We start from the raw sequence: 50,308 nt of genomic DNA on the forward strand, positions 1-50,308 counted from the left end.
TCACTTTATCGGAAGGATGGCGGCTACCACAGCGTGTGACACGAATACCCTTGATTTGATCAAGTGGCAAATCAGGCACATTAATATTTAAAATTCGCCCGGTTCGCAGCGGCTCGCGCATCAGCGCGCGCAGAATCGTACAGGTTACCGCCGCGGCAGTTTCATAATGTTCATGGCCATTAAGAGAAACAGCCAGCGCAGGAAGACCTAAATGGCGCCCTTCCATCGCCGCAGCAACGGTGCCGGAGTAGATAACGTCATCACCCAGATTTGGGCCAGCATTAATCCCGGAAACCACCACATCAGGACCTGGACGCATTAACGCATTAACGCCAAGATAGACACAGTCAGTCGGCGTGCCCATCTGCACGGAAATATCGCCGTTTACAAGAGTGAAAGTACGCAATGAAGATTCGAGCGTCAGTGAGTTTGATGCCCCACTGCGATTACGGTCGGGGGCGACCACCTGCACGTCAGCAAATTCCCTTAGTCGGGTCGCCAACACTTGAATGCCCGGCGCATTAACCCCGTCATCGTTACTCAAAAGTATTCTCATATTAAATTTACAAAGCTTCTTTTATACGAAAAAGATAAAACCACATGTTGGCCCCTGATATCACAACGCTCTGCGCTTTTTTAGACTAAAAACGGCCCAACGTGTTGTTTTATCCCATTCTGCTGATTTTAGTGCACCTGTCATGAATTTGTTGCAGTTTTTGTAACATTCACCACAAAGCCTAACCCAAGAGGTTACTATACAATCCAATGTTGACTAAATCACCTGCTGTGGTCTGAGGATTGCGCCGAAAACAAGAGGTTGTGGGACTTGGAGAAGTAATGTGAATGCGGAGTTTAAAACAAAAAAAAACGGGTAATGTCATTACCCGCTATGAATGTGCCCTACCGTTACTCGGCAATATCCGCGTAACCGCCCGGCGCGTTCATTAATTCACGCACGACGCTTGTGGCGAAACTTCCGGCAGGCAGCCAGAAATTCAACTCAACGGTGATGTCATCCCACCAGTTCCAACTCAGTTCTTTAGGCATAACCAGCATCGCGCGGCGGGCCGCTTCAACACGTTCACGCACCAGTAACCCCTGCAAATCTGTTTCACCAGCAACACAATTTTGCTCAAACTCCAGCGCGGCATTTTGTGTGCCCCAGGCACCATCACCCGGCAGTGGTGCGGTAATCAGTAGTTCGCCATTATCAACACGGGTTTGCAGCTCAGGCATTTCTTCAGGTGTTGCGACAAACCAGCTACCGCGCCCAGCAAGTTGCAGTGCATCGCCGTCGATTACCTGGTTATAGTCGGGTTTCTTCAGCCTTTCGCTGACAATCTGGTTAAACATGGCGCTTCGGGCTGCGGAGAGATAAAAACTGCGCTTATTACGATCGCGAATAGGCGCATTAGTTTGCGCCCAGCGCACAGCCTGATGCAGGTTGTTTCCAGCAATACCAAAACGCTGGCTGCCGAAATAATTCGGTACGCCAGCATGTAGAATTGTATTCAGACGCTGTTCAAGCTCAGCACGATCGCTCACTTCACGCAGTACCAGCGTGAAGCTATTACCTTTCAGTGCCCCTAAACGCAATTTACGGCGGTGACGGGCATATTCCAGCACCTGGCAGCCTTCAAGCTCAAACCCGCTCATATCAGGCATTTCTTTACCCGGAAGGCGTACGCAGAACCACTGTTCTGTTACTGCATGCTTGTCTTTCTGCCCGGCAAAGCTCACTTCTCGGGCTGGAACCTTCAGATACTTCGCCAGTGCATCAGCAACAAAACGGGTGTTACAGCCATTTTTCAGGATGCGTAATAGTAGTTGTTCACCGTCACCATCCGGCCCAAAACCCAGGTCTTCGATAACCACGAAGTCCTCTGGACTGGCTTTGATTATACCGGTGCCTTGCGGCTTGCCGTGCAGCCAGGTCAGGTTCTGCATATCCATTATTTGCGCGCCTTATGCAGCAGAGCGACAGCTTCGCAAGCGATGCCTTCACCACGACCTGTAAAACCGAGTTTCTCAGTAGTGGTCGCTTTTACGTTCACATCGTCCATATGGCAGCCGAGATCTTCGGCAATAAACACGCGCATCTGTGGGATGTGCGGAGCCATTTTCGGAGCCTGCGCAATAATCGTCACATCGACGTTACCCAATGTGTAACCTTTCGCCTGAATACGACGCCACGCTTCACGTAGCAGTTCACGGCTGTCAGCACCTTTAAATGCCGGATCGGTATCCGGGAATAATTTGCCGATATCACCCAGCGCGGCAGCACCTAACAAAGCATCCGTTAATGCGTGCAAAGCGACATCGCCATCCGAGTGTGCAAGCAGCCCCTGTTCGAACGGCACACGTACGCCACCAATGATAATTGGCCCTGGGCCACCAAAAGCGTGTACATCAAAACCATGTCCAATACGCATTATTCATTCTCCGTTTGGGTTAACCGCGTGAGGTAAAACTCCGCCAGCGCCAGGTCTTCAGGACGAGTCACTTTAATATTATCGGCGCGGGCGCTAATTAATTCGGGATGGAAGCCACAATACTCAAGAGCCGAGGCTTCATCTGTAATCGAGGCGTGTTCATCAAGTGCGCGCTGCAAGCAGGTTCGCAGTAATTCCAGAGGGAACAGCTGTGGCGTTAAAGCATGCCAAAGGTCTTCGCGATCAACGGTGTGAGCAATCAGGCTTTTGCCTGGCTCTCCGCGCTTCATGGTGTCGCGTACCGGTGCTGCCAGAATGCCGCCGATTTTGCTGGTCTCGGTGATGGCCAACAAACGCGCTAAATCATCCTGATGCAAGCATGGGCGCGCAGCATCATGCACCAGAACCCATTGCGCACCCTGCACGACATTCAGCCCGGCAAGTACCGAGTCAGCACGCTGTGCACCGCCATTTATCACGGTGACATCAGGGTTTGAGGCAAGGGGTAATGAGGCAAACCAGCGGTCGGTCGGGCTAATGGCAACAACGACACGAGCCACGCGAGGGTGAGCCATCAGGCTCGCCACTGCGTGTTCAAGAATAGTTTTATCGCCGATTTTTAGATATTGCTTAGGACATTCCGTTTGCATGCGGCTGCCGATACCTGCTGCCGGCACCACGGCAATTACGTCCGGGGAGGAGTCTGCCATGTAGATTCACTTACGCTTGATTATCGGTTGTTCTGCCCTGTAGTGTTGCCCAGGCGCTTAGAACTATCGGGTACCAGGCGGTAGAAGGTCTCACCTGGTTTAGTCATACTTAATTCGTTACGCGCGCGTTCTTCAATAGCTTCCTGCCCGCCATTAAGATCGTCAATTTCCGCGAACAACTGATCGTTACGCGCTTTGAGCTTAGCGTTCGTCGCTTGCTGTGCAGTAACGTCGTCACTCACTCGCGTGTAGTCATGTACGCCGTTTTTTCCAAACCACAGCGAATACTGCAGCCAGACCAACAAGGCCAGCAATAGCAGCGTTAGTTTACCCATCCTGCCCCCTGAAAAACGGCACAATCATCGCACAAAATTTTATCGAGCTTCGCTCTGGGCACAAGGTGGCCCTTCGTATTTGCGGCAGAATTTATCACAGAAAGCGCCAACATGCGCGTTTGCAGGTGAGTTAGCGGACATGCAGCCATAAATAGTCTGTTACGGTTTGGCGAATATTTTAAGATTAACCCATCAGCCATAAGAATAGGATGCCGAACATTAGCGTTACGGCAAGCACCGTAGCAATGCAGCTAAAGATCAAACGGCCTTGTAAAAGAGAGTGCAGCGCAATTCCCACGACGACCGCGACAGGCAGCAAAGCGAGGAAAAATGGCCAGGTATAGAGGAAGAAAAACAGCGTGTTAGGGCCATAAATCAGGAAAGGAATACCCAGCGCCAATAGCCATGACAAAAAACCGATAAACGCACCGGCCAATGACCAGGTTGTCTCTTCGGTACCAGGGCTTGCTTCAGCCGATGTAATTGCCATGTTAGTGCCATTGCGCATAACGAATCCGTAAACCCTGCAAGCCAGGCACGTTACGCGCCTGGCAATGTCTTAGGTTTTGATAATAACGTTACGACGCAACAGGTCTAATAATTGGGCTATCAAATTTGTTACTAATTGTTCGCCGTCTAAGTGTATTTCCGGATTCACTGGTGCTTCATAGACTGAGTCAATTCCGGTGAAGTTGCGCAACTCACCTGCCCGGGCTTTTTTATACAAACCTTTAGGATCGCGCGCTTCACAAATAGAAAGTGGTGTATCAACAAACACTTCAATAAACCGCCCTTCCCCGACACGATCGCGCACCATCTGGCGCTCAGCCCGATGTGGCGAAATAAAGGCGGTCAACACGACTAATCCCGCATCCACCATTAAGTTGGCAACTTCACCAACACGGCGGATATTTTCTTTACGATCGTCGTCGCTGAAACCCAAATCGCTACACAAACCGTGGCGTACATTGTCACCATCAAGCAAGTAAGTACTCACGCCAAGTTTATGCAGCGCTTCTTCCAGGGCACCAGCCACAGTGGATTTACCCGAACCGGAAAGCCCGGTAAACCACAGCACCGCACCACGGTGCTGATGAAGACTCTCACGTTGCTCAGCCGTTACCGGATGGGCATGCCAGACGACGTTTTCGTCGTGCTCAGCCATTACTTGCCTCCCAGCAAATCACGCGCACCCCAGTGTGGGAAGTGACGACGCACCAGTGCATTCAGTTCCAGCTCAAACGCACTAAACGCTGACGGCTCCTGATAAACCTCTTCTTGTGGCTCACGTACCATGCCAGCGCCCACGGTCACGTTGGTCAGACGGTCGATGAAAATCAACCCACCCGTGACCGGGTTTTCCTGATACTTATCCAGCACCAGTGGTTCATCGAAGGTTAAATCCACCAGGCCAATGCCGTTTAATGGCAGGCTTTCTACGACACGCTGCGTCAGGCTGTTAATTTCGACCTGATAATGAATGTTGTCGACACGAGCACGGGTTTTCTTCCCGGCCACTTTAATGTCATAGCTTTGGCCCGGCACCAGCGGTTGTTCTGCCATCCACACCACATCGACTTTTGCTGTCTGCACCGCAGGCTGCGTATCACTGGCATCAACCAGCAAGTCGCCACGGCTGATGTCGATTTCATCTTTGAGCACTAATGTGATGGCTTCACCCGCAGCAGCTTGTTGCAAATCTCCATCAAAAGTGACGATTCGTGCAATGGCAGACTCAACACCCGATGGCAGGACTTTGACGCGTTGCCCAACATTCACGGTGCCTGATGCCAGCGTTCCCGCATAACCACGGAAATCCAGATTTGGGCGGTTGACGTATTGCACAGGGAAACGCATCGGCTGTTGTTCAACGATACGCTTCACTTCTACCGTTTCCAGAAGTTCCAGAAGCGTAGGGCCGGTGTACCACGGCATGTTAGCGCTTTGCGTTGCAACGTTGTCGCCTTCAAGTGCCGAAAGTGGCACAAAGCGAATATCCAGATCGGACGGCAGTTGTTCTGCAAAGGTCAGGTAATCTTGTTTGATCTGCTCGAAACGCTCTTCACTGAAATCGACCAGATCCATTTTATTCACCGCCACCACCAGGTGTTTGATCCCAAGCAGCGTGGAGATAAAACTGTGGCGACGCGTTTGATCCAGTACGCTTTTACGCGCATCGATCAATAAGATCGCCAGATCGCACGTTGAAGCACCGGTCGCCATATTGCGGGTGTACTGCTCATGCCCCGGGGTATCGGCAATAATGAATTTACGTTTTTCGGTGGAGAAATAACGGTAAGCCACATCGATAGTAATGCCCTGCTCGCGCTCGGCTTGCAGGCCATCCACCAGCAAGGCCAGATCCAGTTTCTCGCCCTGCGTACCGTGACGTTTGCTGTCAGTATGCAGCGAAGAAAGTTGGTCTTCATAAATCTGGCGCGTGTCATGTAGCAAGCGGCCAATGAGTGTACTTTTGCCGTCATCCACGCTACCGCAGGTCAGAAAACGCAGCAGGCTTTTATTTTGTTGTGCGTGCAGATAGGCTTCAACGCCGCCTTCATCCGCAATTTGTTGTGCAATAGTGGTGTTCATCTGGCGGCTCCTTAGAAATAACCCTGGCGTTTTTTAAGCTCCATCGAGCCTGCCTGGTCGCGGTCAATTGCCCGCCCTTGACGTTCACTGGTGGTCGAAACCAGCATCTCTTCGATGATTTCCGGCAATGTATGCGCGTCGGATTCAACGGCACCGGTCAGCGGCCAGCAGCCCAGGGTACGGAAGCGCACCATTTTCTGCTCAATCACTTCACCAGGTTGTAAATCAATGCGGTCATCGTCAACCATCAGCAACATGCCATCGCGTTCCAGCACCGGACGCGGTGCTGCCAGATACAACGGAACGATTTCGATATTTTCCAGGAAGATATACTGCCAGATATCCAGTTCGGTCCAGTTTGAAAGTGGGAACACACGAATGCTCTCACCTTTATTAATCTGGCCGTTGTAGTTGTGCCACAGCTCAGGGCGCTGGTTTTTTGGGTCCCAGCGATGGAAACGGTCACGGAAGGAATAGATACGTTCTTTGGCGCGGGACTTTTCTTCATCACGACGAGCGCCACCAAAAGCGGCATCAAAGCCGTATTTACTCAGAGCCTGCTTCAGCCCCTCAGTTTTCATGATGTCAGTATGTTTTGCGCTGCCATGCACGAATGGGTTGATACCCATCGCCACCCCTTCCGGGTTTTTATGCACTAATAGCTCGAACCCGTAGTTCTTCGCGGTACGGTCACGGAAGTCGTACATCTCGCGGAATTTCCAGCCGGTATCAACATGCAGCAACGGGAAAGGAAGCGTACCAGGATAGAAGGCTTTACGAGCCAAATGCAACATCACCGAGGAGTCTTTACCGATGGAATACATCATCACCGGATTGGCAAATTCGGCGGCGACCTCACGGATGATATGGATGCTTTCCGCCTCCAACTGCCGTAAGTGTGTAAGTCGTTTCTGGTCCATAAACATCCCTTAGCCGAGGTTTAGTACGGAGGGTCATAGAACCTCCCAGTAGGCGTGATTATTGCAACCAGTCTGGACACGGACAGCGCGGAGCAACCGCAACGTACACATCGCCCAGGTTCAAAATGGCAAATAAAATCGCCCTAATGGGACAGGTTCTTAGCCCACCGTTTAAAAATTCATTAGAGGGACTATACGGCTGAGGATTATTTGTAATGAAATTACGAATTGGAATGAGTAGTTCCACAAAGGAATAACGCCATAGAAATGCAAATCACAAAATGTGCTGAACCAGCGATTTAACGTGGCTTTCAGAGCAATTGAAATTGTGTAACGCCCATCACAGTTTCATACTATGCGGGCAAAAAATTTTCCTGGTTGAAAGGACCTCCACTATGTTTTCCGCAATGCGCCACTCGCTAACCAGCCTGGCGTTAAGCATTTGCTGTACCTTGCCCGCTGTTGCCAACACAACGCCAATGGGCAAAATTGCCAGTCAACAAACACGCCACATTGCTACGGTATTCCCAGGACGCATGACCGGTAGCCCCTCGGAAATGCTGGCCGCAGACTACATCAAGCAGCAATTTAGCCAGCTTGGTTACCAAAGCGATATTCGCCGCTTTAACACTCGCTATTTGTACACCACCAAAGATGGCCATCAGAGCTGGCATAATGTCAGTGCAAGTTCTGTCATTGCTGCACGTGAAGGAATTGAACCGCAGCAAATCATTATCATGGCGCACCTCGATACCTATTCACCACTCAGTGATAACGATGTAAATAACAATCTTGGTGGTTTAACGCTGCAAGGTATTGATGACAACGCTTCAGGGCTAGGCGTTATGCTTGAGCTTGCAACGCGCCTGAAAGATATTCCAACGCGGTATGGCATCCGTTTTATCGCCACCAGTGGTGAAGAAATTGGCAAACTCGGTGCGGAAGATGTTCTTAAGCGTATGAGTGCCAGCGAGAAGAAAAATACATTGCTGGTGATTAATCTCGACAACCTGATTGTCGGCGACAAACTCTATTTCAATAGCGGTAAATCAACACCAACAGCGGTCAGTAAACTGACGCGCGATCGTGCGCTAAAACTGGCGCGCCAGTTGAATGTTAAAGCCACGACTAATCCGGGCCTTAATGCCAAATATCCGAAAGGAACCGGTTGTTGTAGCGATGCTGACGTGTTTGATGAAGCTGGCATTCCCGTGCTTACTGTTGAAGCAACTAACTGGTCACTAGGCAAGAAAGATGGTTATCAGCAACGAGCGAAAAGCAAAGCCTTCCCGGATGGGACAAGTTGGCATAATGGATTATTCGATAACCAACAGTATCTGGATAAGTGGCTACCAACGCGCATCGAGAAACGCAGCCATGATGTGGTGCGAGTGATGCTGCCACTGGTGAAAGAGCTGGCGAAAGCGAAGCAATAACCCAGCAAGTCTAAACTGGCCGGAGCGACAAAACCGGCCATTTAGTATGACTAATAAAAACACAATTTTGTGACCTGACCTACTCATTTTGCCTTTCATTCTGGACACAACCCGGTATCCGAAACTTAAATAGTCATACTAATAAGTTTCAGAGAGAAGGCTATGTCCACCTGGTCCCCGCTATTTATTGATAACGACGATGCCGCAGCGCTACGTATCCATTTGACGCGCAATACTCTGCTGGGCGAAACCCTGCGCCTCCAGCAGCAGCAAGTTGAACAATGGCTGAATGCACCGCTATGGGTTCCCGGGCATGGTGAAGGCGGCGGACCGGAACACACACAGCACAAACTGAATTACCAGATGATGAATCTTGCGGGGCGTTTGTGGCTCATTACTCAGGATGCGCGTTACAAAGAACGGGTGATTCAGATTCTCTGCATCTATGCCGATCGCTACCCGCAGTTGGGTGATGCCATCAGCCACGACACCAATCCACCGGGGCGTTTATTCCACCAGACGCTTAACGAACATATGTTTTTGCTCTATGCCGCTGAAGCCTGGCACTGTGTAAAAACTGAATCGACCGCTGAACAAATCCAACATATTGAAAGCAATTTGCTGCGTCTGATGGCGCACGACGCCACGCATACTCACGCTGCAACCTTCGATATTGTGCATAACCATGGGATGTGGTCGGTCGCGGCAGTCGCGATTTGCGGGTACGTCTTAGGTGATGACGAATGGGTGCTCGATTCGCTGTATGGCCTGGCGCGAGATAGCAAAACTGGCGGCTTCTTCGCGCAGCTTAACCAACTCTTTTCATGTGACGGTTACTATATAGAAGGGCTTTATTACCAGCGCTTTGCACTGCGCCCTCTCCTGCTGCTCGCCGAAGCCATCTCCCGCCGCCAGCCTGAACTGAATATCTGGGAATATAACCATCGTATTATTCAACGCGCTTGTTACACCTTGTTTGCGCTGGCCTTCCCCGACGGTACGCTTCCGGCTTTAAATGACGCGTCAAAAACGATGAACTTACGCGATGAAGGGGCCGTTATCGCCGTTAACCTGTGCTGGCAGCATTACGGAGCCGATGCCCATCTGGCTGAGTTGGCCCGCTGGCAATCATGCGTCTGGCCGGGTCGCGGGGCTTTATCGCTTTGCGAGCATCTGGAAAATTCGCCAGCTCAATCTTTATCCTGGCCAAGCCAGTTAGTTCGTGATGGCCAGAACGGTGAGCGTGGGGCTATCGGCGTATTACGTTTTCGCGACAAAGAACAAGACGACAATATGGCGCTGCTCTACTGGGGCGGCCATGGCAACATCGCGGGAATGCACTCAGCACTAAATCATGGGCATTTTGACGGCCTGCATCTGAGCCTTTTCAATCGAGGAAAGGAGTTCCTACGTGATTATGGTTTTGGTCGGTGGGTGAATATCGAACCTAAATTTGGCGGGCGTTACATTGCTGAAAACAGCAGCTACTGCAAACAAACTGTCGCCCACAATACTGTCGTGGTCGATGAAGGTTGCCAGCATAATTTCGATAAAGACTGCTCTGCATTACATCATGGCGAGACACACTTTTTTATCACTGATCACCCTTCCGGCCAGGGCATGAGCGCACGCTGCAATGATTATTGGCCAGGAGTAAACCAATTACGTACGGTGTTAATGCTCGATTTATCACAGTGCGAGAAACCGTTGCTAATAGATCTGTTCAGCATAAACAGTACAGACCTTCATCAATATGATTATTGCCTTCACGGGCGTGGCCAGTTGATCAAGGCCTGCTCAACGCTGGCCTACGCAACACAATGGTCTTCTTTGGGCAATCAAAACGGTTATCAGCATTTGTGGGACTGTGCCCGCAGTAAAATTGAGGCGGGCCAAAGTACGCAATTTACCTGGCTGGATGGCGATACGTTTTACAGCGCTACCGGAGTGTTACCGGGAGGTGGTGAATTTATCGTGGCGCAAACGGGAGCCAGCGATCCGCAGTTTAATTTGCGTGTTGAACCTGCCTGGTTATGGCGCACACAGGGCACTGACGTGCTGTTTGCCACTGCAATTGAAAGCCACGGTTATTTTGATGAGGCGAGCGAAACATCGCGCGACGCCAGGCCGCAGGTTAGCCGCGTTGAAGTGCTTGAGCACAACGCTGAACAAAGCAAAGTCGCGGTGTATTTCGTACAAGGGGAAACGATAATCGTCACGGTGGATAACCGCCCTGGATACGGGCAGTTTACCGTTCAGCCGTTATAAACGATGTTTGCTGGCGGTCATTAATGCCAGCGATGCTTCATAGGCGGCGTCACCGTCGCCAATCATAATCGCGCGATAAATGCGGTGATGGTCTTCAAGACACATGCCGCCCTCTTTTGACGAATGGCTGATAAACCACTTAAATACAGTAGTCAGCACATTGCCAAATGGGGCGTAAAAACAGTTGCCTGAAGCCAAGAAGATTGAACGGTGAAAGCGGGTATCAACATCCACCCAACGGTCGGGATCGAAATCCTTCGCCACTGCACACATCTCTTCATGCACACGAGATAGCTCAATACGCTGCTCACTTGTCGCATTTATCGCAGCAAGTCTTGTGGCATGGGGTTCAATAACGCGACGGAACTCGAGAAACTGATGGTACATTTCCAGCGTCCCTTCCATGCCGTTCATCCATTCAAGCAACTGAACATCAAGGATATTCCAGTTGTTGCGCGGGCGAACGCGGGTGCCTACTTTAGGGCGCGATTCCAACATCCCTTTCGATGACACCAGTTTAAGCGCTTCACGCAGAGCCGTGCGGCTCACACCAAACTGCTCACAAAGCTCTACTTCGCTCGGCAAAATATCACCAGGCTGAAGCTGCCCGGATAAAATTTTGCGGGCAATGTCGCTGGCAATAAGTCCATCCAGCCCACGTTGTGTCGTTGCAATGGTTGTGAATTGCATGCTTTTGTCATACCTGAAAAAGGGAAGGTGATTAGTGTACCATCAAACTGTAAAGGCACTAAGTGCCTCTACAGGCAGGGATCATGGTGCCATTTGCCCACCGTTTACATCAAGGATTTGCCCGGTTATGTAGCCGCTCATACGGTGAGAGGCAAAAAACAGGAAACTGGGTGCCACCTCTTCACTGCGGCCAAAACGCCCCATCGCAATAGAACTGGCGATTTTATCGCGTAATTCCTGCGGCTTATCCTCATGAAATGCAGTGTCGATGGTACCAGGAGAAACAATATTGAAGCGAATGTTATCCCTGGTGAACTCTTTCACCCAGTTGCGATGAATGTCATGCAGCCACGCCTTTGAAGCAGCATAAATCCCAGCTCCAATGCCGCCACCTTCACGTCCAGCGATAGATCCCGTACTGATGACCGATGTTGTTTCACCGCTGAGTTTCGCGGATTCGCGAAGATGTGGGATCGCATATTTGGTCATCATTAATGCCGAGCGAGCGTTGAGATCCATCACCCGATCGTAGAAGGCATCATCAATGTCCTCTAGCCCGGAGCGCCCCCCCAATCCACCGGCATTGTTTATGAGCACATCAAGGCCACCGTACTGTTCGACAAAAGCGGCAACCAACGCCTGACACGAACCAGACTGCGATAAATCCGCCTGGAAATAGCTCACTTCCCCACCCTGCGCACGCAGTTCAGCCAGAACCGATTCCATCTGCTGCGCAGAGCGACGACCATTAATTCCGACTCTTGCACCGCTTTGCACAAAAGCCTTAGCAGCAGCAAGACCCACGCCCGCCGAAGCACCAGTGATTAGCACACGCTTGTTTCGTAAATCAGAAAACATCGGATCACCTCTATTTGTCATTTAGTATTACAAATACTATCAATCAACGGTAAACATGAAAACTAAAAGCGCCTGATTAAAGGCGCTTTTGTGAACTCAGAGCGGATGTTTAGCTTGCTGAGGTGAACGCTGGTCAATCCGGCAACTCAGACGTAATAAATACCCCACCAGGAAGACCATAGCCGCACACGCAAGGAATAACAGCCGTCCCCATAGCGGATTGGGAATCAAGACCATAAGCAGCATTCCCGCGCTCATCAACATGGTGATAAAGCCAATTTTTTCGCGCTGTTGGAGATCAAACCCTTGCTGATGTTCATCTTCAACCACTTCGGTTTCGATGTTTTCAAAGAAAGTTTCAATTTGCTGCTGTTCTTTAAGCGAGTAGGACGTCTCACGGTAAAAGAGCTTCGTGCAGATAAAGAAGCCGCCCGTCAGCACCAGGTGCGCGATGATATTAATGATGACGTTGATTTCACTCATTTCACGCTTAGTGAAAGCAATACCCAACCACTGCCCTAGCGCCTTCGACGTCAGCACGTCGATGCACAACCAGGATACACACATCCCGAACAATACCGTTCCCCATGCGGCCCAGCGTGGCGTGCGCTTGATAAACATGCCGAAGAAGAGCGGCACCAGCAGCGGTGCTTGTGCAAGGGTGGAAACTGACATCATCAAATCAAACAGGCTCATGCCTTCGAGTTGGCTAAAGAGCAGCGACACAATAATTACCAGCAACCCATTAACAATGCAGAACATTTTACCGGCGAACAATTCGGCACGGTCGCTGATTTTCTTGTTGCGACAGATAACCGGCACCCAGAAGCTACGCACGAAAATCCCACTATTACGGTTCAGTGCCGGATCCATGGTCGACATCGTTGCAGCAAATAACCCGGCAACCAGCAAACCCACTGTACCCGCAGGCATTGCTCGCTCAACAAAACTCAAATAAATCGTGTCTGAAGCTTTATTCCCAAGGGCGGCATATTGCGCTGTGGCATCAGGATAAAGGCTGGCGGATACCCATGGCGGAATAAACCAAATCAGCGTGCCGATAGCCATTAATATCATGGCAAATAAAGCCGCTTTTTGCGCATTCTTTGAATCTTTAGCATTCAGGAAACGGTAAGAGTCCTGCATGTTATTAATATTTTGTAATTGCTTCACAATAAAGAAGATAACGGAACCCGCTATAACGACTCCGTAATTCATATTGGGGCCCATAACAAAACCTGAAGGGAAATGGGTGACCATATTTACCGGGCCCCCCACCTTCACTAAAGCCACAACCGCACAAGCGATAGAAATAACAGCAACAATTAATGTTTGTACAAAGTCGGATGCCACAACGCCCCAGGCACCGCTTAATAATGAGATCAGCAGTACCACAAGACCTGTGACCCAAATAGTTACCGAGAGATCCCAGTTAAATACTGTGCTCACAAAAATAGCCAGAGCATTCATCATTACCGCGCCACTTAAAATACTCAGCGGGATAATAACCCAGGTAAAGAAATGTTCACTTTGCGAACCAAAGCGATGACGAATCACCTCAGTTGCCGTATCAACCCTTGCCTGACGGAAACGTTTAGCAAACCATAGCCAGGAGATACCGTAAGCTATGGTGTTGCCGAGAAATATTGCCGCAACCATAAAACCATCGCTGAAGGCTTTTCCCGCGGCCCCGGTAAAAGTCCAGGCGCTGAACTGCGTCATAAATGCGGTGGCACCGACCATCCACCACAACATTCGCCCACCACCACGGAAATAGTCGCTGGAGGACTTACTGGCCATTTTTTTAAATATAAAGCTAATCAACACCATCAAAATAAAATAGCCACAAATTACTGCGGTATCATAGATCATAGTTGTACCCTTAGGTCAGAGGATTACCAGTTCCAGAGCGTTCCGTCTTCGAGGCGGCTAACAGGAAGATAAGATCTGACATAGGGATAATTTCCCATGGCAGTTTCATCTATATCTATTCCCAGACCCGGTTTATCGGAAACCAATAACATTCCATCCTTGAGGGGTAATTCGTATTTAAAGATGCTGTTTAATTCAGGCGTTCCAAATCCGACAAATTCCTGAATACCAAAATTGGGAGCCCAACTATTAATATGCAGATGAGCCATGGTCGAAATAGGTGATAAATCTGGTGCGCCATGGGGTGCCATACGCACATGATAAAGCGCGGAAAAATCACTTAATTTGCGCATCGGCGTGATGCCACCGCCATGAGAAACCGCAGTGCGGATATAATCTATGGATTGCTTTTCTATTAACTCTTTAGCATCCCAAATAGTATTAAAAGTTTCCCCAACCGCCAGTGGCGTGGTGGTGTGCTGGCGGATTTGCTCATAACCCGCTGAGTTTTCCGCGATCACCGTGTCCTCAAGGAACAACAAATCATAAGGCTCAAGCAGCTTACCCAGCCGCGCGGCTTCAATCGGTGTCAGGCGGCTATGCACGTCATGCAGTAAATCAATGTCATAACCGAAGCGCTCACGTGCCGCTTTGAACAGCTCGGGAATGAAATTCATATACTTGCGCGTCGACCACATCTGTTCCGGGGGTAATGGCCTGTTTCCCTGTAATTCGTAGTAATTTTTCTTTCCTTCCAGGGTGCCATAAGTCCCTTTGGTCGAAGGAATTGCACATTGCAAGCGAATAGCTTTATAACCTTGATCAATAAAGCCCGCTGCGTTATCCAGCACTTCACCGATGCTTTCACCGTTAGCATGAACATAAACCGTCACGCCATGGCGGCTTTTTCCGCCCAGTAATTGCCATACTGGAAGCCCCGCATGTTTGCCGAGAATATCCCACAGTGCCATGTCTATCGCACCAATGGCGGTCATAGTGACCGGGCCTTTACGCCAGTAAGCTCCCCGGTAAAGGTATTGCCAAATATCTTCGATGTTGCGCGGATCTTTCCCAATAAGACACGGCGCAACATGCTCTTCCAGATAAGCTGCCACAGCCATTTCCCGGCCATTTAGCGTGGCATCACCCACACCATAGATCCCTTCGTCAGTTTCAATTTTTACCGTGACAAAATTCCGTCCGGGCCGGCTAACCAGCACTTTTATACGTTCGATCTTCATAGCGACTCTCGTAGGGTAGAGAAAAGACAGGTCAGTTAAAACACACTATTTGTCTTACTATAGTATTTATAAAATGACTAATATGTGAACGATGTCGTAATTTTTAAGTTAACAGAATACGTAATTACGGTTATCCAAATGTAATAGGCACGAGATTGTGACAAAGGTGAGGCAGGAGAAGTCACTAATTAGCTGATAGGTATCGGTATTTAGAGAAGGAACTTTGAGGGCGACTACGGGGATAAAAAGAAAAAGTATTCCGTTTTTTGTATATTAGTATGACTAATTAAAGCCCTCCGACAGATTGCGAAGGGCTTTTAGATATTTATTCGTGCAAACCGCACTCGCGCTTCAAACCAAAGAAACGTGTCTCTTCTTCTGCCATACCCTCTTCCCACTTACGCGTGGTGTGAGTGTCGCCCACAGAAAGATAGCCCTGATCCCATAGCGGATGGTACTTCAGGCCATTAGCGGTAAGGTATTGGTAAACCTGGCGGTTGTCCCAGTCGATTATCGGCAGGATTTTAAACACTTCACGTTGAATCGCCAGCACCGGTAAATTGGCCCGGCTGCCAGATTGCTCACGACGCAGACCAGCAAACCACGTTTGGCCGTCCAGCTCGCGCAGCGCACGGTTCATTGGCTCAACCTTGTTGATGTCATTGTATTTCTCAATGCCTTCAACGCCCTGTTCCCAAAGTTTGCCGTAACGCGCTTCCTGCCACGCCGCACTTTCCTTCGCGCTGAATACTTTCAGATTCAGTTTCAGCTTGTCGGTCAGCTCATCAATAAACTGGTAGGTTTCCGGGAACAGATAGCCGGTGTCAGTAAGAATGACGGGGATGTCCGGGAACTGTTGAGTCACCAGATGCAAAGACACCGCAGCCTGAATGCCAAAACTTGAAGACAGCACAAACTCGCCCGGCAGGTTTTCCAGCGACCAAGTGACACGCTGCTGAGCCGTGAGCTTTTCGAGCTGGTTGTTGACCTCGCCCAGCGCCATTATGCGCTCGACTTTCGGCAGTTCATTCAGCGCTTTTAAATCGAGTGCGGCCATAAGTTCCTCGCTTGTTGCTTGAATCATGGTGGATGGCGCCTGCGGCTTATCCACCCTACAAGAGCCTTTCGGAGGTCGGATAAGCGTGAGCGTCATCCGACATTAAAATGGCTAGTCCCACAAATCCCGAGCCGGGTCCAACACCGGGCGAATAATCCCGCTGCGGATGGTGAAATCACCAAAGCCTTCGTCAGCTTCACGCTCTTTCGACCAGCGCCCGACCAGTTCATCAATCGATGCCAGAATTTCCGGTTCGGTGATGTTTTCACGATACATACGCGGAATGCGCGTGCCGATACGGTTACCGCCAATGTGCAGGTTGTAACGCCCAGGCGCTTTGCCTACCAGGCCAATTTCAGCCAGTAACGCGCGGCCACAGCCATTCGGACAGCCAGTAACACGTGTGACGATGTGTTCGTCCGGCACGTTGTGTTTTTCCAGTACTTCTTCAACTTTAGTCACAAACTGCGGCAGGAAACGTTCAGCTTCTGCCATCGCCAGTGGACAAGTAGGGAATGCGACGCAGGCCATCGAATTTTCACGCTGTGGTTTCACCGCGTTCATCAGCCCGCTTTCTTTTGCAATCTTCTCAATTGCCGCTTTTTCGCTGGCAGGAACACCCGCAACGATCAGGTTCTGGTTTGCCGTCAGGCGGAAATCGCCTTTATGAATCTTCGCGATCTCCATCAGGCCGGTTTTCAGCGGGCGATCCGGGTAGTCCAGGATACGGCCATTTTCGATAAACAGCGTCAGATGCCATTTGTCGTCGATGCCTTTTACCCAACCGATACGATCGCCACGCCCGGTAAATTCATACGGGCGTGTTGGCTCGAATGTAATCCCGGCACGACGTTCGACTTCGGCTTTAAACACATCAACACCGACGCGCTCAAGGGTGTATTTGGTTTTGGCATTTTTACGATCGGTACGGTTGCCCCAGTCACGCTGTGTGGTGACGACCGCTTCAGCGACAGCCAGCGTATGCTCCAGTGGGATGTAGCCAAACTCGCTCGCAGTGCGTGCGTAGGTCGCCTTATTACCATGCTCGATAGACAAGCCACCGCCTACCAGCAGGTTAAAGCCCACCAGTTTGCCGTCTTTCGCAATCGCGATGAAGTTCATGTCGTTGGCATGAAGATCGACATCGTTCTGCGGCGGCACCACGACCGTGGTTTTAAACTTACGCGGCAAATAGGTTTCACCTAAGATCGGCTCTTCATCAGTGGTCGCGACTTTCTCTTGATCCCACCAGATCTCCGCATAAGCGCGAGTACGTGGTAGCAAATGTTCAGAGAGTTTCTTCGCCCACTCGTAGGCTTCCTGGTGCAGTTCTGACTCAACCGGGTTAGACGTACAAAGCACGTTACGGTTGACGTCGTTGGCAGTAGCCAGCGCATCCAGTCCGACTTCGTGCAGCATTTCATGTGCCGGTTTCACGTTCTTTTTCAGAATGCCGTGGAACTGGAAAGTCTGGCGGTTGGTCAGGCGAATGCTGCCGTAAATAGTTTTATCTTCAGCAAATTTATCAATGGCTCGCCATTGCTCGGTGGTGATAATCCCACCAGGCAGACGGCAACGCAGCATCATGGCATGACGCGGCTCAAGCTTTTGCTCCGCACGTTCAGCACGAATATCGCGGTCATCTTGCTGATACATACCGTGGAAGCGGATCAGCAAGAAGTTGTCGCCTCTGAAGCCGCCGGTCAGTCCGTCCTGCAAATCTTCCTGAATGGTGCCACGTAAATAGTTGCTTTCGCGTTTCAGGCGCTCGGCATCAGACAGTTTGCCTTCGACCACTAATGGTCCTGGGTGTTTTTCGCTCATTAGTAGACATCTCGCTGATAACGGCGCTCAACGCGCAGCTCACTTAAAAATTCATCTGCCGTTTCGGTATCCATGCCACCGAACTCGGCTACCACTTCCAGTAATGCCTGCTCAACGTCTTTTGCCATGCGATTCGCATCGCCGCAGACGTAAATGTGGGCGCCTTCATTAATCCAGCTCCACAGTTCCGCGCCTTTTTCGCGCAGTTTATCTTGTACGTATATTTTATGTTCCTGGTCGCGCGACCAGGCGAGATCAATGTTGGTCAGCAGGCCGTCTTTGACGTAGCGCTGCCATTCAACCTGATACAAGAAATCATCAGTAAAGTGTGGGTTGCCGAAGAACAACCAGTTTTTACCACCTGCACCGTCGTTTTCACGCTGCTGCATGAACGAACGGAACGGGGCAATACCAGTGCCTGGGCCAATCATAATCACCGGCGTTTCCGGGTTAGCTGGCAGCCGGAAGTTATCGTTGTGTTCGATGAACACACGCACTTCACCCTCTTCTTCAAGGCGATCGGCCAGGAAACCAGAAGCGCCACCCGTGCGAGCACGGCCTTCGATCTCATAACGCACAACGCCAACAGTAATGTGAACTTCGTTTTCAGCTTCAGCCTGCGACGATGCGATGGAATACAAGCGCGGCGTCAGTGGGCGCAGCAGTTCAATCAGTTGTTCAGCCGTTAATTCTGCTGGCGCATAACGCACCATGTCGACAATCGGCGTGTTATGAGCAAAGTGTTGCAGCTTAGTTTTATCACCCGCTAAATCCAGCAGCGCTGCATTGCGGGTAATCTGCGCGTATTTCTCAACAATGTTGGCAGTGTTGATAGTTAGCTCGAAATGCCACTCCAGTGCTTCGCTCAATGGAAGGGTTTTACCATCAACAGTGACGCTCTCGTCACCTTTGAGCCACAGCAGTTCAACCAGTTCTTTCACCAGTGCAGGATCGTTTTGATACCAGACCCCCAGCGCATCACCAGGCTGATAACGCAGGCCTGAATCACCTAAATCAATTTCGAAATGGCGCACGTCTTTTTCAGAGTCACGACCGGTGATTTTCTGGTTAACCGCAAGCGTTGCGGTCAGCGGCGCTTCTTTAGTGTAGGGGCTTGAGAATACTTCGTTGACCACACCCGTCGCAGTCACTGCCGCTTGTGCAGGTGTTTCGGCCGGCACGCGAGATTTCAGGACATCGACAATTTTTGCCCGCCATTCGGCTGCTGCTGGCTGGAACTCAACATCACAATCCACGCGGTCTAACAGGCGCTCACCACCAAGTTCCGCGAGTTTATTATCAAAGTCTTTACCTGACTGGCAGAAGAATTCGTAGGACGTATCGCCAAGGCTGAATACGGCAAATGCAGTGGCTGGTAGTTTTGGCGCTTTTTTCGAGAACAGGAATTTGTGCAACGCCACCGCTTCTTCAGGCGGTTCGCCTTCACCTTGCGTTGAAGTGACGACAATCAGCAGTTTTTCCTGGGCGATTTGTTTGAATTTGTAGTCACCCGCGTTAACCAGGTTAACGTTCAGTTTTGCTGCCAGTAAATCATCGCGCAGTTGTTCGCTCACGCGCCGCGCGTTACCGGTTTGCGATGCAGAAATCAGCGTAATAACTGGAACTTCTGCCGCAGGTGACTGAGCCGTGGTAACAGCGCCCGGTTGTTGATTGATCATCCCCCAGAAATAGCCGGATAACCAGGCCAGTTGCGTCTGGGAGAAATCGGTTGTCGCCGCCTGAAGGCGTGCCAATTGCTCCGGTGTTAGCGGAAGCAAAGCGGTCGGTGGGGCCTGAGTTGTCATGCTTTTTGGGTTCCAGTAGCAAAAGGTCCGTTTTCATCAATCTACCCGTCATACTTCAAGTTGTGGGGGTGTTGGCTGCACTCACTTACCCCAGTCACTTACTTAAGTAAGTGACTGGGGATAAGCTCCCTTGCCGCCTACCCACAACTCGAATTATTTAGGGTATAAACGGGAATAAGGTAAGGGTAACCATCAGGATAATAACAATTAAAGAAGGGATAGAAATATCAAATAACCAAAATGACTAACCGCTTTTAGGGGTAATCCATAACGTAAAAAGTGGTTAATTAACCATTTGATTTATATAAATTTAAATTAATAAACATACCTAAAATGGAGCTTTAGCCAATGATGATAGTTTTAGTTAATGCTTAAAATAGTGGATTCCGGTACTATGCGGCGGTTTTTCGTCCTATTGAGATAGTAATAATGACCACCACTCTGTTTAAAGATTTTACCTTCGAAGCCGCTCACCACCTGCCGCATGTGCCAGAAGGCCACAAATGCGGTCGCCTGCATGGCCACTCCTTTATGGTGCGTCTGGAAATCACCGGCGAGGTTGATCCTTATACCGGCTGGATTATGGATTTTTCTGAGTTGAAGGCGGCATTTAAACCGACTTATGACAGACTGGATCATTACTATCTGAATGATATTCCTGGGCTGGAAAACCCAACCAGCGAAGTGCTGGCGAAATGGATCTGGGATGAAATGAAGCCGCTTGTGCCGCTACTAAGCTCAGTGATGGTAAAAGAAACCTGTACCGCCGGTTGCGTGTATAAAGGTTAAAAGAAAGGCACCTTACGGTGCCTTTTTTGTTTTAAGCGATATTCAAATATTTGTGAGTTTGCATCGAAAGTCGCCAGTTGCGGGCAATACAGGTTTCAATACACAGACGCGTCGCATCTTCTTTCTGGCTGATTGGCTGGAGTGCAATAATCCGTTTTTTATCATCAACCAATGTCGCCAGCAGTTCATCTAACGCTTCAACATCACGCATACGGCCAACCGGATGTTTAATCTCGTCGGCACGTTCTAACGCCTGAGATAACACATCATATCCCCCGCGCATATTCACTTTTGGTGAAACGGTAACCCATGTTCCCGCAGTACAACGCACTTCGTGCGTACCGCTGGTTTCAATCTGGCAGCTATAGCCGTGGTGTTCAAAGAGTGAGGTCAGTGGCGTGAGATCGTGAATACAAGGTTCGCCACCGGTAATCACAACATGGCGTGCGGTGTAGTCCTGGCGCTGGAAAATCGCCAGCAGATCTTCGGCACTGGCATTACCCCATTTATCGCTTTCTTTGGTTTTAGCCAGAATGCTGAACAGAGAGACTTCACGATCCGCGAGTTTATCCCAGGTGTGTTTAGTATCGCACCACGCGCAGCCCACAGGGCAGCCTTGTAGGCGAATAAAAATGGCGGGCACACCAGTAAAATAGCCCTCCCCTTGCAGGGTCTGGAACATCTCGTTAATCGGATACTGCATAGTCTTCTCAGATAATAGGTGTAAAGAGTAATTATCGCAGAAGTGACGGCTGAGATCATGCGTAACGCGGCTGCTGCAGAAGATGTTCCAGAATCAACCTTAAAAAATGCCAACAAATACTTATAAAACAAGCTTATTGTGCTTACCATCACAACAATCACCCTTGCTATGCCTCTATCCCACACGGCTTGATCATCGTCATGTTCCCATTCAACAGACGCTTTTAGCATCGCTCATGCATTCTCCAAATCAATAACATAAGGAAGTGATCTATGGAAAACTCGGTTCATTCAGAGAACCAGCGCGTTGGGCCTGGTGCTTATATCGCGTTGTTGTTCGCGATGGTGTTCTTTTCCGGTCTGTTGGGTGGCAAAGAGTGGTATGGCGTTTTCGACTTCACCACACTAAACGGTGCCTTTGGCAAAGTCGTCACGGATGTGAATCTTCAGGGTGACGCAGTCGAAGCAGCTAAAAGTGCATTTCGTGGTAAAGGTGGCAATGGCGCAATGGATGGGTTTCTGTTCGCCTTTGGCCTGATCCCGGCGGTAATGTTTGCGCTGGGGATGATCAATGTTCTGGAGCATTACGGTGCACTCAATGCCGCTCGTAAACTGTTAACACCGCTATTACGTCCACTTCTCGGCATTCCTGGTTCAACGGGTCTTGCGTTAATTGGTAGCCTGCAAAGTACTGATGTTGGGGCATCTTTAACGCGCGTGCTGGCCGATGAAGGGCAAATAACGGATAAAGAAAAAACCATATTCACTATGTTCCAGTTTTCCGCTGGCGCCATGATCACTAACTTTTTCTCGTCCGGCGCCGTACTGTTTACCTTAGTGGCCATTGATGGAACTCATGCGGTGCCAGCCTCTATAGGCCTGTGCGTAGCGGTGATGTTTATCATGAAAATTGTCGGTGCGAACGTAATGCGCCTGGTTCTGAATGTCACCGAGCGTAAGCAAAGCACGGAGGTGCAGCATGGCTGATACCACCAAACCGATGATCACTGATGTGTTTGTCGCGGGCGCACGAAAAGGCTGGAATATCGCAACCACCAGTACACTACCTAACGTGCTGATGGCATTCATCATTATTTATGCTCTACAGATTACTGGCGCACTCAATGGCCTGGCCTTGATATTTGGACCACTGATGAAAATCTTTGGCCTGCCTGGTGAAGCAGCGGCAGTGCTCATTGGTGGCTGGATGTCGATGGGAGGTGCCATCGGTGTTGCTATCAGCTTATTTGAAAAAGGCATTCTCACTGGCGCACATCTGGCTATTCTCGCCCCTGCCATTTATCTGATGGGCTCACAGGTTCAATACGCCGGGCGCATTCTTGGCGTCGTCGGCATCCCGGCAAAACGTATCCCTCTAATGATCGCAATTTCGGTGCTGAACGCATTTGGCGCCATGTTAATTATGCGACTTATGATTCTGGAGTAACCCATGGATTTAAAAAAGTATCTTCAAGAACTAAAGAAAGTTGTCAACATCGACTGTGGAACAGCAACTATTGATGGCGTTGAGGAAGTCAGCAGAATTATTCAGCACTGGTATCACGACGAAAATTGGCAATGCGACAGAGTCTCACTCGGTGAAAAAGTTGGGCCTGGGTTATTTGCCACCAACAAACCCGATGCTGAACAGTATGACGTGCTGCTCGTCGGGCATATGGATACCGTATTCCCAGTCGGAACGGTAGCTGAGCGCCCTTTCCGCATTGAAGGAAACCGTGCATACGGCCCTGGCGTCTCCGATATGAAAAGTGGACTGCTGAATATTCTCTGGGCGTTGCGTGAAATGGATAAGGCGACGCTGGCGCGGTTATCTATTGGCGTGGCGATGAACCCGGATGAAGAAACCGGCTCTGCTCATTCCCATCACTGGATTGGTGAACTGGCAAAACGCAGCCGCTATGTCTTGGTGTGTGAAGCCGCCAGGGCTGATGGCTCGCTAGTGAAAGCACGCAAAGGCATTGCAGGATATAAATTAACATTCAAGGGTGTAGCGTCACATGCGGGTAATGACCCGGAATCTGGTCGCTCCGCGATTAAAGCGCTGGCGCGCGCCGTTCTGGAAATCAGCGATCTGGCGGATATGTCTAAAGGCACAACTATCAATGCCGGTGTGATTTCTGGCGGTGTCGTGGCAAATATCGTACCTGAACACGCGGAGATGATTGTCGATGTCCGCTTCCAGGACAACGATGAATATGCGCGAATCCATGCTGCAATCCAGGCTTATGGCCAGCGGGAATTCGAGCGCGATGTGAAAACAGTTGTTCAACAGCAAGCGCATAAACCAGCTATGTCACCAACGACAGATACTGAAAAACTGATGCAAATTGTTGAACAGGCCGGAGCTGCCGAAGGCATCGATGTGCGTTGGAAATCTGTGGGTGGTGGCTCCGATGCTAACCATACCGCCGCATTAGGTGTCCCGTCGCTTGATGGGTTTGGCCCGATCGGCGCAGGTTTCCACAGTGCGTCAGAATATCTGGAGATAGACAGCATCGAGCCGAGAATTCGGCTGCTTAAACGCGTGATTCAGTCGCTATAAAATCAAATGGCCGGGGAAACCCGGCCATATTTAGTTTGCCCGGCAACGCTTACTTCTTCGTTTTAAAATCAATCACCATGCGGCCTTTGATTTTACCCTCTTCCATTTCCTTGAAGATCGCATTGATATCTTCAAGCGGGCGCATCGTCACTTTAGGAACCACTTTCCCTTCGGCTGCGAACTGGAAGGCTTCGGCCAGATCCATGCGAGTTCCTACTAGCGAACCGACAACTTCGATGCCATCAAGCACCAGACGCGGGATGTTGAGGCTCATGGACTCAGAAGGTAGCCCAACGGCAACAATACGAGCGCCAGCACGAACAGCATCTACTGCGGAGTTAAATGCCGCTTTTGCTACAGCGGTGACCACAGCAGCGTGTGCGCCACCTACTTTTTCCTGAATAACTTTTGCCGCATCTTCATTACGCGAATTGATGACTAAATCTGCCCCACATTCTTTGGCAAAATCGAGTTGTGCATCATTCACGTCAATAGCGATAACTTTGGCATTGAACACATTCTTTGCGTATTGCAGCGCAAGGTTACCGAGTCCACCTAAGCCATAAATCGCAATCCACTGCCCAGGTTGAATATGTGAAACTTTCACTGCTTTGTAAGTTGTCACACCCGCACAAGTTACGCTGCTGGCTGCGGCAGATTCGAGGCCGTCGGGGACTTTTACCGCATAGTCAGCGACAACGATGCACTCTTCAGCCATGCCGCCATCGGCGGTATATCCGGCATTCGTTACGCTACGACACAGCGTTTCGTTACCAGTATTACAATATTCGCAATTTCCGCATCCACGGAAGAACCAGGCGACACTTGCACGGTCCCCCACTTTCAGAGAAGTCACACCTGGGCCGATAGATTTCACTACCCCGATACCTTCGTGACCCAGCGTAATGCCAGTCACATCACCAAAGTCTCCATTTTTCACATGCAAATCGGTGTGACAAACACCGCAACACTCCATCGTCAGTAATGCCTCGCCGTACTCAAGTGGACGAACGGGCTTATCTATGATGCCGACAGAGTGGTCTTTGTTAACAACTGCAGCTTTCATGACGGTCTCCTGACCTGTGAGTGAAATAACCCACTAATCCTGGTCGAGAGCACAAGCAACCGCAAACTGCATCCCCGGTTTATGCGAGAGCGGCTCAGGTTTCGTGAAAAATGCGCACAAAAAAACCCGCCGAAGCGGGTTTTTTAATCAGAATTTAAAGCAGTAACGAATTACTGACCTTTAACTTCTTTCAGACCGTTGAACGGAGCTGGTGTGCCCGCAGCAGCCAGGGCTTCTTCGATACGAATCAGCTGGTTGTACTTAGCAACACGGTCAGAACGGCTCATAGAACCAGTTTTGATCTGGCCTGCAGCAGTACCAACAGCCAGGTCAGCGATGGTAGCGTCTTCAGTTTCGCCTGAACGGTGAGAGATAACTGCAGTGTAGCCAGCATCTTTCGCCATTTTGATCGCAGCCAGAGTTTCGGTCAGAGAACCGATCTGGTTGAATTTGATCAGAATGGAGTTAGCGATACCGTTGTCGATACCTCTTTTCAGGATTTTGGTGTTAGTAACGAACAGGTCGTCACCAACCAGCTGAAGTTTGTCGCCCATAACTTTAGTCTGGTATGCGAAACCATCCCAATCAGACTCGTCCAGACCGTCTTCGATAGAAACGATTGGGTACTGTTTGGTCAGCTCTTCCAGGAAGTGGGTGAATTCTTCAGAGGTGAAAGCTTTGTTGCCTTCGCCAGCCAGAACGTATTTACCGTCTTTGTAGAATTCAGAAGCAGCACAGTCCATAGCCAGAGTAATGTCTTTACCCAGCTCGTAACCTGCAGCTTTAACCGCTTCAGCGATTACAGCCAGTGCTTCAGCGTTGGAACCCAGGTTTGGCGCATAGCCACCTTCGTCACCAACAGCAGTACCCATACCTTTAGATTTCAGAACTTTAGCCAGGGTGTGGAACACTTCAGAACCCATACGGATGGCTTCTTTCAGAGTTTTAGCACCAACTGGTTGAATCATGAACTCCTGGATATCAACGTTGTTGTCTGCGTGCTCACCACCGTTGATGATGTTCATCATAGGCAAAGGCATAGAGAATTTGCCTGGGGTGCCGTTCAGTTCAGCGATATGTGCATACAGCGGCAGGCCTTTAGAGGCAGCAGCAGCTTTAGCAGCAGCCAGAGAAACAGCCAGGATTGCGTTAGCGCCGAAGTTGGATTTGTTTTCGGTACCGTCCAGGTCGATCATGATCTTATCGATGTTTGCCTGGTCTTTCGCATCTTTACCAGTTACAGCCGCAGCGATCGGGCCGTTAACTGCAGCAACGGCTTTCAGAACGCCTTTGCCCAGGAAGCGAGATTTGTCGCCATCGCGCAGTTCCAGCGCTTCGCGGGAACCAGTTGAAGCACCTGATGGTGCAGCAGCCATACCTACGAAACCGCCTTCCAGATGAACTTCAGCTTCAACAGTCGGGTTACCACGGGAGTCGATGATTTCACGACCGATGACTTTAACGATTTTGGACATTAGATTTTCCTCAGTACAAGTTAAACTAAAACTCCAGACAAACAACGCGCGAAACATTCGCGCGTTGTCGTTCTAACTATCTGCTTACTTCGCCTGACGCTTCTGGTACTCACCGGCAGCTTTAACAAAGCCTGCGAACAGTGGGTGCCCATCACGCGGAGTAGAAGTAAATTCCGGGTGGAACTGGCAAGCAACAAACCAAGGATGATTTGGCACTTCGATGATTTCTACCAGTTGGTCATCACCGGAACGGCCCGCAACGCGCAGACCTGCTGTTTCAATTTGCTTCAACAACATGTTGTTGACTTCATAACGATGGCGATGGCGCTCAGTAATGGTCGGCTCACCGTACATCTGGCGCACCAGACTACCATCGCTCAACTGACACTGCTGACCACCAAGACGCATAGTGCCGCCTAAGTCGCTCTTTTCAGTACGAACTTCAACGTTACCTTCTTCGTCACGCCACTCGGTGATTAAGGCGACCACCGGGTATTTACAGTCTGGCACAAATTCAGTTGAGTTGGCGTTAGCCATGCCTGCAACGTTTCGTGCGAACTCAATCAGCGCAACCTGCATACCTAAGCAAATGCCCAGATACGGAATGTTTTGCTCACGAGCATAGCGCGCGGTGGCAATTTTGCCTTCCACTCCACGGTAACCGAAACCGCCAGGAATAAGGATAGCATCCAATCCCTTCAGCACTTCTTCAGCACCGCGAGTTTCAACATCCTGCGAGTCAATCAGCTTGATGTTAACGGTCAGACGATTTTTTAAACCACCGTGTTTCAGCGCTTCAATCACAGATTTGTAGGCATCTGGCAGTTCAATGTACTTGCCGACCATACCAATTGTGACTTCGCTTGTCGGATTCGCTTCTTCATAAATAACCTGTTCCCATTCGGACAAGTTAGCTTCAGGAACGTTCAAGCTGAATCGTTTACAAATATAATCGTCCAGCCCCTGTGATTTCAACAGGCCTGGAATTTTATAGATGGAATCAACGTCTTTTAGAGAAATAACCGCTTTCTCCGGCACGTTACAGAACAATGCAATTTTTGCACGTTCGTTAGCCGGAACAACGCGGTCTGAGCGGCAAATCAGCACATCTGGCTGAATACCGATAGAAAGCAGCTCTTTTACAGAGTGTTGAGTCGGTTTGGTTTTCACTTCACCAGCAGCAGCCATGTATGGCACCAAAGTCAGGTGCATATACAGCGTGTGCTCACGACCCACTTCAACTGCCATCTGGCGAATCGCTTCGAGGAACGGCAGGGATTCGATATCACCTACAGTACCGCCGATTTCAACCAGCACGACATCGTAACCTTCGCCACCTTCAAGGATGCGTTCTTTGATAGCGTTAGTGATGTGTGGAATAACCTGGACTGTTGCGCCCAGATAGTCGCCACGGCGTTCTTTACGCAGAACGTCTGAGTAGATACGGCCAGTGGTGAAGTTGTTACGACGCGTCATTTTGTTGCGAATGAAACGCTCGTAGTGACCTAAATCCAGGTCGGTTTCAGCGCCGTCTTCTGTAACGAACACTTCCCCATGTTGAATAGGGCTCATGGTACCCGGATCGACGTTGATATACGGATCGAGTTTCATGATGGATACGTTGAGGCCACGGGCTTCGAGAATAGCTGCGAGGGAGGCTGCGGCAATGCCTTTACCCAGAGAGGAAACGACCCCGCCGGTCACAAAAATATAGTTCGTTGTCATGCTGAACCTGAGAAGTTAGGTTTAAAGACGATGGGAGTACCAGGACGGGAAAGTAGTATACCCGAACAGTATCGGCGCCACAAACTTTCATTCTGTCTGCTAAGCCCTGACCTCGCACTTTGTCAGGGCACTGAAAATAGCCCGTCTGGTAGAAATGTTTTTGACTCAAATCAAGAGCTTGTTAAATCGAAATTGCCATAAAATGCGCTTGACCACAAAAACGTGTTAGATATCAGTTTCCTGGCGTTTAACTTCCTGCCAGACTCCTTCCATGATTTCCAAGTCAACTCCGGTCATTGTCAGGCCTCTGGCGGCAATAATCTCTTCAACCTGGCGGAAACGGCGCTCGAATTTGAGGTTGGCTTTTTGCAAAGCTGTTTCGGCTTTGGTGCCTAAATGGCGCGCAAGATTAACGGTGGCAAACAATAAATCACCGACTTCCTCTTCCAGTTTGGCTTCATCAACGACGACTTGTTTAGCTTCAAACATCACTTCGTCAATCTCTTCATAGACTTTGTCTAATACCGGGCCAAGCGTGGTCCAGTCGAAACCGACCGTTGAACAACGTTTCTGGATTTTATGCGCTCGCATTAATGCGGGCAGCGCGTGAGGGATATCGTCGAGCGCAGAATGTTGTGCTTTTTCAGCACGCTCATCGCTTTTGATTTGCTCCCAGCGCTCCAGCACTTCGGTGCTGTTTCCTGCGATACCGTCGGCAAAAATATGTGGGTGACGACGCTCGAGTTTATCGCTGATAGCTTCACAGATGTCGTCGAAATTAAAACGCCCTTCTTCCTGAGCCATTTGCGCATAAAACACCACCTGGAACAGCAAATCGCCCAGTTCGCCACGTAAATCATCAAAATCTTCACGATTGATAGCGTCGAGCACTTCGTATGTTTCTTCGAGCGTATAGGGTGCGATGGTCGCGAAGGTTTGCTCTTTGTCCCACGGACAGCCAGTTTCCGGGTCGCGCAAGCGCTTCATAATGCCCAGAAGGCGGGTAATTTGATTCAATGTCGATCCTTTACATTTTGCGTAGGGTGAATAAGCAAAGCGCCATCCACCAAATAATGTCGGATGGCGCTCGCGCTTATCCGACCTATAAGATCACAGGCCCAAAAATCAACCGTGCAACCGCTTCGCATCAATAATATCGGGCACCTGGTTTAGTTTGCCCAGCACACGGCCCAGCACCTGAAGGTTGTAGATTTCGATATTCATGTCGATGGTTGCCAGTTGCTGTTTGGTATCGCTGCGGCTGGCCACGCCCAGCACGTTCACCTTTTCATTCGCCAGAATGGTGGTGATGTCACGCAGCAGGCCGCTGCGATCGTTGGCGGTGACGCGCACCACCAGCGAATAGCCGCTGGAGTAGCTTTCGCCCCACACGGCATCGACGATGCGTTCCGGCGCGTGGGATTGCAGTTCGGCAAGCTGGTCGCAGTCGGCACGGTGAATCGAAATACCGCGTCCCTGAGTGATAAAACCGACAATCTCATCACCAGGAATCGGCTGGCAGCAACGCGCAATGTGGTGCATCAGATTGCCGACACCTTCCACAACCACGCGGCCATTATCTTTGCTGCGCGACTGCGGCGTGTGCGTTTTCTGCTTCAGTTGGCGTAGCGCTTGCTCGTCCTGCTCAGCTGCGGTCGGTTTGTTAAACTGCGCTTGCAGGTAGTTACTCATCTGGTTGAGACGAATATCACCGCCACCAATTGCCGCCAGTAACTCTTCGATATCGTTGAAGTTATAACGTGGCAGTAATGATTTCTCGGCCTCTTTCAGGCTGATACCCAGATGTTCAATTTCATCATCAAGGATCTGCCGCCCAGCCAAAATATTTTTGTCGCGATCTTGTTTACGGAACCAGTTGTGGATTTTAGCTCGCCCGCGACTGGTAGTGATGTAGCCCAGGTTTGGGTTTAACCAATCACGACTTGGGTTAGGCTGTTTCTGGGTGATAACTTCGATTTGATCGCCCATTTGCAACTGGTAGGTAAACGGCACAATGCGCCCACCAATTTTGGCTCCGATGCAACGATGCCCAACATCACTGTGGATGTGGTAAGCAAAATCGAGTGGCGTGGACCCCGCCGGTAAATCCACCACATCGCCTTTTGGCGTAAACACATACACGCGGTCATCAAATACCTGACTGCGCACCTCATCCAGCAGTTCACCGGAATCCGCCATCTCTTCTTGCCAGGCGATCAGTTTACGCAGCCACGCAATGCGATCTTCATGACCGGAACTGCCGCTTTTGGCATTACCCTCTTTGTATTTCCAGTGGGCAGCAACGCCCAGTTCCGAATCTTCATGCATCTGCTTGGTTCGGATCTGGATTTCAATGGTTTTGCCGTTTGGCCCCAACACTACGGTATGAATCGACTGGTAGCCGTTAGGTTTGGGGTTAGCGACGTAGTCATCGAACTCGTCAGGCATGTGGCGATAATGCGTGTGCACGATACCGAGGGCCGCATAGCAATCCTGCAAACGTTCAGCCACTACGCGCACGGCACGCACATCGAACAGCTCATCAAAGGCGAGGGATTTCTTCTGCATCTTGCGCCAGATGCTGTAGATGTGTTTAGGGCGGCCATACACTTCAGCCTTAACGCCTTCTTCTTTCATCGCTTTGCGCAGTGCGCTAACAAAATCGTCGATGTAATGCTCACGGTCGATACGACGTTCGTGCAGCAATTTCGCGATTCGTTTGTATTCATCAGGATGCAGATAGCGGAAGCAGTAATCTTCCAACTCCCATTTGAGCTGGCCAATACCGAGACGGTTAGCGAGCGGTGCATAAATATTGGTGCACTCTTTTGCCGCCAGAACACGTTCGTCTTCCGGAGCGTCTTTGACTTCGCGCAAATGGGCAATCCGCTCTGCCAGTTTGATAACCACGCAGCGGAAATCATCTACCATTGCCAACAACATGCGACGAACGTTATCGACCTGCTCAGCAGAAACTGAATCGGTATGTGCGGCTTTCAGCTGGCGAATCGCAGCCATATCGCGCACACCGTGAATCAGCGTCACAACCTGGTTATCAATGCTTTCGCGCATCACCTCTTCGGTGACCACGCCCGCATCAGCAAGAGGGAACAACAGCGCAGCTCGAAGTGTGTCATTGTCCATGCTCAGCATCGACAGGATTTCCACCATCTCGACGCCGCGCCATAACAGCAATTCTGCGTCAGGATGGTCTTTGGTCTGTTGCTCGCAATACCGCCAGGTTTCGGCTAAGCGTTCACATGACTGCTGGTTGGTGATCCCGAGGCTCGCAATCCATCTATCGGGCGCAAATTCGCCAGCTTTATTGAGATGTGCACTTCTTACCGCAACCATTGTCCGTCCTCTTCGGTGGGGTACTAAAATCAAATAGCTCGATTTGATTTAACCACTTAATTTCGCTCAAACAGCGCCATCGACTCCAGGTGTCCCGTGTGCGGGAACATATCCAGCATGGCGAGTTGGCGCAGTTGGTAACCTGCTTCCAGCAATGCCTCGCTATCACGAGCAAGTGTCGTCGGATTACATGAAACATAGACCACTCGGTGAGGTGCGAGTGCAATCACATGCTGCATGACACCGGGTGCCCCCGCTCGTGCAGGGTCGAGCAATATTTTGTCAAACCCCTGAGCAGCCCAGGGTTGACGAGTCACATCATCTTCAAGGTTTTCATGGAAGAATGTGACATTTTTCAGTGAATTACATTGTGCATTATATTCACCTTTCGCGACCAGCGCAGCAACGCCTTCCACCCCGACGACACTTTCGGCACGCGTTGCGAGAGGGAGCGTAAAATTTCCCATTCCGCAGAACAAATCCAGTACGCGGTCAGTTGGCTGAATATCCAGCCACTCGATAGCTCGGGCGACCATCTGCTGGTTCACGCCATCATTCACCTGAATGAAATCCCGTGGGCTGAACGTTAAGCGTAGCCCGTCTGAATGATAGCAAGGTTCGTCATGACCCAGGGCCGTAAGTGTCTCACTGTCCGGCGCTAAATATAGCGTGACGCCATGAGAATGCGAAAAGCGTTCCAGTTTTTGTCGGTCATCATCATGAAGTGCATCTAAATGGCGCAGCACCATAAGCGGGCCATTATCTGCATGGACCAATTCAACATGCCCTAAACGTCTGACCGCTTTTAATTGTGACAAACATTGGCGCAATGGTTCCAGTAACGCTTCAAGTTGGGGCGCCAGAACCGGGCAATGGTGAATATTCACCAGCTCACTGTCCTGAGATTTACGAAACCCCATTTGTAAGGTCTGTGTTTTAGGCAGGTAATTCAACCCTAACCGCGCACGGCGGCGATAACCCCACGGCGAACCAGAAATAATTTCGCTCACAGGTGCAGGACTCTCACGCCCACCCATCATACGTGCCAGCGCACGGGATTTTGCTTGCTGCTGTAATTCAATGCTGGCATGTTGCTGCTGGCAACCACCACAAACACCAAAATGCGGGCAACGTGGCGCTACGCGCTGTGGGCTGTCATTTAAGCGTCGCTTAACTTTAGCCTGAGCAAAATTACGTTTGTCTTCAGTAATCGTAACTTCAACCTGTTCACCGGGCAGTGCGCCCTGGATGAAAAGCGCTTTACCGTTATGCCTTGCAACGCCCTGGCCAAACGGGTCAAGATCATTAACATTCACGGTTATGATTTGACGAGTCGTAACCCGTCGCTTTGCAGAGTAGAATTGCGCCATGAGCCTGAGTGCTCTCTTAAAATATTAACTATTGCTTCAATTGTCCCATATCGGAACCCCATGACCAACTACAGCCTGCGCGCGCGCATGATGATCCTGATTCTGGCGCCGACATTAATGATCGGTTTATTGCTCAGCATCTTTTTTGTCGTCCATCGATACAACGACTTGCAGCGTCAGCTAGAAGACTCTGGTGCCAATATTATCGAACCACTGGCGGTCGCAAGTGAATATGGCATGAGTTTTCACAGCCGGGAGTCGATTCGCCAGTTGGTCAGCGTGTTGCACCGCCGCCATTCCGATATCGTGCGAGCAATTTCAGTGTTCGACGAAAACAACAAACTGTTTGTTACCTCTAATTATCAGCTAAATGCTGCGGCATTGAAGCTTCCGAATAATGAAAAACCGCCGCACAGTTTAAGCATCTCGCGGCACGGCGATTCGATTATTCTGCGCACCCCGATTATTTCAGAGAGCTATTCCCCGGACGAATCTGAGGTGACCGATGCCAAACCGGCAGGCAACACACTCGGTTATGTCGCCATCGAGCTCGATCTCAAATCCGTTCGTTTGCAGCAGTATCGGGAAATTTTTATCTCGACGTTGATGATGTTGTTCTGCGTCGGTATTGCGATGCTGTTTGCCTACCGTCTGATGCGCGATGTCACCGGGCCAATTCGTAATATGGTGAATACGGTCGACAGGATAAGACGCGGGCAGCTCGATAGCCGTGTCGAAGGTTTCATGCTCGGCGAATTAGATATGCTGAAAAATGGCATCAATTCGATGGCAATGTCGCTCACCGCTTATCATGAAGAGATGCAGCACAATATTGACCAGGCCACTTCCGATCTGCGTGAAACTCTTGAGCAGATGGAGATCCAAAACGTGGAGTTGGACCTGGCGAAGAAACGTGCCCAGGAAGCGGCGCGTATCAAGTCAGAATTCCTTGCCAATATGTCTCACGAATTGCGTACACCGCTTAATGGCGTAATTGGCTTCACCCGTTTGACGCTGAAAACGGATTTGAATGCCACCCAGCGCGATCACCTGCATACCATTGAACGCTCGGCCAATAACCTGCTGACAATCATTAACGACGTGCTTGATTTCTCTAAACTGGAAGCGGGTAAACTGATCCTTGAAAGCATTCCTTTCCCGCTGCGTAATGCGCTCGATGAAGTCGTCACTCTGCTTGCCCATTCGGCTCATGATAAAGGGCTGGAGTTAACGCTTAATATCAAAAATGATGTGCCGGATAACGTGATTGGGGACCCACTACGCTTGCAGCAGGTGGTGACAAATCTGGTGGGTAATGCGATTAAGTTTACCGAAAGCGGCAATATCGATCTCGTGGTCGAAAAGCGCTCGCAGGGCAATAATAAAGTTCAAGTTGAAATGCGGATCCACGATACCGGCATCGGTATTCCCGAACAGGAGCAATCGCGTCTCTTCCAGGCATTTCGTCAGGCAGATGCCAGCATTTCACGGCGCCATGGCGGCACCGGCCTGGGCCTGGTTATTACACAGAAATTGGTTACCGAAATGGGAGGGGACATATCCTTCCACAGCCAACCAAATCAGGGGTCTACCTTCTGGTTCTATATCAACCTGGATTTGAATTCCAATGCCGTCCTGGATGGTTATTCAACCGAAAACCTGGCCGGGAAACGCATCGCCTATGTGGAACAAAACGCCACTGCGGCACAAAGCACGCTCAATATTCTGGCGAATACTCCGCTTGAAGTCGTCTACAGCCCGTCGTTTTCGACCCTTACTGAAGGTCACTACGATATTATGCTGCTGGGTATTCCCGTTACGTTCCACGACACGTTAACCATGCTAAATCCTAAGCTTGCAAAAGCGGCCGCCATGACAGATTGCCTGATTTTCGCATTACCAAGTCATGCCCAAGTCGATGCGGAGGCGCTTAAAAAACAAGGTGTGACTGCTTGTCTGCTAAAACCTGTCACTTCGACCCGTCTGTTGCCACTGCTCGCTGAACACACTTTTGATGCACGTTCCACTACGGTTGAGAGTATTGAAAACAAGAAACTCCCACTGACCGTAATGGCGGTTGACGATAACCCTGCCAACCTGAAACTGATTGGCGCATTGCTTGAAGATCATGTGCAGAACGTCGAACTGTGCGGCAGCGGTGTGCAGGCCATAGAACGTGCAAAACAGATGCAGATAGACATTATCCTGATGGACATTCAGATGCCGGAAATGGATGGTATCCGCGCCTGTGAATTAATTCGCCAGATGCCGCACCACCAGCAAACACCGGTAATTGCCGTGACAGCACACGCCATGGCGGGGCAAAAAGAGAAGTTGCTAAGCGCCGGGATGAATGACTACCTTGCCAAACCAATCGAAGAGAAAAAACTTTATAGTTTGCTGATGCGTTATCAGCCGGGGGCAATCACCGCTCCTACGCTGGTTGCAAATGTAGAAACTACGCCGCAAATCAGCCATCAAAATCAGACGCTGGATTGGGCACTTGCGCTACAACAGGCTGCAAACAAACCCGATCTGGCACGCGATATGCTGCAAATGCTGTTGGCGTTCTTGCCTGAAGTGCGCAACAAAGTTGAAGAGCAACTGGTGGGAGAAAACCCGGAACAGCTGGTGGATATCATTCACAAACTTCACGGCAGTTGTAGCTACAGCGGCGTGCCACGGCTGAAAAACTTGTGCCGAACACTTGAGCATGAGCTGCGTAGCGGCGTGAAACCAGAAGATCTTGAGCCTGAACTCTTTGAACTTCTTGATGAAATGAATAATGTCGCCAAAGAAGCACAGCGGATGTTGGGATAAATATCGTGTTGATGTCGGATGTCGCTTGCGCTAATCCGACCTGCGCGGTTTGAGAGGGTTTTGTTTTTGTTGGTGGATTAGCGCAGGCGACATCCACCGCCTATCGCAAGCGTTGCGGCAATATTGCGCGCAGCCATCCGCAGGTTATCTCCTGCGTTATCCAGAGCTTCTTCCAGGGTGCAGATGCTGTATATGACACTAAATACGGCATCCAGCCCGTGGTCATACACCACACCAACATCCGCCGTTAAACTCCCGGCAATGCCAATCACTGGCTTGTTGTAGCGCTTCGCGACTTTCGCCACACCAATCGGTACTTTGCCGTGAATTGACTGACTGTCGATACGCCCTTCTCCGGTAATCACCAGATCTGCATCGCGCACCAGTTCATCAAGTTTCAATGCTTCGGTAACTATCTCAATGCCTTGTCTTAATTCGGCGCCACAAAAAGCATACAGTGCCGCCCCCATACCACCCGCTGCGCCACCGCCAGAAAGCGTCAGCACATCAATATCAAGGTCTCGGGAAATAATTTTTGCGTAGTGATCCAGAGCCTGGTCAAGTTCACTAATCATCTCCGGTGTGGCACCTTTTTGTGGGCCAAACACCGCCGTAGCGCCCTCTTTACCAGTCAGTAAATTGGTAACGTCACACGCGACTTCAATACGGCACTCTTTAAGCCGTTTATCCAGGCCTGAAATATCAATGGATGCAAGCCTTGCGACTTCGCTACCGCCCAATCCCAACGGCTCATCGCTGCTATCAAGTAAACTCGCGCCTAGCGCCTGCACCATGCCAATACCGCCATCGTTGGTGGCACTGCCGCCAATGCCAATCAGAATGCTTTTCACGCCACTGTCCAGCGCGCAACGAATCAGCTCGCCCGTTCCCCAGGATGTGGTTTTTAGTGGGTTACGCAATTCAGCAGGAACTTGTTCCAGGCCACTCGCCGCCGCCATCTCAATAAAAGCCTGCTGTTTATCGCCAGAAATTCCGTAAAACGCCTGAATCGGGTCACCCAACGGCCCCGTGACACTCACTTCAATGATTTCACCGTTTGTTGCGGCAACCATCGCTTCTACTGTGCCCTCACCTCCATCAGCGACAGGCAATTTCACATAATGGGCATTCGGGAACACCTCCCGAAAACCGGCTTCAATATGTGTCGCCACCTCAAGAGCACTGAGGCTCTCTTTGTAAGAATCTGGTGCGATGACAATTTTCATAGGTCGCCCGTCGTGATGTGATTTGATGTAAGCGTAATAGTTTTACCCTAAATAATTCGAGTTGCAGGACAAAAGGCTTCAGCCTTTTGAACAGCGCTTGCGCTGGCCCCAACGGGGCGAGGCTTTGCCGAGTAACGCGGCAAGGGAGCTTATCCCCAGGAGCTTACTTTAGTAAGTGACTGGGGTAAGTGAGTGCAGCCAACACCCCTGCAGCTCGAAGTATGACGGGTAAATTAACGCACCATGCATGGGCGCTTATTATTAAACGTCCACTCCGGGATTAAATACTGCATCGCCATCGCATCATCACGTGCGCCCAAACCGTGCTGCTGGTAAAGCTCATGCGCTTTCATCACTTGATCCATATCCAGCTCTACCCCCAAACCTGGTGTGGTTGGCACCTGCACCATGCCGCCTTTGATTTCAAATGGCTGCTTAGTCAAGCGTTGGTTGCCTTCCTGCCAGATCCAGTGAGTGTCGATGGCGGTGACTTTGCCAGGCGCTGCTGCTGCCACGTGGGTGAACATCGCCAGAGAAATATCGAAGTGGTTATTGGAGTGCGAACCCCAGGTCAGGCCAAACTCATGGCACATTTGCGCGACGCGCACCGAACCTTGCATGGTCCAGAAATGCGGGTCAGCTAAAGGAATATCGACAGATTGCAGCGATAATGTGTGGCCCATTTGACGCCAGTCGGTGGCAATCATATTGGTTGCAGTAGGCAGGCCTGTCGCACGGCGGAATTCAGCCATAATTTCACGACCTGAATAACCTTGTTCCGCGCCACACGGATCTTCTGCATAGGCCAGAACGCCACGCAATTGCTTACCGATACTAATCGCTTCGTCGAGTGACCAGGCACCATTTGGGTCGAGTGTTACACGGGCCTGCGGGAAGCGTTTTGCCAACGCCGTTACCGCTTCAGCCTCTTCGCTACCAGCTAATACGCCACCTTTAAGTTTGAAGTCGTTAAAGCCATATTTCTCGTAAGCCGCTTCCGCCAGGCGCACGACGGAATCAGGTGTCATGGCTTCATCATGGCGAATACGGTACCAATCGCATTTCTCGTCGGGCTGACTCTGATAAGGCAGCGGAGTTAGTTTGCGATTGCCCACAAAGAACAGATAGCCCAGCATTTCGACTTCGCTACGCTGTTGCCCGTCGCCCAGTAAAGACGCCACGTTCACACCGAGGTGCTGGCCAAGCAAATCCAACATAGCGGACTCAATACCCGTGACAACGTGGATTGTGGTGCGCAAATCAAAGGTCTGTAAACCACGGCCACCGGAATCACGGTCGGCAAACTCGGCACGCACCAGGTTGAGAATGTTTTTATACTCACCCAGCGTTTTACCAATCACCAGCGCGGCCGCCTCTTCCAGAGTCTGGCGAATCTTTTCACCACCTGGAATTTCACCCACACCCGTATGGCCGGAGTTATCTTTGATAATCACAATATTGCGGGTGAAGAACGGCGAGTGTGCGCCACTCAGATTCATCAGCATACTGTCGTGGCCAGCAACGGGAATAACCTGCATCGCTGTGACTATCGGGGTAAAAGTTGTCATGTTACTTATTCCTTTTCATCAAGATGAATTAGTTGCGGCCAAACGCCGGGCGTTTACGGTCGAATGTCCAGCCTGGCACCAGGTATTGCATTGCCGTCGCGTCATTGCGCGAACCACCCGGAAGGGATTTATACACTTCGTGGGCTTTCTGCACCTGTTCCCAGTCAAGCTCAACACCTAAGCCTGGTGCATCCGGCACCGCGATTTTGCCGTTAACGATTTGCAGCGGGGATTTCGTCAGGTGCTGTTCGCCTTCCTGCCAAATCCAGTGTGTGTCGATGGCCGTTGGTTTGCCCGGTGCTGCGGCGCCAACATGTGTGAACATCGCCAGTGAAATATCAAAATGGTTATTAGAGTGACAACCCCACGTCAGGCCCCATTCATCGCACATCTGCGCGACACGCACGGCTCCGCTGAGCGTCCAGAAATGTGGGTCGGCTAACGGAATGTCCACCGCATTAAGCATGATGGCGTGATTCATTTCGCGCCAGTTGGTGGCAATCATATTGGTTGCGACAGGCAAGCCGGTGGCGCGGCGAAACTCAGCCATCACTTCACGACCGGAGTAACCTTGTTCTGCGCCGCAAGGATCTTCGGCGTAGGTCAGGACATCGCCCATTCCTTTGCACAAGGTTATGGCTTCATCCAACATCCAGGCACCGTTTGGATCAACGGTAATTCGCGCATCCGGGAAGCGTTTTTTCAGCTCGCGCGCGGCGTCCAGTTCTTGCTCACCCGGTAAAACGCCACCTTTAAGCTTGAAGTCTTTGAAGCCATAACGGTCTTGCGCGGCCTCGGCAAGTCGCACAATGGAATCGCTGCTCAATGCTTCCTGATGGCGCAAATCGTACCAGGCATGTTTTGCATTTTGTCCGTCCAGATACGGCAAATCAGTTTTGCTGCGGTCGCCGATATAGAACAGATAACCAAGAACGGTCACTTCATCACGCTGCTTGCCTGGCCCAAGTAATTCGCAAACTGGAACATTGAGCGCCTTGCCGAGCAAATCGAGCAGGGCCGCTTCCAGCGCCGCCACCGCATTAACGCGCAGTTCGAATGTCCACGCACCTTTGCCAAAAGTATCGAAGTCCGCCGACTGGTTACCTTTATGAACGTTCTGTACCACGCGATTCATTCGCGCAACTTCCTGGCCCACGACTTGTGGAATTGCATCGACCAGCGTCTGGTAAATCACTTCACCACCCGGTGCTTCACCCACGCCGATATGCCCGGCGTTATCGGTAAGAACCACAATGTTGCGGGTGAAAAATGCGCCATGAGCACCGCCGATATTTAGCAGCATGCTGTCATTTCCCGCTACAGGAATGACTTTCATATCAGTAATAACCGGGCTTGCCTGAGTATTCATGATTAGCGTCCTGTAGTGACGGGTTTAAGCTCAACACGTTTGATGTCGCCGACGATGACCAGGTAGCTCAGTACCGCGACAACCGCGTGAATCCCAACGTAAATCAGTGCACCGTTAAATGAACCGGTTGTACCGACAATGTAGCCGATAGCAATTGGCGTCACGATGCCAGAGACGTTACCGAACATATTGAACAGGCCACCGCTCAGGCCGCTGATTTCCTTTGGTGCGGTATCGGCCATCACAGCCCAACCCAGCGCACCGATACCTTTGCCGAAGAATGCCATCGCCATAAAGCCAACAACCATCATTTCTGATTCAACGTAGTTACAGAACACCATGCTGACCGAGAGCAACATACCCAGTACGATTGGCGTTTTACGTGCAATATTGAGTGAGCCAGTACGTCGCATCAGCCAGTCGGAAATCACACCACCGAGCACGCCACCTACGAATCCACAGACCGCTGGAACTGAGGCAACAAAGCCGGCTTTCAGAATCGACATGCCCTTTTCCTGCACCAGATAAACCGGGAACCAGGTAATGAAGAAGTAGGTTAAAGCGTTAATACAATATTGGCCGATATAGATCCCAATCATCATGCGTGATCCGATCAACTGTTTGATCTGGCCCCACTTCTGCGCCATTGGGATATGTTCTTTGGGTTTCTTCTGATCCATGTTGATCAGCGCGCCGCCCTCTTCGATGTATTCCAGCTCTTTCTTGTTTACACCGGGATGGTTGTTCGGCTCATGAATCACTTTTAGCCAAACAAAGCTGATGATGATGCCCAGTCCGCCCATGAAGAAGAACACATGTGACCAGCCTACTTCATGCGTCAGCCAACCCATGATTGGCGCGAAGATGACCGTCGCGAAATACTGTGCGGAGTTAAAAATGGAAACCGCTGTGCCGCGTTCCTGTGCCGGGAACCACGCAGCGACTATTCGGCTATTGCCGGGGAAGGAAGGCGCTTCGGCAAGACCCACCAAAAAGCGCAGCGTAAATAGTGCGATGATGATGCCAAAACCACTGAAGATATCGACGAAACCTTGCAGCAAGGTAAACAGCGACCAGATAAAAATCGACCAGAAATAAACCCGTTTTGAGCCAAATTTATCCAGCAACCAGCCACCGGGAATTTGCCCTATGACGTATGCCCATGAAAACGCGGAAAATACATAACCCATGCCAATCGGATCGAGGCCGATATCTTTTGCCATTTCTGAACCGGCAATCGATAACGTAGCGCGGTCACCATAGTTAAACGAGGTGACGATGAAGAGCATTACTACTATCCAATAACGAGCGTTGGTCCTTTTTTCGGCAACGCTCGCCGTTTGGCTAATTGTATTCATGTTGCACTCCTGAATTATAGCTTTTGTGCCCTTGATAATTCGAGTTGCATCACGGCGGCAAGATAGCGAGTCCCGATGAGCTTAGTAAACTAAGTGGTTCGGGCGAGCGAACGTAGCCAACAACGATCCAGCTTGAAGAATGAAGGGAATAACTACAGTTCATTCTGTACGTGTAGGGTCATCAGAATGAGGGTTCGGCCTGTCCACAGTATTTTTGTGATGCTGTATCTGCGGTTTTTATTTGGCTGCTGGAAAGTATATGAAGGGAGTTAAAACGCCTCACCGTGCAATGACACAAGTTTATCGCGCGTTTATTGAGCACTTTATGGCGTATGTCCAACGTGCTGGGGGATGGTTCACGATTTTTGAAACAACCGGATAAAATGAAGGGATTAAACTTGGGGTGAAACGAAGTGCAAATTTTATTCGGAGGGCAGGTAAGTGTGATGTTACCCGCCCCTGGATTCATGCTGTTACTTTAACAATGCAGCCCACTGCTCAACCCATGGGTTAGAGATAGATTCGGGTTCGGGATGATCGTTAGCATCAATGGCTAAAACTGTGCCCACACGTTTAGCACCCTGCTCTTGCAGTAAGGCATCAAACTGCTTCCCGCCACCACAAAAATGCTCGTAGTTGCTGTCACCTAATGCAATCAAACCGTAATGCAATTCAGGCTGGTAACCGATTTTGTCTTTGAGCGCCTGAAACAGTGGAACAATACTGTCTGGCAAATCGCCCTGGCCGGTTGTGGAAGTCACAACCAACACATATTGATCGCGATATTTTTGCCAGTCTGCGAGTTCAGGATCTTCGAATACTGTTGCTTTATGACCATTCTTTTTTAGGATCGCTGCGGCTTCTTCTGCCACCAACAGCGAGTTTCCATACATTGTGCCTACAAAAATTCCCACTTCGGCCATCAGTTAACTCCTTGCGTTACGGCTGTATTATTCATCCTGGCCGTTGCTTGCAACAAACTCAACCTTTTCGATATCACTGAGCAATCCGCTCCAGCCAAACTGTGACATCATCTGCATCCATGTGTCATCAAGGCTGGCACGAAGACACAGCGGTTCACCGGTAACCGGATGATTTAGCGAAAGCTGACTTGCATGAAGCATTAAACGCTGGCAGCCAAAATGTTCAGCAGCGGCCCGGTTTTGGCGCAAATCGCCATGTTTTGAGTCACCAATCATCGGGTGGCGTAAGTGAGACATATGACGGCGTAACTGATGTTTACGACCCGTTTTAGGTTCCAGTTCAACCAGGCTGTAGCGCGCTGTTGGGTAACGCCCAACCGGAACCGGCATTTCTACCGTTGCCAACCCACGATAATGCGTTACCGCAGGCTGTGCCTCTTTATCCTGAGTCGCTTTTTTATCGGCGATTTTATCCAGCTCTTCAACGAGCGGGTAATCAAGCACCGCATCATCTTCAAGCCAGCCACGCGTCACAGCATGGTAGCGCTTCTGAATCTGGTGATTTTCGAACTGCTGAGATAACAAATGCGCGACTTCGCTGGAAAGCGCCATCAGCAACACGCCGGATGTGGGTCTATCGAGGCGATGAACGGTGAAAACGTGTTTGCCGATTTGATCACGTACGGTTTGCATCACAAAAACGGTTTCATGCCGGTCAAGCCAGCTACGGTGAACTAACCAACCAGAAGGTTTATTAACCGCCACCAGCCACTCATCCTGATAAATAATTTCCAGCATTATTTCGTGTCACTCGCAAACAAGGCATCAAGATCTTGCAACGCTTTTAGCAGCGGATCGCGCCCGATATGTGCCGCATCCAGCGCCATTTCGTAATAAGGCGCGAGGGCAAAATCAGCAGGCAGAGGGTGTTGAGCGTCAAGAAGTGCGTGCATTCGGGGAATCAGAACCCACTGTAGCCATTCATGGGGCTGCATTGTATCCAGGCAAAACGGCTGCGTGCTTTCAAAGGCTTCAGCGTTCGGTGCACAGCCCTGCCAAAGTTGATGGTCACGCAAAACTTGTTCAATGATAAGTAAATGCTGGCGTACCAGCGCGTGGCGTTCCATGAAAACCTCCGGCATCAGTCAAAAGAAGCCGGCAATCATACCACTTCTTGCTAGGGGCGAAAAAAAGCATAAAAAAAGGGAGCACTGTATAAAACAGTGCTCCCGGTTCGTTTCGCAGCTAATCCGGCTACTTTTGGTGCTCCCTGCTCGTCCGTGACAACTATGTCCTGTGGTCTCCTGACCTACATTCCTTCGTACTCGCGTCCTGCTACCATCATCCTGAGGTGTTCCGGCATCATCCTGATGCAATATCCTTCGGTCTTCCAGACCCACCGAACATCCAAATTCGGCTCTCTTTCTCCGTCCTGGAGGTGTCCCTTACTCTTCCTGAGTGATCCTTGCTTCGTCCCGAAGCCTTCCTTGCAACACCATCCTGGTGTGTTCCGCTTCTTCAATGAAGTGACATCATCCTGACATCTCCTTCACTTCCCGACTTCCTGTCGACGGACATAGAATCTACCATTTCGTTCACTCTGGCAAGGCACTCACAACTGAAGCTTAAGATAACCTTCATTCAAAAGTCGATCAGAATAAACGTAACATTATGATAATTAATAATAATATTTTTAACCGTCAAATAAAGTCTGCATGTAAAGTTAGAGATCTCTTACAGCTTGTGTAAGAGATCTCTCACAAGCCCATCAGCGATCTTCGCTTAAATAACCTGTGGCTCAAGGTTGTTAAGGAATGAAATCAGCGATGGAGCGAGTGTTTTGCGCTGCTTAGTACCAATTTTCTCCAGCACAACTTCACCCGTTAAATTGCAAAGCGACACCACTTCCATTTCATCCGGAGTGGTTGCCAGGAACAGTGTCGGCGGGATTTTCAGACGTTTTTGCGTAACTAAATGGCCAATCAGGTTTTCCTGAACGCGCTGAAAATCATCTTCGCTCCAGGCCTGTAACAACGTTAACGCCTGCTTGCCCAAAAGCGCTGGCATATCGCCGGCAAATTGCGTGGTGTAGAACTGATGCGCCGCAGGCTGTAATGCAATGTCCATTGCTCGCTCTACCGCACTTAGATCGTTTTCCGGTGTAAAAGGCTGCGGTTGCCAACGCACATCGTCATCCGTCGTTGTCACGATACACGGCGACGGTACACCATATAATTCTTCGCTTACAGGCCATCCACCTACCTGCTCACGCCATGCATGACAAAAGCGATTGGTAAAATCTTCCAGTGCCTGACGTACGTCGTTATCCACCAATTTCTCACTCCCTCAAGGCTGCGGTACAATAAAGGCCAATTGTACCTGCATTCTATTGGTGACACATGTCTTATGAAAAACACCAGGCGCTGAGCGGCCTGACGCTGGGCAAGCCAACCGCTTACCAGGATAAATACCAGGCATCTTTACTACAGCCTGTACCACGTAGTCTTAATCGTGACCCGCTTGGCTTACAGGCTGATAACCTGCCATTTAGTGGCGGCGATATCTGGACCTTGTACGAGCTGTCCTGGCTAAACAGTAATGGTTTACCTCAGGTCGCAGTCGGGCATGTGCAGCTTGATGCAAACAGCGTGAATCTGATTGAGTCCAAAAGCTTTAAGCTTTATTTAAATAGCTTCAACCAGACGCAATTTGCCGACTGGGAAACCGTTCAGGAGACGTTAAAGCGTGATTTAAGCGCCTGCGCGCAGGGCGATGTGAGTGTGGTGTTATTCCGCCTGCATGAACTTGAAGGCCAGGAAATTGCGGCGTTCACCGGCGAGTGTATTGACGACCAAAATATCACTATTGATAACTATGAATTTAACACCGATTACCTCAGTGGTGCAGCTGGTGACGAAATCGTAGAGGAAACACTGGTGAGCCACCTGCTGAAATCTAATTGCCTGATCACCCACCAGCCAGATTGGGGTTCCGTGCAGATTCGCTACCGTGGCCCACGCATTGACCGGGAAAAGCTGCTGCGCTACCTGGTGTCTTTCCGTCATCACAATGAATTCCACGAACAATGCGTTGAGCGCATCTTCAATGACATCCAGCATTTTTGTCACCCGGAAAGCCTGAGCGTTTACGCACGCTATACCCGTCGTGGAGGACTAGATATCAACCCGTGGCGCACAAATACCGATTTCCACCCGGCATTTGGCCGCCTGGTTCGCCAATAAGTGCGAAACACCTCGCAGCCTACGGAGGGATTATTGTTTTCAGGTTGTTAAATTCAGCTTAGCGAGGCTATTGTAATCATTGGGAGCGGCACTTTACGCTTCGTAAGGAGTTAACTTGATTACACATATTAGCCCGCTAGGCTCAATGGATATGTTGTCGCAACTGGAAGTGGACATGCTTAAACGCACGGCCAGTAGCGACCTTTATCAACTGTTTCGCAATTGTTCACTTGCCGTACTTAACTCAGGAAGCCAGACCGATAGCAGTAAAGAGCTGTTGTCGCGTTACGAAAACTTCGATATCAACATCTTGCGCCGCGAACGTGGTGTCAAACTCGAACTGATTAACCCTCCTGAAGACGCTTTCGTCGATGGTCGTATCATCCGGGCTTTGCAAGCTAACTTGTTTGCCGTATTACGCGATATTTTATTCGTCAACGGCCAGCTATCCAGCGCAGGTCGCTTCCAGAATCTCGATCTGGAAGACCCGGCAAATATCACCAATATGGTGTTCTCTATCTTACGTAATGCCCGTGCACTGCACGTCGGCGAAGCGCCAAACCTGGTCGTATGCTGGGGTGGGCACTCAATCAACGAAAACGAATACCTCTATGCGCGTCGCGTCGGCACTCAACTAGGCTTGCGTGAGCTCAATATTTGTACCGGCTGTGGCCCTGGCGCTATGGAAGCCCCAATGAAGGGGGCGGCTGTAGGCCACGCTCAACAACGCTACAAAGAAAGCCGTTTTATTGGCATGACAGAACCGTCAATCATTGCAGCAGAGCCACCGAATCCATTGGTGAATGAGCTGATTATCATGCCGGATATCGAAAAGCGCCTTGAAGCGTTTGTTCGTATTGCGCATGGCATCATTATCTTCCCAGGTGGGGTAGGTACTGCGGAAGAGCTGCTTTACCTGCTCGGCATTTTGATGAATCCTCACAACCATGATCAAGTATTGCCATTGATTCTGACCGGGCCGAAAGAAAGTGCTGACTATTTCCGTGTACTCGACGAGTTCATAGTCAATACCGTGGGTGAGCAAGCACGCCGTCATTATCAAATCATTATTGACGACCCGGCTGAAGTGGCCCGTCAGATGAAAAAGGCCATGCCGAAAGTAAAAGAGAATCGCCGTGAAACGGGTGATGCTTATAGCTTCAACTGGTCGATTCGAATCGCGCCGGATTTGCAGATGCCGTTTGAGCCAACCCATGAAAACATGGCAAATCTCAAGTTGTATCCAGACCAACCAGCAGAACAACTGGCGGCCTCTTTACGTAGGGCATTTTCAGGAATTGTTGCGGGTAACGTTAAAGAAGGCGGGATCCGTGCAATTGAACAGTTCGGCCCCTATAAGATCCACGGTGATGCAGACATGATGAAACGCATGGATGTTCTTCTTCAGGGTTTTGTCGCTCAACACCGTATGAAATTACCTGGCAGTGCTTACATTCCTTGCTACGAAATCTGCACCTGAATCCCAAGGGCGGAAGTACTCCGCCCATCTTTTTTTCTCCATTTTTTCACCCTTCTCCAGATTTATTCACCCTCCTGAATGTTACCGGTATCAGAATTTATCACTACATAAAAACTTATGCTTTCATATAAATTGTCTCTAAAAATCGTGCTTATACAGACAATTACACCACACCACACCACACCACAATAATGAAACTGCGTTTTATAAACTAAAATAAATTCAATTTTAGGGTATAAACACTGCCTGAAATATCACGCACAGACTGAAAAACTGCAAAAAACCATACAAACAGTGGATTCTTACATTTGGGATCTCGATCACTGATGAATTGACGACATGAATGTATCTTTCCGCCCGCTGATTATCACTGGCCAAAATTACTATAAAACCCACCGTAAACAGCATTAAGTTTCAGTAGTCAATGGCAAGTCATCGCGATTGAACCAGATTTCGAATCATATGTTCCTTTGGAGAAGTAGTAGATGGAAACCACTCAAACCGGCAGTATTGCCTCTGTCGAGAGCAAAAGTTCATGGCGCAAGTCCGATACCATGTGGATGCTGGGGCTATACGGCACCGCAATTGGTGCAGGCGTTTTGTTCTTGCCAATTAACGCCGGTGTTGGCGGCCTGATCCCGCTGTTCATCATGGCAATTCTCGCCTTCCCGATGACTTTCTTTGCCCACCGTGGCCTGACTCGCTTCGTGCTGTCAGGTAAAAACCCGGGTGAAGACATCACCGAAGTTGTAGAAGAGCACTTTGGTGTGGGCGCAGGTAAAGTCATCACCCTGCTCTACTTCTTTGCTATCTACCCAATTTTGCTGGTTTATAGCGTTGCTATTACCAACACCGTTGATAGTTTTATTACTCATCAGTTGGGTCTGGTTTCTCCGCCGCGCGCGCTTTTGTCCCTGATTCTGATCGTCGGCCTGATGACTATCGTTCGTTTCGGCGAGCAGATGATCGTTAAAGCGATGAGTATTTTGGTCTTCCCATTTGTTGCCGCTCTGATGATTTTGGCTCTGTATCTGATCCCTAACTGGAGCAGCGCTGCATTCGATACCATGTCATTTAGCGCAAGCCCGGCAACCGGTAGCGGTTTGTGGATGACATTGTGGCTGGCAATTCCGGTCATGGTGTTCTCCTTTAACCACTCACCAATCATCTCTGCATTCGCTGTAGCGAAACGTAATGAGTACGGTGAAGAAGCTGAGAAAAAATGCTCCCGCATCCTGTCCTACGCACACATCATGATGGTCATTACCGTGATGTTCTTCGTATTCAGCTGCGTACTGAGCCTTTCTCCAGCAAATCTGGCGGAAGCAAAAGCACAGAACATCTCTATTCTCTCTTACCTGGCTAACCACTTTAATGCGCCAGTGATTGCGTGGATGGCACCGATTATCGCTATCGTCGCTATCACCAAATCCTTCCTCGGCCACTATTTAGGTGCTCGTGAAGGCTTCAACGGAATGGTTATCAAGTCCCTGCGCGGCAAAGGTAAGAGCATCGAAATCAGTAAGCTGAACCGTATTACTGCAATCTTCATGCTGGTGACCACCTGGATTGTTGCCACCCTGAACCCAAGCATTCTGGGGATGATTGAAACTCTCGGCGGCCCAATCATTGCGATGATTCTGTTCCTGATGCCGATGTATGCGATTCAGAAGGTCCCGGCGATGCGCAAATACAGCGGCCATATCAGCAATATATTTGTGGTAATTATGGGTCTGGTCGCTATTTCTGCTATCTCTTACTCTCTATACTCGCTGTTCATCTAACAGTTCTAAACCGCCGGCTTCCTGCTGGCGGTTTTTTCATTAAGTTATTCAGGCAACGGACGCAACATGATTAGCGTATTCGATATTTTCAAAATCGGTATTGGCCCTTCCAGCTCCCATACCGTCGGCCCGATGAAAGCCGGTAAGCAATTCGCAGACGATTTAATCGCGCAAGGGATTTTGCAGAACGTCACGCGGGTAGTGGTTGATGTATATGGTTCACTTTCCCTCACCGGCAAAGGCCACCATACCGATATCGCCATTATCATGGGTCTTGCTGGCAACATGCCGGACACCGTCGATATCGATGCTATCCCTCACTTCATTCAGGACGTGAATACTCACGGTCGTCTGTTACTGGCAAATGGCCAGCGTGAAGTGGAATTCCCGGTCGATAGCTGCATGAACTTCCATGAAGACAATCTTTCACTGCACGAAAACGGAATGCGCATTACTGCGTTAGCCGGTGATAAAGCTATCTACAGCCAAACTTATTACTCCATCGGCGGCGGTTTTATCGTTGATGAAGCACACTTTGGCCTCGAAGAGACTCAACAGACTGTCGTTCCATATCCATATAAGAGTGCGGCAGATTTGCAGCGTCATTGCAAAGAAAGCGGGCTTTCATTGTCAGGCTTGATGATGCTGAATGAACGCGCGATGCGTCCTCAGTCTGAAATTGATGCACACTTTGCCAACGTATGGAACGTCATGCGCAGCGGTATCGAAAGAGGTATCACCACCGAAGGCGTGCTGCCGGGTAAAATGCGTGTACCGCGCCGCGCCGCAGCATTGCGCAGAATGTTGGTCAGCAGTGATAAGAACAACTCCGACCCAATGGCTGTTGTGGATTGGATTAACATGTTCGCCCTGGCGGTGAATGAAGAAAATGCTGCCGGTGGGCGTGTTGTTACAGCCCCAACAAACGGCGCATGTGGCATCGTTCCAGCGGTTCTGGCCTATTACGACAAATTTATTCGCGAAGTTAATACCAATTCTTGTGCGCGGTATTTCCTTGCCGCCGGTGCGATTGGTTCTCTGTATAAGATGAACGCATCAATTTCTGGTGCAGAAGTCGGTTGCCAGGGAGAGGTCGGCGTTGCCTGTTCGATGGCGGCGGCAGGTCTTGCTGAGTTGTTGGGTGGCAGCCCAAGCCAGGTGTGTATTGCTGCGGAAATCGGCATGGAACATAACCTTGGTCTGACATGTGACCCGGTTGCCGGGCAAGTTCAGGTGCCATGCATTGAGCGTAATGCTATTGCGGCAGTGAAAGCGGTGAATGCGGCACGTATGGCATTGCGCCGTACCAGCGAACCTCGCGTCTGCCTTGATAAGGTTATCGACACCATGTACGAAACAGGCAAAGACATGAACGCCAAATATCGAGAAACTTCTCGCGGCGGTCTGGCTATGAAAGTGTCCTGCGATTAAAAACAAAAACCCGCTGAAAGCGC

General features: G+C 50.1%; 43 protein-coding genes (1 of these 43 running past the window's edge). 12 read left to right on the forward strand and 31 right to left on the reverse strand.

What is annotated here, in order from left to right; genetic code table 11:
• The 9 genes from surE to cysD form a co-directional block, all read right to left on the reverse strand.
• On the reverse strand, window positions 1-556 hold the 5' portion of the coding sequence (gene surE, locus M979_RS13010; protein WP_034457449.1) for a 5'/3'-nucleotidase SurE. It extends 206 nt beyond the left edge of the window; 556 of the gene's 762 nt are visible here — the first part of the coding sequence; it begins with the start codon at window positions 554-556; its stop codon lies off the left edge, out of view.
• Between the two features lie 350 nt (window positions 557-906).
• Entirely contained in the window at window positions 907-1,953 is a 1,047-nt protein-coding gene (gene truD / locus M979_RS13015; RefSeq protein ID WP_083963930.1) for a tRNA pseudouridine(13) synthase TruD, read from the reverse strand.
• Window positions 1,953-2,432 carry a 2-C-methyl-D-erythritol 2,4-cyclodiphosphate synthase gene (ispF, locus tag M979_RS13020; RefSeq protein ID WP_064555179.1) on the reverse strand — a complete coding sequence of 160 codons (480 nt, stop codon included), beginning with the start codon at window positions 2,430-2,432 and terminating at the stop codon, window positions 1,953-1,955. The genes truD and ispF overlap by 1 nt, the downstream gene beginning before the upstream one ends.
• The gene (gene ispD / locus M979_RS13025) at window positions 2,432-3,142 is read right to left on the reverse strand and encodes a 2-C-methyl-D-erythritol 4-phosphate cytidylyltransferase (protein ID WP_064555180.1); all 711 of its coding nucleotides are present in this window, start codon (window positions 3,140-3,142) and stop codon (window positions 2,432-2,434) included. Before ispD ends, ispF begins: the two co-directional genes overlap by 1 nt.
• Window positions 3,143-3,162: 20 nt before the next feature.
• On the reverse strand, window positions 3,163-3,477 hold the full coding sequence (gene ftsB / locus M979_RS13030) for a cell division protein FtsB (protein ID WP_034457454.1): 315 nt from the start codon (window positions 3,475-3,477) through the stop codon (window positions 3,163-3,165).
• 184 nt (window positions 3,478-3,661) lie between these two features.
• Entirely contained in the window at window positions 3,662-3,985 is a 324-nt protein-coding gene (locus tag M979_RS13035) for a DUF3561 family protein (RefSeq protein WP_034457456.1), read from the reverse strand.
• Between the two features lie 51 nt (window positions 3,986-4,036).
• Window positions 4,037-4,642 (reverse strand): adenylyl-sulfate kinase, encoded by a 606-nt coding sequence (cysC, locus tag M979_RS13040; protein ID WP_034457458.1) that lies wholly within the window; start codon window positions 4,640-4,642, stop codon window positions 4,037-4,039.
• Window positions 4,642-6,069: a sulfate adenylyltransferase subunit CysN gene (gene cysN / locus M979_RS13045; protein ID WP_034457460.1), complete on the reverse strand. Its 1,428-nt coding sequence runs from the start codon at window positions 6,067-6,069 to the stop codon at window positions 4,642-4,644. Before cysN ends, cysC begins: the two co-directional genes overlap by 1 nt.
• A gap of 11 nt (window positions 6,070-6,080) precedes the next feature.
• Window positions 6,081-6,989: a sulfate adenylyltransferase subunit CysD gene (gene cysD / locus M979_RS13050; protein WP_064555181.1), complete on the reverse strand. Its 909-nt coding sequence runs from the start codon at window positions 6,987-6,989 to the stop codon at window positions 6,081-6,083.
• A 395-nt stretch (window positions 6,990-7,384) separates the two neighbouring features.
• Here cysD and M979_RS13055 point away from each other — a divergent pair, with 395 nt between their 5' ends.
• Window positions 7,385-8,425 carry an aminopeptidase gene (locus M979_RS13055; RefSeq protein WP_064555182.1) on the forward strand — a complete coding sequence of 347 codons (1,041 nt, stop codon included), beginning with the start codon at window positions 7,385-7,387 and terminating at the stop codon, window positions 8,423-8,425.
• 162 nt (window positions 8,426-8,587) lie between these two features.
• Window positions 8,588-10,693: an alginate lyase family protein gene (locus M979_RS13060; RefSeq protein WP_064555183.1), complete on the forward strand. Its 2,106-nt coding sequence runs from the start codon at window positions 8,588-8,590 to the stop codon at window positions 10,691-10,693.
• Here M979_RS13060 and M979_RS13065 read toward each other — a convergent pair.
• From M979_RS13065 to cysJ, 7 genes are all read right to left on the reverse strand, one after another.
• Complete coding sequence (locus M979_RS13065; RefSeq protein WP_064555184.1) at window positions 10,688-11,383, reverse strand: FadR/GntR family transcriptional regulator; 696 nt, start codon at window positions 11,381-11,383, stop codon at window positions 10,688-10,690. The genes M979_RS13060 and M979_RS13065 overlap by 6 nt on opposite strands.
• Window positions 11,384-11,464: 81 nt before the next feature.
• Window positions 11,465-12,241, reverse strand: coding sequence for an SDR family NAD(P)-dependent oxidoreductase (locus tag M979_RS13070; protein WP_064555185.1), 777 nt, complete (start codon window positions 12,239-12,241; stop codon window positions 11,465-11,467).
• Window positions 12,242-12,337: 96 nt separating this feature from the next.
• The gene (locus M979_RS13075; protein ID WP_064555186.1) at window positions 12,338-14,113 is read right to left on the reverse strand and encodes a sodium:solute symporter family transporter; all 1,776 of its coding nucleotides are present in this window, start codon (window positions 14,111-14,113) and stop codon (window positions 12,338-12,340) included.
• Between the two features lie 23 nt (window positions 14,114-14,136).
• A complete protein-coding gene (gene manD / locus M979_RS13080; RefSeq protein WP_064555187.1) occupies window positions 14,137-15,354 on the reverse strand; it encodes a D-mannonate dehydratase ManD in 1,218 nt (405 codons plus the stop codon).
• Window positions 15,355-15,679: 325 nt separating this feature from the next.
• Window positions 15,680-16,411 (reverse strand): phosphoadenosine phosphosulfate reductase, encoded by a 732-nt coding sequence (cysH, locus tag M979_RS13085; RefSeq protein WP_064555203.1) that lies wholly within the window; start codon window positions 16,409-16,411, stop codon window positions 15,680-15,682.
• A 111-nt stretch (window positions 16,412-16,522) separates the two neighbouring features.
• Window positions 16,523-18,235: an assimilatory sulfite reductase (NADPH) hemoprotein subunit gene (cysI, locus tag M979_RS13090; RefSeq protein WP_034457482.1), complete on the reverse strand. Its 1,713-nt coding sequence runs from the start codon at window positions 18,233-18,235 to the stop codon at window positions 16,523-16,525.
• Entirely contained in the window at window positions 18,235-20,040 is a 1,806-nt protein-coding gene (cysJ, locus tag M979_RS13095) for an NADPH-dependent assimilatory sulfite reductase flavoprotein subunit (RefSeq protein ID WP_064555188.1), read from the reverse strand. Before cysJ ends, cysI begins: the two co-directional genes overlap by 1 nt.
• A 426-nt stretch (window positions 20,041-20,466) precedes the next feature.
• Here cysJ and queD point away from each other — a divergent pair, with 426 nt between their 5' ends.
• On the forward strand, window positions 20,467-20,829 hold the full coding sequence (gene queD / locus M979_RS13100) for a 6-carboxytetrahydropterin synthase QueD (RefSeq protein ID WP_198528572.1): 363 nt from the start codon (window positions 20,467-20,469) through the stop codon (window positions 20,827-20,829).
• Window positions 20,830-20,860: 31 nt separating this feature from the next.
• Here the strand turns inward: queD and queE are convergent, their stop codons facing one another.
• Window positions 20,861-21,532, reverse strand: a complete 672-nt coding sequence (gene queE, locus M979_RS13105) for a 7-carboxy-7-deazaguanine synthase QueE (RefSeq protein WP_034457486.1) — start codon at window positions 21,530-21,532, stop codon at window positions 20,861-20,863.
• A 272-nt stretch (window positions 21,533-21,804) separates the two neighbouring features.
• On the opposite strand from queE, the gene M979_RS13110 reads away from it, so the two are divergent.
• Genes M979_RS13110 through M979_RS13120 form a run of 3 tightly spaced genes read left to right on the forward strand, consistent with a single transcriptional unit; the run spans window position 21,805 to window position 24,094 of the window.
• Window positions 21,805-22,518 (forward strand): nucleoside recognition domain-containing protein, encoded by a 714-nt coding sequence (locus tag M979_RS13110; protein WP_064555189.1) that lies wholly within the window; start codon window positions 21,805-21,807, stop codon window positions 22,516-22,518.
• Window positions 22,511-22,978, forward strand: coding sequence for a YjiG family protein (locus tag M979_RS13115; RefSeq protein ID WP_034457489.1), 468 nt, complete (start codon window positions 22,511-22,513; stop codon window positions 22,976-22,978). The genes M979_RS13110 and M979_RS13115 overlap by 8 nt, the downstream gene beginning before the upstream one ends.
• 3 nt (window positions 22,979-22,981) lie before the next feature.
• Complete coding sequence (locus tag M979_RS13120; RefSeq protein ID WP_064555190.1) at window positions 22,982-24,094, forward strand: M20 family metallopeptidase; 1,113 nt, start codon at window positions 22,982-22,984, stop codon at window positions 24,092-24,094.
• Window positions 24,095-24,143: 49 nt separating this feature from the next.
• Here M979_RS13120 and adhP read toward each other — a convergent pair whose 3' ends face one another.
• The 6 genes from adhP to rlmD all read right to left on the reverse strand — a co-directional run bounded on the left by adhP (window position 24,144) and on the right by rlmD (window position 33,084).
• On the reverse strand, window positions 24,144-25,160 hold the full coding sequence (gene adhP, locus M979_RS13125; RefSeq protein WP_034457491.1) for an alcohol dehydrogenase AdhP: 1,017 nt from the start codon (window positions 25,158-25,160) through the stop codon (window positions 24,144-24,146).
• Between the two features lie 170 nt (window positions 25,161-25,330).
• Complete coding sequence (eno, locus tag M979_RS13130; protein WP_034457492.1) at window positions 25,331-26,635, reverse strand: phosphopyruvate hydratase; 1,305 nt, start codon at window positions 26,633-26,635, stop codon at window positions 25,331-25,333.
• An 84-nt stretch (window positions 26,636-26,719) separates the two neighbouring features.
• Entirely contained in the window at window positions 26,720-28,360 is a 1,641-nt protein-coding gene (pyrG, locus tag M979_RS13135; protein ID WP_034457493.1) for a glutamine hydrolyzing CTP synthase, read from the reverse strand.
• A 225-nt stretch (window positions 28,361-28,585) separates the two neighbouring features.
• On the reverse strand, window positions 28,586-29,377 hold the full coding sequence (gene mazG / locus M979_RS13140) for a nucleoside triphosphate pyrophosphohydrolase (protein ID WP_064555191.1): 792 nt from the start codon (window positions 29,375-29,377) through the stop codon (window positions 28,586-28,588).
• A gap of 108 nt (window positions 29,378-29,485) precedes the next feature.
• Window positions 29,486-31,714, reverse strand: a complete 2,229-nt coding sequence (relA, locus tag M979_RS13145) for a GTP diphosphokinase (protein WP_064555192.1) — start codon at window positions 31,712-31,714, stop codon at window positions 29,486-29,488.
• Between the two features lie 56 nt (window positions 31,715-31,770).
• Entirely contained in the window at window positions 31,771-33,084 is a 1,314-nt protein-coding gene (rlmD, locus tag M979_RS13150; RefSeq protein WP_064555193.1) for a 23S rRNA (uracil(1939)-C(5))-methyltransferase RlmD, read from the reverse strand.
• Window positions 33,085-33,144: 60 nt separating this feature from the next.
• Here rlmD and barA point away from each other — a divergent pair, with 60 nt between their 5' ends.
• Entirely contained in the window at window positions 33,145-35,904 is a 2,760-nt protein-coding gene (gene barA, locus M979_RS13155; protein WP_034457499.1) for a two-component sensor histidine kinase BarA, read from the forward strand.
• Between the two features lie 77 nt (window positions 35,905-35,981).
• Here the strand turns inward: barA and M979_RS13160 are convergent, their stop codons facing one another.
• The 4 genes from M979_RS13160 to M979_RS13175 all read right to left on the reverse strand — a co-directional run bounded on the left by M979_RS13160 (window position 35,982) and on the right by M979_RS13175 (window position 41,425).
• Window positions 35,982-37,130, reverse strand: a complete 1,149-nt coding sequence (locus M979_RS13160) for a glycerate kinase (RefSeq protein WP_064555194.1) — start codon at window positions 37,128-37,130, stop codon at window positions 35,982-35,984.
• A 233-nt stretch (window positions 37,131-37,363) separates the two neighbouring features.
• Complete coding sequence (gene gudD / locus M979_RS13165; protein ID WP_064555195.1) at window positions 37,364-38,698, reverse strand: glucarate dehydratase; 1,335 nt, start codon at window positions 38,696-38,698, stop codon at window positions 37,364-37,366.
• A gap of 28 nt (window positions 38,699-38,726) precedes the next feature.
• The gene (locus M979_RS13170; RefSeq protein ID WP_064555196.1) at window positions 38,727-40,067 is read right to left on the reverse strand and encodes an enolase C-terminal domain-like protein; all 1,341 of its coding nucleotides are present in this window, start codon (window positions 40,065-40,067) and stop codon (window positions 38,727-38,729) included.
• A gap of 2 nt (window positions 40,068-40,069) precedes the next feature.
• Window positions 40,070-41,425: an MFS transporter gene (locus M979_RS13175; RefSeq protein WP_034457503.1), complete on the reverse strand. Its 1,356-nt coding sequence runs from the start codon at window positions 41,423-41,425 to the stop codon at window positions 40,070-40,072.
• Between the two features lie 259 nt (window positions 41,426-41,684).
• On the opposite strand from M979_RS13175, the gene M979_RS23930 reads away from it, so the two are divergent.
• On the forward strand, window positions 41,685-41,807 hold the full coding sequence (locus tag M979_RS23930) for a hypothetical protein (RefSeq protein WP_280643565.1): 123 nt from the start codon (window positions 41,685-41,687) through the stop codon (window positions 41,805-41,807).
• A gap of 91 nt (window positions 41,808-41,898) precedes the next feature.
• On the opposite strand, the gene M979_RS13180 is transcribed toward M979_RS23930, so the two are convergent.
• The 4 genes from M979_RS13180 to syd all read right to left on the reverse strand — a co-directional run bounded on the left by M979_RS13180 (window position 41,899) and on the right by syd (window position 44,679).
• Window positions 41,899-42,348 (reverse strand): flavodoxin, encoded by a 450-nt coding sequence (locus M979_RS13180; RefSeq protein ID WP_034457505.1) that lies wholly within the window; start codon window positions 42,346-42,348, stop codon window positions 41,899-41,901.
• 27 nt (window positions 42,349-42,375) lie between these two features.
• Window positions 42,376-43,146 (reverse strand): tRNA pseudouridine(65) synthase TruC, encoded by a 771-nt coding sequence (gene truC / locus M979_RS13185; protein ID WP_064555197.1) that lies wholly within the window; start codon window positions 43,144-43,146, stop codon window positions 42,376-42,378.
• Entirely contained in the window at window positions 43,146-43,475 is a 330-nt protein-coding gene (locus M979_RS13190; RefSeq protein WP_034457509.1) for a YqcC family protein, read from the reverse strand. The genes truC and M979_RS13190 overlap by 1 nt, the downstream gene beginning before the upstream one ends.
• A gap of 655 nt (window positions 43,476-44,130) precedes the next feature.
• Window positions 44,131-44,679: a SecY-interacting protein gene (gene syd / locus M979_RS13200; RefSeq protein ID WP_034459928.1), complete on the reverse strand. Its 549-nt coding sequence runs from the start codon at window positions 44,677-44,679 to the stop codon at window positions 44,131-44,133.
• 68 nt (window positions 44,680-44,747) lie between these two features.
• Here syd and queF point away from each other — a divergent pair, with 68 nt between their 5' ends.
• The 4 genes from queF to M979_RS13220 all read left to right on the forward strand — a co-directional run bounded on the left by queF (window position 44,748) and on the right by M979_RS13220 (window position 50,285).
• Window positions 44,748-45,590, forward strand: coding sequence for an NADPH-dependent 7-cyano-7-deazaguanine reductase QueF (gene queF, locus M979_RS13205; protein ID WP_064555199.1), 843 nt, complete (start codon window positions 44,748-44,750; stop codon window positions 45,588-45,590).
• 115 nt (window positions 45,591-45,705) lie between these two features.
• Entirely contained in the window at window positions 45,706-47,070 is a 1,365-nt protein-coding gene (ppnN, locus tag M979_RS13210) for a nucleotide 5'-monophosphate nucleosidase PpnN (RefSeq protein WP_034457515.1), read from the forward strand.
• Window positions 47,071-47,555: 485 nt separating this feature from the next.
• Window positions 47,556-48,854, forward strand: coding sequence for an HAAAP family serine/threonine permease (locus M979_RS13215; protein WP_034457517.1), 1,299 nt, complete (start codon window positions 47,556-47,558; stop codon window positions 48,852-48,854).
• Between the two features lie 66 nt (window positions 48,855-48,920).
• Entirely contained in the window at window positions 48,921-50,285 is a 1,365-nt protein-coding gene (locus tag M979_RS13220; protein ID WP_034457519.1) for an L-serine ammonia-lyase, read from the forward strand.
• Window positions 50,286-50,308: the final 23 nt, after the last annotated feature.

Source organism: Buttiauxella noackiae ATCC 51607 (assembly GCF_001654865.1).
Lineage (GTDB): Bacteria > Pseudomonadota > Gammaproteobacteria > Enterobacterales > Enterobacteriaceae > Buttiauxella > Buttiauxella noackiae.

Bases quoted from the DNA above. Each gene is read 5' to 3' on its own strand.
- M979_RS13115 (WP_034457489.1), top strand. From the start codon at position 22,511: ATGGCTGATACCACCAAACCGATGATCACTGATGTGTTTGTCGCGGGC.
- M979_RS13110 (WP_064555189.1), top strand. From the start codon at position 21,805: ATGGAAAACTCGGTTCATTCAGAGAACCAGCGCGTTGGGCCTGGTGCT.
- M979_RS23930 (WP_280643565.1), top strand. From the start codon at position 41,685: ATGAAGGGAGTTAAAACGCCTCACCGTGCAATGACACAAGTTTATCGC.
- M979_RS13160 (WP_064555194.1), bottom strand. From the start codon at position 37,130: ATGAAAATTGTCATCGCACCAGATTCTTACAAAGAGAGCCTCAGTGCT.
- truC (WP_064555197.1), bottom strand. From the start codon at position 43,146: ATGCTGGAAATTATTTATCAGGATGAGTGGCTGGTGGCGGTTAATAAA.
- M979_RS13035 (WP_034457456.1), bottom strand. From the start codon at position 3,985: ATGCGCAATGGCACTAACATGGCAATTACATCGGCTGAAGCAAGCCCT.
- gudD (WP_064555195.1), bottom strand. From the start codon at position 38,698: ATGACAACTTTTACCCCGATAGTCACAGCGATGCAGGTTATTCCCGTT.
- cysD (WP_064555181.1), bottom strand. From the start codon at position 6,989: ATGGACCAGAAACGACTTACACACTTACGGCAGTTGGAGGCGGAAAGC.
- M979_RS13075 (WP_064555186.1), bottom strand. From the start codon at position 14,113: ATGATCTATGATACCGCAGTAATTTGTGGCTATTTTATTTTGATGGTG.
- pyrG (WP_034457493.1), bottom strand. From the start codon at position 28,360: ATGACAACGAACTATATTTTTGTGACCGGCGGGGTCGTTTCCTCTCTG.
- cysJ (WP_064555188.1), bottom strand. From the start codon at position 20,040: ATGACAACTCAGGCCCCACCGACCGCTTTGCTTCCGCTAACACCGGAG.
- cysC (WP_034457458.1), bottom strand. From the start codon at position 4,642: ATGGCTGAGCACGACGAAAACGTCGTCTGGCATGCCCATCCGGTAACG.
- queE (WP_034457486.1), bottom strand. From the start codon at position 21,532: ATGCAGTATCCGATTAACGAGATGTTCCAGACCCTGCAAGGGGAGGGC.
- M979_RS13220 (WP_034457519.1), top strand. From the start codon at position 48,921: ATGATTAGCGTATTCGATATTTTCAAAATCGGTATTGGCCCTTCCAGC.
- manD (WP_064555187.1), bottom strand. From the start codon at position 15,354: ATGAAGATCGAACGTATAAAAGTGCTGGTTAGCCGGCCCGGACGGAAT.
- M979_RS13170 (WP_064555196.1), bottom strand. From the start codon at position 40,067: ATGAATACTCAGGCAAGCCCGGTTATTACTGATATGAAAGTCATTCCT.
- M979_RS13120 (WP_064555190.1), top strand. From the start codon at position 22,982: ATGGATTTAAAAAAGTATCTTCAAGAACTAAAGAAAGTTGTCAACATC.
- truD (WP_083963930.1), bottom strand. From the start codon at position 1,953: ATGGATATGCAGAACCTGACCTGGCTGCACGGCAAGCCGCAAGGCACC.
- ispD (WP_064555180.1), bottom strand. From the start codon at position 3,142: ATGGCAGACTCCTCCCCGGACGTAATTGCCGTGGTGCCGGCAGCAGGT.
- cysI (WP_034457482.1), bottom strand. From the start codon at position 18,235: ATGAGCGAAAAACACCCAGGACCATTAGTGGTCGAAGGCAAACTGTCT.
- M979_RS13065 (WP_064555184.1), bottom strand. From the start codon at position 11,383: ATGCAATTCACAACCATTGCAACGACACAACGTGGGCTGGATGGACTT.
- M979_RS13175 (WP_034457503.1), bottom strand. From the start codon at position 41,425: ATGAATACAATTAGCCAAACGGCGAGCGTTGCCGAAAAAAGGACCAAC.
- M979_RS13055 (WP_064555182.1), top strand. From the start codon at position 7,385: ATGTTTTCCGCAATGCGCCACTCGCTAACCAGCCTGGCGTTAAGCATT.
- queF (WP_064555199.1), top strand. From the start codon at position 44,748: ATGTCTTATGAAAAACACCAGGCGCTGAGCGGCCTGACGCTGGGCAAG.
- eno (WP_034457492.1), bottom strand. From the start codon at position 26,635: ATGTCCAAAATCGTTAAAGTCATCGGTCGTGAAATCATCGACTCCCGT.
- ispF (WP_064555179.1), bottom strand. From the start codon at position 2,432: ATGCGTATTGGACATGGTTTTGATGTACACGCTTTTGGTGGCCCAGGG.
- M979_RS13215 (WP_034457517.1), top strand. From the start codon at position 47,556: ATGGAAACCACTCAAACCGGCAGTATTGCCTCTGTCGAGAGCAAAAGT.
- relA (WP_064555192.1), bottom strand. From the start codon at position 31,714: ATGGTTGCGGTAAGAAGTGCACATCTCAATAAAGCTGGCGAATTTGCG.
- rlmD (WP_064555193.1), bottom strand. From the start codon at position 33,084: ATGGCGCAATTCTACTCTGCAAAGCGACGGGTTACGACTCGTCAAATC.
- M979_RS13070 (WP_064555185.1), bottom strand. From the start codon at position 12,241: ATGTTTTCTGATTTACGAAACAAGCGTGTGCTAATCACTGGTGCTTCG.
- adhP (WP_034457491.1), bottom strand. From the start codon at position 25,160: ATGAAAGCTGCAGTTGTTAACAAAGACCACTCTGTCGGCATCATAGAT.
- barA (WP_034457499.1), top strand. From the start codon at position 33,145: ATGACCAACTACAGCCTGCGCGCGCGCATGATGATCCTGATTCTGGCG.
- ftsB (WP_034457454.1), bottom strand. From the start codon at position 3,477: ATGGGTAAACTAACGCTGCTATTGCTGGCCTTGTTGGTCTGGCTGCAG.
- M979_RS13190 (WP_034457509.1), bottom strand. From the start codon at position 43,475: ATGGAACGCCACGCGCTGGTACGCCAGCATTTACTTATCATTGAACAA.
- cysH (WP_064555203.1), bottom strand. From the start codon at position 16,411: ATGGCCGCACTCGATTTAAAAGCGCTGAATGAACTGCCGAAAGTCGAG.
- M979_RS13180 (WP_034457505.1), bottom strand. From the start codon at position 42,348: ATGGCCGAAGTGGGAATTTTTGTAGGCACAATGTATGGAAACTCGCTG.
- M979_RS13060 (WP_064555183.1), top strand. From the start codon at position 8,588: ATGTCCACCTGGTCCCCGCTATTTATTGATAACGACGATGCCGCAGCG.
- cysN (WP_034457460.1), bottom strand. From the start codon at position 6,069: ATGAACACCACTATTGCACAACAAATTGCGGATGAAGGCGGCGTTGAA.